The organism is Sphingomonas sp., from assembly GCF_030145815.1.
Classification (GTDB): domain Bacteria; phylum Pseudomonadota; class Alphaproteobacteria; order Sphingomonadales; family Sphingomonadaceae; genus Sphingomonas.
Window position 1 is genome coordinate 1 of sequence record NZ_JAIXHL010000006.1, and the last position, 55383, is coordinate 55383.

General features: G+C 65.3%; 59 protein-coding genes (1 of these 59 only partly in view). 25 read left to right on the forward strand and 34 right to left on the reverse strand.

Going from position 1 to position 55383, the window contains the following annotated elements:
• Window positions 1–121: 121 nt before the first annotated feature.
• The 5 genes from KYX69_RS06570 to KYX69_RS06590 form a co-directional block, all read right to left on the reverse strand.
• Window positions 122–2671 carry a strawberry notch-like NTP hydrolase domain-containing protein gene (locus KYX69_RS06570; RefSeq protein ID WP_300495234.1) on the reverse strand — a complete coding sequence of 850 codons (2550 nt, stop codon included), beginning with the start codon at window positions 2669–2671 and terminating at the stop codon, window positions 122–124.
• A 47-nt stretch (window positions 2672–2718) separates the two neighbouring features.
• A complete protein-coding gene (locus KYX69_RS06575; protein ID WP_300495236.1) occupies window positions 2719–2934 on the reverse strand; it encodes a DUF6117 family protein in 216 nt (71 codons plus the stop codon).
• Window positions 2921–3439, reverse strand: coding sequence for a hypothetical protein (locus KYX69_RS06580; RefSeq protein ID WP_300495238.1), 519 nt, complete (start codon window positions 3437–3439; stop codon window positions 2921–2923). Before KYX69_RS06580 ends, KYX69_RS06575 begins: the two co-directional genes overlap by 14 nt.
• 68 nt (window positions 3440–3507) lie before the next feature.
• Window positions 3508–5604: a ParB N-terminal domain-containing protein gene (locus KYX69_RS06585; RefSeq protein WP_300495240.1), complete on the reverse strand. Its 2097-nt coding sequence runs from the start codon at window positions 5602–5604 to the stop codon at window positions 3508–3510.
• A gap of 127 nt (window positions 5605–5731) precedes the next feature.
• Entirely contained in the window at window positions 5732–6925 is a 1194-nt protein-coding gene (locus KYX69_RS06590) for a DUF932 domain-containing protein (protein WP_300495242.1), read from the reverse strand.
• Window positions 6926–7643: 718 nt separating this feature from the next.
• Between KYX69_RS06590 and KYX69_RS06595 the strand changes: the two genes are divergently transcribed.
• From KYX69_RS06595 to KYX69_RS06605, 3 genes are all read left to right on the forward strand, one after another.
• Entirely contained in the window at window positions 7644–8264 is a 621-nt protein-coding gene (locus tag KYX69_RS06595) for a hypothetical protein (RefSeq protein WP_300495243.1), read from the forward strand.
• A complete protein-coding gene (locus KYX69_RS06600; protein WP_300495656.1) occupies window positions 8261–8605 on the forward strand; it encodes an ArsC family reductase in 345 nt (114 codons plus the stop codon). The genes KYX69_RS06595 and KYX69_RS06600 overlap by 4 nt, the downstream gene beginning before the upstream one ends.
• A 65-nt stretch (window positions 8606–8670) precedes the next feature.
• Complete coding sequence (locus KYX69_RS06605; protein ID WP_300495246.1) at window positions 8671–9105, forward strand: sugar transporter; 435 nt, start codon at window positions 8671–8673, stop codon at window positions 9103–9105.
• 19 nt (window positions 9106–9124) lie between these two features.
• On the opposite strand, the gene KYX69_RS06610 is transcribed toward KYX69_RS06605, so the two are convergent.
• The 3 genes from KYX69_RS06610 to KYX69_RS06620 are packed head-to-tail and all read right to left on the reverse strand — an operon-like array spanning window position 9125 to window position 10183.
• A complete protein-coding gene (locus KYX69_RS06610; protein WP_300495248.1) occupies window positions 9125–9340 on the reverse strand; it encodes a helix-turn-helix transcriptional regulator in 216 nt (71 codons plus the stop codon).
• Window positions 9333–9764 carry a hypothetical protein gene (locus tag KYX69_RS06615; RefSeq protein ID WP_300495250.1) on the reverse strand — a complete coding sequence of 144 codons (432 nt, stop codon included), beginning with the start codon at window positions 9762–9764 and terminating at the stop codon, window positions 9333–9335. The genes KYX69_RS06610 and KYX69_RS06615 overlap by 8 nt, the downstream gene beginning before the upstream one ends.
• A 2-nt stretch (window positions 9765–9766) precedes the next feature.
• Window positions 9767–10183: a hypothetical protein gene (locus KYX69_RS06620; protein WP_300495252.1), complete on the reverse strand. Its 417-nt coding sequence runs from the start codon at window positions 10181–10183 to the stop codon at window positions 9767–9769.
• A 126-nt stretch (window positions 10184–10309) separates the two neighbouring features.
• Between KYX69_RS06620 and panB the strand changes: the two genes are divergently transcribed.
• The 5 genes from panB (at window position 10310) to KYX69_RS06645 (ending at window position 15446) form a co-directional block, all read left to right on the forward strand.
• Window positions 10310–11170 (forward strand): 3-methyl-2-oxobutanoate hydroxymethyltransferase, encoded by an 861-nt coding sequence (panB, locus tag KYX69_RS06625; RefSeq protein ID WP_300495659.1) that lies wholly within the window; start codon window positions 10310–10312, stop codon window positions 11168–11170.
• 74 nt (window positions 11171–11244) lie between these two features.
• The gene (locus KYX69_RS06630) at window positions 11245–11949 is read left to right on the forward strand and encodes a tetratricopeptide repeat protein (RefSeq protein WP_300495254.1); all 705 of its coding nucleotides are present in this window, start codon (window positions 11245–11247) and stop codon (window positions 11947–11949) included.
• Window positions 11946–13268, forward strand: coding sequence for a PQQ-like beta-propeller repeat protein (locus tag KYX69_RS06635; protein WP_300495257.1), 1323 nt, complete (start codon window positions 11946–11948; stop codon window positions 13266–13268). The genes KYX69_RS06630 and KYX69_RS06635 overlap by 4 nt, the downstream gene beginning before the upstream one ends.
• Window positions 13269–13562: 294 nt before the next feature.
• Window positions 13563–14927, forward strand: coding sequence for a ribosome biogenesis GTPase Der (gene der, locus KYX69_RS06640; protein WP_300495260.1), 1365 nt, complete (start codon window positions 13563–13565; stop codon window positions 14925–14927).
• Between the two features lie 84 nt (window positions 14928–15011).
• Window positions 15012–15446 carry an Hpt domain-containing protein gene (locus KYX69_RS06645; protein ID WP_300495263.1) on the forward strand — a complete coding sequence of 145 codons (435 nt, stop codon included), beginning with the start codon at window positions 15012–15014 and terminating at the stop codon, window positions 15444–15446.
• Between the two features lies 1 nt (window position 15447).
• Here the strand turns inward: KYX69_RS06645 and bfr are convergent, their stop codons facing one another.
• The 6 genes from bfr to purL form a co-directional block, all read right to left on the reverse strand.
• Window positions 15448–15927, reverse strand: a complete 480-nt coding sequence (bfr, locus tag KYX69_RS06650; protein ID WP_300495266.1) for a bacterioferritin — start codon at window positions 15925–15927, stop codon at window positions 15448–15450.
• A gap of 105 nt (window positions 15928–16032) precedes the next feature.
• Window positions 16033–16203, reverse strand: coding sequence for a (2Fe-2S)-binding protein (locus KYX69_RS06655; RefSeq protein ID WP_300495269.1), 171 nt, complete (start codon window positions 16201–16203; stop codon window positions 16033–16035).
• Window positions 16204–16279: 76 nt separating this feature from the next.
• The gene (locus KYX69_RS06660; RefSeq protein WP_300495272.1) at window positions 16280–17521 is read right to left on the reverse strand and encodes a DUF418 domain-containing protein; all 1242 of its coding nucleotides are present in this window, start codon (window positions 17519–17521) and stop codon (window positions 16280–16282) included.
• A gap of 61 nt (window positions 17522–17582) precedes the next feature.
• Window positions 17583–18257, reverse strand: a complete 675-nt coding sequence (locus tag KYX69_RS06665) for a nitroreductase family protein (RefSeq protein ID WP_300495274.1) — start codon at window positions 18255–18257, stop codon at window positions 17583–17585.
• Window positions 18250–18666, reverse strand: a complete 417-nt coding sequence (locus KYX69_RS06670; RefSeq protein ID WP_300495277.1) for a hypothetical protein — start codon at window positions 18664–18666, stop codon at window positions 18250–18252. The genes KYX69_RS06665 and KYX69_RS06670 overlap by 8 nt, the downstream gene beginning before the upstream one ends.
• A 136-nt stretch (window positions 18667–18802) precedes the next feature.
• Window positions 18803–21007: a phosphoribosylformylglycinamidine synthase subunit PurL gene (gene purL, locus KYX69_RS06675; protein ID WP_300495280.1), complete on the reverse strand. Its 2205-nt coding sequence runs from the start codon at window positions 21005–21007 to the stop codon at window positions 18803–18805.
• A 131-nt stretch (window positions 21008–21138) separates the two neighbouring features.
• On the opposite strand from purL, the gene KYX69_RS06680 reads away from it, so the two are divergent.
• A complete protein-coding gene (locus tag KYX69_RS06680) occupies window positions 21139–21654 on the forward strand; it encodes a hypothetical protein (RefSeq protein WP_300495283.1) in 516 nt (171 codons plus the stop codon).
• Here KYX69_RS06680 and KYX69_RS06685 read toward each other — a convergent pair.
• Entirely contained in the window at window positions 21640–23097 is a 1458-nt protein-coding gene (locus KYX69_RS06685; protein WP_300495286.1) for a phospholipase D-like domain-containing protein, read from the reverse strand. The genes KYX69_RS06680 and KYX69_RS06685 overlap by 15 nt on opposite strands.
• A 78-nt stretch (window positions 23098–23175) precedes the next feature.
• Between KYX69_RS06685 and KYX69_RS06690 the strand changes: the two genes are divergently transcribed.
• Window positions 23176–23550, forward strand: a complete 375-nt coding sequence (locus KYX69_RS06690; protein WP_300495287.1) for a PAS domain-containing protein — start codon at window positions 23176–23178, stop codon at window positions 23548–23550.
• Here the strand turns inward: KYX69_RS06690 and KYX69_RS06695 are convergent.
• Entirely contained in the window at window positions 23541–23942 is a 402-nt protein-coding gene (locus tag KYX69_RS06695) for a helix-turn-helix domain-containing protein (protein ID WP_300495289.1), read from the reverse strand. The genes KYX69_RS06690 and KYX69_RS06695 overlap by 10 nt on opposite strands.
• Window positions 23943–24030: 88 nt before the next feature.
• On the opposite strand from KYX69_RS06695, the gene KYX69_RS06700 reads away from it, so the two are divergent.
• Entirely contained in the window at window positions 24031–24879 is an 849-nt protein-coding gene (locus KYX69_RS06700) for an SDR family oxidoreductase (protein ID WP_300495291.1), read from the forward strand.
• Between the two features lie 18 nt (window positions 24880–24897).
• Here KYX69_RS06700 and arsC read toward each other — a convergent pair whose 3' ends face one another.
• The 5 genes from arsC to KYX69_RS06725 all read right to left on the reverse strand — a co-directional run bounded on the left by arsC (window position 24898) and on the right by KYX69_RS06725 (window position 29029).
• Window positions 24898–25233 (reverse strand): arsenate reductase (glutaredoxin), encoded by a 336-nt coding sequence (arsC, locus tag KYX69_RS06705; protein WP_300495293.1) that lies wholly within the window; start codon window positions 25231–25233, stop codon window positions 24898–24900.
• Window positions 25230–26591 carry an acetyl-CoA carboxylase biotin carboxylase subunit gene (accC, locus tag KYX69_RS06710; RefSeq protein WP_300495662.1) on the reverse strand — a complete coding sequence of 454 codons (1362 nt, stop codon included), beginning with the start codon at window positions 26589–26591 and terminating at the stop codon, window positions 25230–25232. The genes arsC and accC overlap by 4 nt, the downstream gene beginning before the upstream one ends.
• 4 nt (window positions 26592–26595) lie before the next feature.
• Entirely contained in the window at window positions 26596–27075 is a 480-nt protein-coding gene (gene accB / locus KYX69_RS06715; protein ID WP_300495295.1) for an acetyl-CoA carboxylase biotin carboxyl carrier protein, read from the reverse strand.
• A gap of 101 nt (window positions 27076–27176) precedes the next feature.
• The gene (aroQ, locus tag KYX69_RS06720; protein ID WP_300495296.1) at window positions 27177–27611 is read right to left on the reverse strand and encodes a type II 3-dehydroquinate dehydratase; all 435 of its coding nucleotides are present in this window, start codon (window positions 27609–27611) and stop codon (window positions 27177–27179) included.
• Window positions 27612–27670: 59 nt separating this feature from the next.
• Window positions 27671–29029 (reverse strand): CHAT domain-containing protein, encoded by a 1359-nt coding sequence (locus tag KYX69_RS06725; protein ID WP_300495299.1) that lies wholly within the window; start codon window positions 29027–29029, stop codon window positions 27671–27673.
• An 88-nt stretch (window positions 29030–29117) separates the two neighbouring features.
• Here KYX69_RS06725 and thiS point away from each other — a divergent pair, with 88 nt between their 5' ends.
• Window positions 29118–30107: a sulfur carrier protein ThiS gene (gene thiS / locus KYX69_RS06730; protein WP_300495665.1), complete on the forward strand. Its 990-nt coding sequence runs from the start codon at window positions 29118–29120 to the stop codon at window positions 30105–30107.
• On the opposite strand, the gene KYX69_RS06735 is transcribed toward thiS, so the two are convergent.
• Together KYX69_RS06735 and KYX69_RS06740 are read right to left on the reverse strand one after the other, a co-directional pair.
• Window positions 30104–30724 carry a hypothetical protein gene (locus KYX69_RS06735; protein WP_300495302.1) on the reverse strand — a complete coding sequence of 207 codons (621 nt, stop codon included), beginning with the start codon at window positions 30722–30724 and terminating at the stop codon, window positions 30104–30106. The two genes, thiS and KYX69_RS06735, sit on opposite strands and share 4 nt — an antisense overlap.
• The gene (locus tag KYX69_RS06740) at window positions 30724–31320 is read right to left on the reverse strand and encodes a class I SAM-dependent methyltransferase (RefSeq protein WP_300495304.1); all 597 of its coding nucleotides are present in this window, start codon (window positions 31318–31320) and stop codon (window positions 30724–30726) included. The genes KYX69_RS06735 and KYX69_RS06740 overlap by 1 nt, the downstream gene beginning before the upstream one ends.
• 98 nt (window positions 31321–31418) lie before the next feature.
• Here KYX69_RS06740 and KYX69_RS06745 point away from each other — a divergent pair, with 98 nt between their 5' ends.
• Both KYX69_RS06745 and KYX69_RS06750 read left to right on the forward strand, forming a co-directional pair.
• A complete protein-coding gene (locus KYX69_RS06745; protein WP_300495307.1) occupies window positions 31419–31589 on the forward strand; it encodes a CsbD family protein in 171 nt (56 codons plus the stop codon).
• A gap of 169 nt (window positions 31590–31758) precedes the next feature.
• The gene (locus KYX69_RS06750) at window positions 31759–32067 is read left to right on the forward strand and encodes a helix-turn-helix transcriptional regulator (protein ID WP_300495310.1); all 309 of its coding nucleotides are present in this window, start codon (window positions 31759–31761) and stop codon (window positions 32065–32067) included.
• Window positions 32068–32070: 3 nt separating this feature from the next.
• Here KYX69_RS06750 and KYX69_RS06755 read toward each other — a convergent pair whose 3' ends face one another.
• From KYX69_RS06755 to KYX69_RS06765, 3 genes are read right to left on the reverse strand one after another with little or no spacing between them, the layout of a single operon-like run.
• A complete protein-coding gene (locus KYX69_RS06755; protein WP_300495312.1) occupies window positions 32071–33723 on the reverse strand; it encodes a thiamine pyrophosphate-binding protein in 1653 nt (550 codons plus the stop codon).
• Window positions 33724–33772: 49 nt separating this feature from the next.
• Window positions 33773–35167 carry a M17 family metallopeptidase gene (locus KYX69_RS06760; protein WP_300495315.1) on the reverse strand — a complete coding sequence of 465 codons (1395 nt, stop codon included), beginning with the start codon at window positions 35165–35167 and terminating at the stop codon, window positions 33773–33775.
• Between the two features lie 44 nt (window positions 35168–35211).
• Complete coding sequence (locus tag KYX69_RS06765) at window positions 35212–36135, reverse strand: hypothetical protein (protein ID WP_300495317.1); 924 nt, start codon at window positions 36133–36135, stop codon at window positions 35212–35214.
• Between the two features lie 58 nt (window positions 36136–36193).
• Here KYX69_RS06765 and KYX69_RS06770 point away from each other — a divergent pair, with 58 nt between their 5' ends.
• Window positions 36194–36754 (forward strand): hypothetical protein, encoded by a 561-nt coding sequence (locus KYX69_RS06770; RefSeq protein ID WP_300495320.1) that lies wholly within the window; start codon window positions 36194–36196, stop codon window positions 36752–36754.
• Here the strand turns inward: KYX69_RS06770 and rimO are convergent.
• Window positions 36733–38061, reverse strand: coding sequence for a 30S ribosomal protein S12 methylthiotransferase RimO (gene rimO / locus KYX69_RS06775; RefSeq protein ID WP_300495323.1), 1329 nt, complete (start codon window positions 38059–38061; stop codon window positions 36733–36735). The two genes, KYX69_RS06770 and rimO, sit on opposite strands and share 22 nt — an antisense overlap.
• Window positions 38062–38276: 215 nt before the next feature.
• On the opposite strand from rimO, the gene KYX69_RS06780 reads away from it, so the two are divergent.
• On the forward strand, window positions 38277–39977 hold the full coding sequence (locus tag KYX69_RS06780; protein ID WP_300495325.1) for an ATP-binding protein: 1701 nt from the start codon (window positions 38277–38279) through the stop codon (window positions 39975–39977).
• A gap of 20 nt (window positions 39978–39997) precedes the next feature.
• Here KYX69_RS06780 and KYX69_RS06785 read toward each other — a convergent pair whose 3' ends face one another.
• From KYX69_RS06785 to serS, 4 genes are read right to left on the reverse strand one after another with little or no spacing between them, the layout of a single operon-like run.
• Entirely contained in the window at window positions 39998–41029 is a 1032-nt protein-coding gene (locus tag KYX69_RS06785) for a TrkA family potassium uptake protein (RefSeq protein ID WP_300495327.1), read from the reverse strand.
• A complete protein-coding gene (locus KYX69_RS06790) occupies window positions 41026–42081 on the reverse strand; it encodes a M23 family metallopeptidase (protein WP_300495329.1) in 1056 nt (351 codons plus the stop codon). The genes KYX69_RS06785 and KYX69_RS06790 overlap by 4 nt, the downstream gene beginning before the upstream one ends.
• A gap of 21 nt (window positions 42082–42102) precedes the next feature.
• Complete coding sequence (gene surE, locus KYX69_RS06795) at window positions 42103–42867, reverse strand: 5'/3'-nucleotidase SurE (protein WP_300495331.1); 765 nt, start codon at window positions 42865–42867, stop codon at window positions 42103–42105.
• Window positions 42864–44141 (reverse strand): serine--tRNA ligase, encoded by a 1278-nt coding sequence (gene serS / locus KYX69_RS06800; protein WP_300495333.1) that lies wholly within the window; start codon window positions 44139–44141, stop codon window positions 42864–42866. The genes surE and serS overlap by 4 nt, the downstream gene beginning before the upstream one ends.
• 89 nt (window positions 44142–44230) lie before the next feature.
• On the opposite strand from serS, the gene KYX69_RS06805 reads away from it, so the two are divergent.
• The 4 genes from KYX69_RS06805 to KYX69_RS06820 all read left to right on the forward strand — a co-directional run bounded on the left by KYX69_RS06805 (window position 44231) and on the right by KYX69_RS06820 (window position 47206).
• A complete protein-coding gene (locus KYX69_RS06805) occupies window positions 44231–44674 on the forward strand; it encodes a host attachment family protein (RefSeq protein ID WP_300495336.1) in 444 nt (147 codons plus the stop codon).
• Between the two features lie 64 nt (window positions 44675–44738).
• Entirely contained in the window at window positions 44739–45602 is an 864-nt protein-coding gene (locus tag KYX69_RS06810) for a hypothetical protein (RefSeq protein ID WP_300495337.1), read from the forward strand.
• Between the two features lie 684 nt (window positions 45603–46286).
• Window positions 46287–46748, forward strand: coding sequence for an RNA polymerase-binding protein DksA (gene dksA, locus KYX69_RS06815; protein WP_294016626.1), 462 nt, complete (start codon window positions 46287–46289; stop codon window positions 46746–46748).
• A gap of 86 nt (window positions 46749–46834) precedes the next feature.
• A complete protein-coding gene (locus KYX69_RS06820) occupies window positions 46835–47206 on the forward strand; it encodes a PilZ domain-containing protein (protein ID WP_300495340.1) in 372 nt (123 codons plus the stop codon).
• A gap of 90 nt (window positions 47207–47296) precedes the next feature.
• Here the strand turns inward: KYX69_RS06820 and KYX69_RS06825 are convergent, their stop codons facing one another.
• Window positions 47297–47452: a YdcH family protein gene (locus KYX69_RS06825; RefSeq protein ID WP_082737788.1), complete on the reverse strand. Its 156-nt coding sequence runs from the start codon at window positions 47450–47452 to the stop codon at window positions 47297–47299.
• A 134-nt stretch (window positions 47453–47586) separates the two neighbouring features.
• Between KYX69_RS06825 and KYX69_RS06830 the strand changes: the two genes are divergently transcribed.
• From KYX69_RS06830 to KYX69_RS06840, 3 genes are all read left to right on the forward strand, one after another.
• Window positions 47587–47784: a DUF465 domain-containing protein gene (locus tag KYX69_RS06830; RefSeq protein ID WP_300495668.1), complete on the forward strand. Its 198-nt coding sequence runs from the start codon at window positions 47587–47589 to the stop codon at window positions 47782–47784.
• A 101-nt stretch (window positions 47785–47885) separates the two neighbouring features.
• Window positions 47886–48350 carry a DUF1465 family protein gene (locus tag KYX69_RS06835; protein ID WP_300495670.1) on the forward strand — a complete coding sequence of 155 codons (465 nt, stop codon included), beginning with the start codon at window positions 47886–47888 and terminating at the stop codon, window positions 48348–48350.
• 92 nt (window positions 48351–48442) lie between these two features.
• The gene (locus tag KYX69_RS06840; protein ID WP_300495673.1) at window positions 48443–49795 is read left to right on the forward strand and encodes a DNA recombination protein RmuC; all 1353 of its coding nucleotides are present in this window, start codon (window positions 48443–48445) and stop codon (window positions 49793–49795) included.
• Window positions 49796–50342: 547 nt separating this feature from the next.
• Here KYX69_RS06840 and KYX69_RS06845 read toward each other — a convergent pair.
• Window positions 50343–51923 carry an ATP-binding cassette domain-containing protein gene (locus tag KYX69_RS06845; RefSeq protein ID WP_300495341.1) on the reverse strand — a complete coding sequence of 527 codons (1581 nt, stop codon included), beginning with the start codon at window positions 51921–51923 and terminating at the stop codon, window positions 50343–50345.
• The gene (locus tag KYX69_RS06850) at window positions 51920–53449 is read right to left on the reverse strand and encodes an ABC transporter ATP-binding protein/permease (protein ID WP_300495343.1); all 1530 of its coding nucleotides are present in this window, start codon (window positions 53447–53449) and stop codon (window positions 51920–51922) included. The genes KYX69_RS06845 and KYX69_RS06850 overlap by 4 nt, the downstream gene beginning before the upstream one ends.
• 120 nt (window positions 53450–53569) lie before the next feature.
• Between KYX69_RS06850 and KYX69_RS06855 the strand changes: the two genes are divergently transcribed.
• Together KYX69_RS06855 and cydB are read left to right on the forward strand one after the other, a co-directional pair.
• Window positions 53570–55150, forward strand: a complete 1581-nt coding sequence (locus KYX69_RS06855; RefSeq protein WP_300495676.1) for a cytochrome ubiquinol oxidase subunit I — start codon at window positions 53570–53572, stop codon at window positions 55148–55150.
• Window positions 55151–55175: 25 nt separating this feature from the next.
• Window positions 55176–55383: the start of a cytochrome d ubiquinol oxidase subunit II gene (cydB, locus tag KYX69_RS06860; RefSeq protein ID WP_300495346.1), read on the forward strand. Its footprint extends 941 nt past the window's final position; the window shows 208 of its 1149 coding nt (coding positions 1–208); the start codon lies at window positions 55176–55178; the stop codon falls past the right edge of the window.

Below are 55383 nucleotides of genomic sequence, written 5' to 3' on the forward strand. Positions count from 1 at the left end.
TCTCTAACCCTCATAATATCTGGAGTGAAATCATGGAAAACCGAAGGAAACCTGCGCCTCCCGCCACCACGCTCGACATAAACTGCGACTGCAAAGAATATGTCTAATGTTGAGCTCAACATTACACATATTCCCTGGGGGTCACGTCGCAGCGGACGTCGTTCCATTCGCCCGGATCGATATCGGCGAGCCGGCGCGACAGCAGCGCTTCGCCGGTCGAGACGATTTGGACGACCGAGGCATGACCATCGGCCAAGCCCTGCTCGATCGCCCGGATCAGGGTCGGGGTCTTCATCGCCGTGATCAGGTGATTGAAGAAGCGCTGCTTGCTCGATTCGAAAGCGGAACGGGCCGCAGACTTGGCCTGTGGGTTCAAGGTTCCGTCGCTGCTGCTGGTCACGCCCGAGGCTTCAAGCGCGGCGTCGAGATGGTTGTGGATCACCTGAAACGCCCCGGCGTAGGCATCGTAAATGCGGATCTGATCGGGGGTCAGCTGATGTTCGAGCAGTTCGTACTCAACGCCTTCGTAAGACAGCGACCGGGCTGAATAGAGCCCGAGCGCCTTGAGGTCGCGGGCCAGCACCTCCATCGCCGCGACGCCGCCTGCCTCGATCGCCGCGACGAAATCGGTGCGCTTGTCGAACGGGAAGTCTGCGCCGCCCCACAGGCCAAGCCGCTGCGCATAAGCAAGGTTCTCGACCGTCGTCGCCCCGGTCGCCGAGACGTAGAGCACGCGGGCATCTGGCAGAGCATGTTGCAGCCGCAGCCCTGCGCGGCCCTGCTGCGAGGGTGCCGCATCGCCGCGCTCGCTTTTGCCGCCACCAGCATTCTGCATCGCATGGCTCTCGTCGAAAACAATGACTCCATCGAAGTCGTGTCCCAGCCAATCGACGATCTGCTGGACCCGGGAAACCCGTCCATCGCGCGCATCGCTGCGTAGCGTGGCATAGGTCGTGAAAAGGATGCCCTGCTCAAGCCGGATCGGCGTACCCTGGCGAAAACGGGCGAGCGGAGACACCAGCAAGGGTTCCTGTCCCAATGCGCGCCAGTCGCGCTGGGCATCCTCGAGCAGCTTGTCGGACTTCGAGATCCAGACCGCACGGCGGCGGCCCTTGAGCCAATTGTCGAGAATGATTCCGGCAACCTGGCGACCCTTGCCCGCGCCGGTGCCATCGCCAAGGAACCAGCCCTTGCGAAAGCGGACGGCAGTTTCGCAATCGTCGGGTGCGGCCTCGACCTTGTCGTAGGTTGCATCGACGGTCCAGCGCCCTTCGAGATGCGCGGAATGGGCTTCGCCGGCATAGATCGCCGATTCCAGCTGTGCGTCGGAGAGCAGCCCCTGTTCAACGAGGCCGGAAGGCAAGTGAGGACGGTAGCTCGGCTTGGGCGGCGCGACCGAGGCCATGGCGGCGGATTGTACCAGCATGGTCGGGTGCGGCTGCGCGCCCGGGATGCGCAGCGACTGGAACGCATAGGGCTCGTAGAGCGTGTCGCTCAACCGGGCCGTTGCGTCGTCAGACCAGTTCGCGGTCTCATAGGCGAGTTCCACGCCGCACGGTTCGGGTGAAGGTACGGCCGAAAGATTCGTCCGGGCAGCGGGGGCGGAAGGCTTCACGCGCTGCGCACTGGGCGCTGGAATTGATGCGACAGCCAACGGCGAACGTGGTGGAAGGTCAGCGATGAGCCAGCGCAGCAGCGCCGCCAGGTCGGGAGCCATGCCCGGTGTGGCCGGGAACGAGGTGGGATCGATGGCGGGCATCTTGTCGATCACCGTCAATCGCGTCTCGAAGGTCGTGCCGTGCGCCGCATAGACTGCGCCTGCGATCGGCGCGGTGAAGACGACCCGCGCCTTCTCCTGCAGGCGGACGAATGCACTCCGCCATGCATTATGCTCGGGCGAGCAATTCGCGCCGGTGATGGCGACCAGCCTGCCGCCATCGGCAAGGCGGGACACTGCGGACGACAGATGCCGGAATGCTGTGTCGGCAACGCGGGCCTCGATGCCAAGCGCCGCCGAGAATGGCGGATTCATAACGATGCAGGTTGGGACGATGGCAGGGTCGAGCCGATCATGGATCTGCGCCGCGTCGTGGGCGGTGACAGGGCTGTCGCCGAACAGTTGGCGCAGCAACGCGGCCCGTACATCGGCGACTTCGTTCAAAGCCAACCTGCTCGCGCCCAGTTCGGCCTGAATGGCAAGCATGCCCGTGCCCGCCGAGGGTTCGAGCACCAGTTCGCCGGGGACGAAGCTGGCGGCGAACCCCGCGACCCAGGCCAGTCCGAGCGGCGTCGAGAACTGCTGGTATGCCTGCATCTCCTCGCTGCGCCGGGTCTGGGTGGGCGCGAGGGCCGCAATGCGCTCGACCAGTTTCAGCCGGTCGAACGGGTCGGCGGACTTGGCATGGATCGCCGGTCCATAGCGGCGCATGCACAGCACTTGGGCGACCTCGACTGCTTCGTAGGCGGCCTTCCAGTCCCAGGCGCCGCTGGCGTCACTGGCGCCGAACGCCGATTGCATAGCGGTGCGGACGGCTGAGGCGTCGATACGGCGACCTGCGGCAAGATGCCCGAGCAGGTCATGGGCAGCAGCGACGATGGCTGCGGCGATCTGAACGAGGTTGGAGACGGCAAGCGGGCGCAGGGAAGCGCCCGCCAAAGGCAGGTTGGTCATGGGATTGTCCTTTGAATGAATGGCTTGGAGGCGAAGCGGACCCGCGCTCAGGCAGGCGGGATATAGGCTTCGTAGGGATTGCCGGGAGCGAGATGGCCGAATGGCGTCATCACGTAATCGTCGTCATTGCGACCCACGGCACAGAGGACGAAGCGGGTCTCGCCGGTATCGACCTCGGTGCATTCCATCAGCGCAAGATCACCGGCCTCGGCGGCCTTCAGCAGCGTTTCGAAATTGCGGCGCGCATAGTCAGGAATGGCCATGACCGATCTCCCCATTGGCCTGCGCTTCGGCGTAGAAGCGGTCGAACAGCGTGTGCGTCGATTCCGACCGGACGGTGCCGGCAGTGATCAGCATGGCGAGCCCGCCGAAGCCATCAGGGCGCATCTTCGAGCAACTAAACGCCATGGTGACGGTCAGATGGTCGAGATCGGGTGACCTTCGGATGATGTCCTGCAGCACATCGGCCCAGAGATCGCCGCACATGTCGAGATCGATGTCGTCTTCGCCGAGGATAGCGTCAGGCTGCTCGTCGATCAGCTTCTGCGCGAGCCGACTGGTTTCCGGCATCGCGGCTTCAAGCGCTGCACGAACTTCGTTGGCGGGCAGCGAGATCAGGTCGTTCGCGCCATCCTCGCTGAAATAGTATGCGGTCTCGCCAATCAGCTCTTCATCGAAAACCTGTGCGAGGAAAATGCGTTCGATCGGCACCATCGCGGCAAGCGGGATCACCGGATCGATCACGGTGGGCGTGAAATAGTCAGCCATGACATGGCTCCTTGATGAAATTGGGGATGGAGGTTGGCGGGGCGACCGGAGCCGCCCCGCGCAGCCATTCATTCGGCGGCGATCGCCACAGGATCGAATTCGCTGTCGTATTCGCCGTCCTCGTCGCTGAGGAAGTCGGGCAGTTCGGCGCTTTCGACTTCCGGATCGGCGACAGGCAGCCGCAGCGGTTCGGGCAGCCAGCCCGTGCCATCGAGCAGGCGTTCGGCTTCCCGCGCCATGTCTCCCTTCTTGAGGTGCTCGATCAGCACGGCGGTTGCATCGCCCTTGGCTTCGCGCACGGCCTCGATGATCCGCGGCTTGGTGACGCGGCCGAGATAATTGTCGACCGTTGGCGTCCAGCCCGCCTGCGCCATGTCGAGCCCGACCACCGTCGCCAGCGCATCAGCCGCCGCGATCCGCTGGGCCACGCCGTGCGCCGAGATGCGCCCGTCATATCCCTTGGTCGGCTCGAACAGGGCGTTTACGCCGAGCGACACGCAATGGGCGAGGAGCGCCATCTGCGCGTCGTTCGGCATGGCGGCGAGTGCATCCCAAAGTGCCTGCGGTTCGTCGGGCAGCTTTTCGCCCCATTTTTCGTGCCGTGCCTGGACCTTCTTGCTCCAGCTGCTCTCGCGCAAGTTCGGGGCGACATTGCCGAGCCAGGCCTGGGTGACGCCGATCTGCACGCAGCCATGGGTGCTATGCGAGCGGAACACGGACAGGGTGAGTGCATGCAGCAGAGCGAGGAAGGCCGCTTGCGGGTCGTTGGCCACGGCATCGCGCAGCGCCACCGTGCGTTCGGCGGTCAGCTCGGAAATGAGCCGATCGGGCAACGGACGAATGGCGTCGTCTTCGTCGTCAGTCATGCCGGCATCCTGCATCTGGCCGCCGACCATGACGGTCGCGCTCTCGAACGTGCCTCCATCGCCCCCGGCTTCGTCCGCATTTTGCCCTTCGGCAAGGGGCTCATCGTCGGGCCGGACATAGCCGCGATCGATCCGCAGTCGTCCGTCGTGCGCCAGCGATACGAACACGCCAGCGCGAGCCTGCTCATCCGGCTCATAGCTAACCGGGCGGCAATTGAGCGCGGTCAGTTCGGCGTCGATCTCGGTCAGCCGGGCGTCGACTTCGTCGGGCAGGTCACAGCCATCGCGATATTCCTCGCCGATCGCATCATATTCCTCGACCAGCAAATCGAGCCGCGCCTGCTCTTCGTCAGTCAGTGGAACGGTGGTGCCGTTGATGCGGCGTTTGCCGCGTTCGCAGCCGAACGGCAGATCGATGGCGGCCTCGACCCATTTCCAGCCTTCGGCGCCGATTTCCCGGGCGATCTCGGAGAACTTTTCCGAAACAAGCAGTTCAACCAGCGCCGGATCCTGCAGCCAGCCATCGTCGTCCGACGAGAACAGGTCGCGCATCACATAGCCGCCGGCCTCGGTGTAGGCGTCGAGCCCGATGAAGCGCACGCGGCGGTCGCTCGCGGCAATGGCATCTTCGGTCAGCAGGCGACGAATCTGGTAAGCGGGCGCATGGTGCCCCTGATTGACCTGTTCCCAGATCTGCTCCTGGCGGGCATGGTTGTCGGTGACAGTGAAAGCCATGAGCTGTTCGAGCGTCATGCCGTCGTCGGCGTAGGCGTCGAGCAGGCTGGGCGCGACCGAAGCGAGCCGCAGACGCTGCCGCACGGTCGAGACTGAGACGAAGAACCGCGCTGCGATGTCTTCTTCAGACAGCCCGGCCTCGATCAGCGCGCTGAAGGCGCGGAACTGGTCGAGCGGGTGAAGGCCCTCGCGCATGACGTTTTCAGCGAGCGAGTCTTCCTCGGCGATGCCGGCCTCGCGCAACACGCAGGGCACGGGCTGGTCCTTTGCCATCCGCTTGGTCTTGACCAGCAGTTCGAGCGCGCGGAAGCGGCGGCCACCAGCAGGCACCTCGAACTGGCCGGTTTCCTCACCATCGGCATCGACGATCGCGCGGACATTGAGGCTCTGAAGCAGGGTCCGGCGATAAATATCGTCGGCCAGATCCTCGATCGAGATGCCGACCTTCACGCGCCGGACGTTCTTCTGGCTCAGCACCAGCTGGGAAAAGGGGATGTCTCGCGATGAACTGAGCACGAGCTTGGGCAATGGCTTGGCCGGGGACTTGGTTTGAGACTTGGTCATGGGTGTTCTCCATGACGGGCCGCCGGGAGCCTCTCTCTCGGCCTCGACCCGTCACGAAGCGAAGCGCCGCCCTCTCACTTTCGGAGAAGGCAGCGCCACGCGGGAGAACAGACAGGATGAACCCAGATCAATGGACCCGGTCGAGCAGCTTCTTGGCCTTGCCTTCCATGTCGAGCCGGGCATCCTGATGGGCCTTGCTGCGGGCGAGCGCGGTAATGCCCTGCACGAAATCGAAGATCGATTCGGGCGGGCGACCTTCCTCGGCGAGGACGGTCTCGATGATCTTGCCGGTCTCTGCCTTCGAGAAGCCGCGCGCCCGCAGGAAATCGCTGCGATCCTCGTCGGTGCGGGCGACGATCCGCTCGCGGGCCGCCTTGATCCCGTTGACGAAGGGCAGCGGCGAGGAGTTGGCGAAGCCTTCCAGCGCCGGCGCGGCTTCGTGGGCGAAGCGGTTGGCGGCATACTTGCTGTGCCGGATGCTGATCTCCTCGAAGTCCTCGACGCCCCAGAGGTTCCGGTTCTGGCAGACCGCGCGCAGGTAAAAGCTTGCCATGCCGAGCGTCTTCGCACCGACCTCGGAGTTCCAGCAGTAGAAGCCGCGGAAAAAGAGATCGGGCGATCCGTCGGGCAAACGGCCTGCTTCGATCGGGTTGAGATCATCGACCAGGAACAGGAACACGTCACGGTCGGAGGCGTAGAGCGTAGTCGTGTCCTTCGAAATGTCTACACAAGGATTGTAGATCCCGGTCGACCAGTCGAGCACGCCGGGCACCTTCCAGCGGGTGTCGCCGGCGCCATTGCCCGCGATCCTCTGCACGGCTTCGACGAGTTCGTGGTCGTAGATCCGACCGTAGTCCGGGCCGGTCACGGCGCGCAGTTCCACGTGGCCATTGTCGGTTTCCAGCGTCTTGATCTGCTCGGCCCGGTTCGAGGTCAGGCCGTATTGCAGGTTGATCGCGGCGAGCGGGGCGGGGAGTTGACGCAGATAGGCTGCGGGAGCGCCGACCTGGCTGGCCAGTTGCCCGAAGCTCCAATGGGTCGGTGCCACGGGGGCATCGGCACCGGGCAGTATCAGCGACAGGCGCTCGGGATCGTTTCGGCTCGCTTCGACATGGATCAGCGCGGACTCGACCACGCGGGTCCGGCTGCGCTCTGACCGGCTTCGTACCGAGCGGGCCAGATCGCCGAGTGACAGATACCGCTCATCGTCGGGCCGCGAGAACCATTCGGATGACACCCGCCCAACGCGCTGGCCGCGGAAAACATCGACTTTGTAGCCACCGCCAACGTCGCGAGGCCCATCGAGAACATGCATGTTCATGAGAAAATCTCCATGACGGGCGGCCGGGAGCCTCTCTCTCGACCCTCATCCCGTCACGGCGAAGCCCGCGATCCTCTCACTCCAACCTGCTCATGCTGATGGTCGTACGAGCGGCCAGCGAAGTTGGCGCAGCAAAAAAACCGCACCCTGAAGGGAGGCGAGGATCGCTCGCCCTTGCCCGTGCAGGCGGAAAGGCGGGGCTTGTCGGCTTTCATCGCCTGCACATGAAACCATGGCCGCCGGTTCAGAGTGCGCGCGGGGCCTCCCATCTCAAATGCCGCGCCCTCAGGAGCAGGGCCGACGGGCCTGCGGGACAGAGCGCGTCAACAGCCCCGCTCAGCTTCTCGGGGCGTTGCGGGGTATCCCCGCAGAAGGGGTAGCCGGAGACGCAAGGCGGCTTCGGCACAGGGGAAGACCTTCCCCCGATTTGCAGCTGAATTTTAGGCGGTGCCAACGCCAATACACTTTAAAGATGACGGTAAAATGCTACATGACGATTCGTCATTCGATGCCATCTTACACAAATGAATTTTTTCGGCTCGATTGCCGATTGTCATCGATAGGCATCGAAACCTCCGCTTCGAATTCCCGGGCATATTTCTCAGTAAAAACATAAGGTTAGAAATATGACGGACCAATCTTCGGCAAACTTTCTGCAAAATATTTTTTTCACGCTTTATTTCAATGACTTGAATATGCTCGGAACAATCGAATGGGAATGATCCGTTTCGCAAGCCTGACCGTGCCGATGCTGCTCGCCGCGTGCGGCGGGACATCGCTGCCCAACGCCGCGGCGCCGAATGAAGCGGCAACGGCAGAAGCCGTCGTCAACGAAAGCGAAGCTGCGGACGGCAATATGGCGGCTCCCGCCGATGCAACCACGCCGCTGCTCAATCTCGCACCAGAGGCGCTGAGCCTGGTCGACCCGCAAACCGGGCGTGCCCGTGAGCTGGCGTTCGGGACCGCGCGTGCACTGACAGTGACCGGCGCCACTGCGGCGCTGGGCAAGCCGAGCGACACCGGCCGCAATGAAGAGTGCGGTGAAGGGGCGATGGAGTTCGTCGAATTCGGCGGGCTGACCCTGTGGTTCCAGCAGGACAAGTTTGTCGGCTGGTTCCTTGACGGCGCAAAGCCGAAGCTGACCACGGCGACCGGCGCGGGTATCGGATCGACGCGCAAGCAGGTCGCGGATGCACTGGCGATCAGCGATGTGCCCGACAGCTCGCTGGGTCGCGAATTTGCGACCGATAAGGGCGATTTTTCCGGCCTGCTCGATGGTGCGGGTGATGGGGCCAAGGTGACCGCGCTCTGGTCCGGTCAGACGTGCATCTTCCGATGATCGCGCTTTACGGCATCCCCAACTGCGACACGGTCAAGAAGGCGCGGACCTGGCTCGACGCCAACGGCATCGCCTACGCTTTCCATGACTATAAGAAGGAAGGCGCGGACCCAGCGCGGCTCGCGAAATGGGCCCAGGCGGTGGGGTGGGAGCCGCTGCTCAACCGCGCCGGCACGACCTTTCGCAAGCTCGACGAGGCCGACAAGGCGGATATCGACGCGGCCAAGGCGCTGTCGCTGATGGCGGCGCATCCTTCGCTGATCAAGCGACCGGTGGTCGAATATCGCGGCGGGCTGCTGGTCGGGTTCAAGCCGGACCAATGGGCGGCAGCGTTGCTGTAACGAAATGATTGGCAAGCGCGCGGTTTAGGATAGTCTCTCCCGATTGAAGCAAAGGGGAGGGCAAGATGACCGAAGGGGCGTCGAAGGCACCGGTGTGGTTCACCGTCGGGGCTATAGTGTTGATCCTGTGGGGCCTGATGGGCTGCGCGTCGCTCTACATGCATTTCGTCATGGGCCCGGGTGATGGGGCTGGCACAACCGACTATGACCGGCAGCTCTATGCATCGCTCCCGACATGGTATGGCGTGGTTTACATTGTCGCAGTGCTCAGCGGACTGCTCGGTGCGATCATGTTGCTCATGCGCCGGTCTGCTGCGGTCATGCTGTCCGCACTTTCGGTGGTGGCCGTGATCATCCAGTTTGGCTGGCTGTTCGTCGCGACCGACATTCTCGCCGTGCGGGGGGCCTGGGTTGCCTATTTTCCCATGTTCATCCTGCTGGTGCAGCTGTTCCAGCTCTGGTTCGCGAACAGGGCAAAGGGCAAGGGCCTGCTGCGGTGAAACCCGGAAGGGAGGGGGATTACTCCCCCGCCCACTGGAATACCTCCTCGAGCGGCTTGTCGAAGGCGCGGGCGATGCGGAATGCGGTTTCGAGCGTGGGGGAGTATTTCCCCTGCTCGATCGCCGCGATCGTCTGGCGGGTGACGCCGACCCGGTCGCCCAGCTCGGCTTGCGTCATCTCACCGGCCATGAAGCGCAGCATCCGAATGCGGTTGGCGATCGGGGGGTTAGCCATGCCAGCCCCGCCGATAGCTGGCGACGATGACCGCGTCGCGCACGATTTCGGCGATGATGATTGCGGCCAGCGCCGAGTTGGCGACCGCCCAGCCGGTGTCGGTCAGCGGCAGCATCACGCCGACCCATAGCATCAGGCCGAGCAGGACATAATAGCCGATGGCTGCGCCGCGCCGCGCGATCGATCGGTCGCGCTCGTCGGGCTTGGCACGCGCCTCGACTCCCATCTGTGCCCGGAGTGTCAGCCAGCCCGAGCCGAGGATTAGCAGCCGCACCACGGTGGCTGCACCGAACAGTGCGACATAGGTCAGCGTTTCCAGCCGACCCGGAGCGGGATCGACCATCCCGACTCCGATGAAATATCCGCCATAGGCAATCACCATGCCGATGAGTTCGAGCCAGGCGAGCTTCTCACGATAAGCCATTGTCAAACTCCCTTGCGATAGCCGAGCGCGGTGGCGCCGAACCGGACCGCCTCAGCGAGGATGAAAGCGCCTGCCAGCGCGAAGATCGTGTCCGGCCCATGCAGGCCGAAGTGCAGCCAGACGATCACTGCGGCGACGCCGAGAATCAGGGTGAAATAGGCGATCCCCGTCGCGCGCCGACCGACCGCGCGGTCGCGCTCATCAGCCGGGGCATTGGCCTCTTTCGGCGCGCCGATCGCCCAGACCGTCGCCGCGACGATCATCACCGCCGCCTGCGCGATCGTCGCGGCGATGAACGGGCCGAGCATCGCCAGCCCGCGCGCTTCGTGCGGGATCTGGACGAGGATGACGAAGAACGCGCCCCAGATCAGCACGGTGCTGAGAAACGCCACCCAGGCAATTTTTTCGCGAAACGCCATGCGCTTCCTCCCATGTAAGGTTAATGCGACTCGATGTTATATACAACGAACATTGAGTCAAGATCGCATGACATTGATGCTGTGCCTGCTGGCGCGGTCGCAATGGCCCCGCTAGAGCGCGATCCCATGTCCACGACCTTCACCATCGACACCTCCACCAGCCGCGCGACGCCGACTCCGGCGCCGATGAAGCGGCTGACCGTCCCCGCGATTCAGGCGCGCAAGGGCAAGGAGCCGGTGGTGATGCTCACCGCCTACACCGCGCGCATGGCGCAGCTGCTCGACCCGCATTGCGACGTGCTGCTGGTCGGCGACAGCCTGGGGCAGGTGATCTATGGCCTGCCGTCCACGCTGGCGGTGACGCTCGACATGATGTGCGCGCATGGCGCGGCGGTGGTGCGGGGCAGCTATCATTCGGTTGTCATCATCGACATGCCGTTCGGGAGCTATGAAGCGAGCCCGCAACAGGCGTTCGAATCGGCCGCCCGGATCATGGCGGAGACGGGCGCTGCGGGCGTGAAGCTGGAGGGTGGGGCGGCGATGGCGGAGACGGTCGCATTCCTCACTGCGCGCGGCATTCCCGTAATGGGCCATATCGGCCTGACGCCGCAGGCAGTGAACGCGCTCGGCGGCTATGGCGCGCGCGGGCGCGGCAATGCCGAGTTTGCCAAGATCATCGGTGACGCGCGGGCCGTGGCGGAGGCGGGCGCCTTTGCCATCGTCGCCGAGGGCGTCGTGGAAACGCTGGCGAACGAGATCGTCGCTGCTGTCGGCTGCCCGGTGATCGGTATCGGCGCGTCGGCGCAGTGCGACGGCCAGGTGCTGGTGACCGAGGACATGCTCGGCCTGTTCGAGCGTACCCCGCGGTTCGTGAAGAAGTTCGACGACATGGCTGGCCGCATTTCCGCCGCGGTCGAGGGCTACGCCGCCGCCGTGCGCGATCGGAGTTTTCCGGGCGACGAACAAGTCTATAAGCCGAAGGACTGACGCTTTCGTTTCCCATCCGGCGCGGCTAAGGTCCGCCCCCGCAACCCCCTAATTTCCCCGATGGAGTTTCCCCCTTGGCGCTGAGCCCGCAAAGCAACGATGCCTTTCTGCGTGAGGTCGACGAAGAGCTCCGCAAGGATCAGGCGTTGCACATCTGGCAGAATTACGGACGCTGGATCATCGTCGCGATCGTCGCCGCGCTCGTGGCGTTCGGCGGCTTCCTGTATTGGCAGAGCCATAGCGACGGAAAGCGTGCGGCCGAGGGCGACAAATATGCCGCAGCGTTCAAGGCGCTGGGCGAGAACAAGCCGCAGCTGGCCGAAACGTCGCTGAAGGAATTGGCCGAGTCCAACACCGACGGGTTCAGCGCCAGCGCGCGTTTCACGCAGGCGACCCTGCTGCTGCAGAAGAACGACCTCAAGGGCGCGGCGGCGCTGATGGGCGCGATCGCCGCGGACACCAAAGTGCCGCAGGAGTTTCGCGACCTGGCGCTGATTCGTCAGACCATGATCGAATATGACACGATCAAGCCTGACGTCGTTATTGCCCGACTGGGTGGCCTCGCGGTCAAGGACAGCGCTTGGTACGGCAGCGCGGGCGAGATGCTCGCTGGCGCCTATCTGCGTCAGGGCAAGCGCGCGCAGGCCGGCAAACTATATGGCGAAATCGCCAAGGACGAGGGCGTTCCGCGCTCGATCCGTCAACGCGCGGTTCAGATGGCCGGCGTACTGGGTGTCGACGCGATCGTCGACGAGGGTGAGGACAAGAAAGCACAATGATGAAGTCGGTTCGTATCCCCGTCGCGCTCGCGGCGCTGGTGGCGCTCAGCGCGTGCGGCATCTTCAAGGGCGGCGGCAGCAAGACTCCGGTGCTCGGGCAGCGCGTGCCGATTCTCGCCGGCGAGTCCGGCATCACCGCCGACAAGACGCTCGCCGAGGTTCAGGTCGTGCTGCCGATGGCGACGGTCAACCCGGGTTGGACCCAGCCGGGCGGTAGCGCATCCAAGGTGATGGGCCATCTGGCGCTGGGGCAGACCCCGGTGCGGGCGTGGTCAGCCAAGATCGCGGGGACCACGGGCCGCGTCCGGCTCGCCGCCGCACCGGTCGTGGCTGATGGCAAGCTGTTCGCCGTCGATACCGAAGCGGTCGTTCATGCCTTTGACGCCAATAGCGGCAACAAGCTGTGGTCGCTCGCGACATCGACCGACAAGGAAAATCGCCGGGCGGCATTTGGCGGTGGCGTGAGTGCCGAGGGTGGGCGCGTGTTCGCGACCAACGGGCTGGGCGATGTCGTCGCAATCGATGCGGCTGCCGGGACCGAAGTGTGGCGCAAGAAGCCGGGCGGCCCGCTGCGCGGTGCGCCGACCTTGTTCCTGGGCAACGCCTATGTCGTGTCGCAGGACAATCAGCTGTTCGCGCTGGCACAGGCCGATGGCGCGGTGGTGTGGACCCAGTCGGGCACCCCGGAAACGCAGGGCGTGTTCGGCGTGGCGGCTCCGGCTGCCGCGCAGGGCACGATTGTCGCAGGCTTCTCGTCCGGCGAGCTCAATGCCTATCGCTACGAAAATGGCCGTGCGCTGTGGACTGATACGCTGTCGCGCTCGACCATCTCGACCTCGGTGTCCAGCCTGGTGGATATCGATGCCGAGCCGGTGATCGATCAGGGCCGCGTCTACGCCGTCGGGCAGGGCGAGCGCATGGCGTCGTTCGAACTGGCATCGGGCAACCGCGTCTGGGAACAGAATTTTGCGGGAATTTCGACCCCGTGGATCGCGGGGGAGTGGATTTTCGTGATGACCGACGACGCGCGCCTCGTCTGCATCGCGCGAGGTAGCGGCAAGATCCGCTGGATCAGCCAGATGCGCGCGTGGCGCGATGAAGAGGACAAGAAGGGTCCGATTACCTGGGTCGGCCCGGTGCTGGCGGGTGATCGCCTGTGGCTGGGTAACTCGCGTGGTGAGCTGGTTTCCGTCTCGCCGTCCGATGGCAGCGTGGGATCGACGATCGAAGTCGGCGAAAGGATCAGCCTGTCGCCGATCGTTGCCAACAACACGCTCTACATCCTCAGCGACAAGGGTGAGATCACCGCCTATCGCTGAGGCGCGAGGGTCTGCACTCAGTCAGAACGGGGATCGAGATTGCCCAGGCAAGGCCGCCGGCAAGGAGTGCAGCGCCGCCGCGTAGCTGAACTACGCGCAAGCAAGCGACGCCGTCCGGCGGCCTTGCCTGGGCAACCGCGTAGCGGCGGGCGCCTTTTGGCTCATGGCGTCGTCGCTTGTCGGTCACGATGCTTCGGCATCGCTCCCTCCGCACTCCTCGCCCTGCGCCAAAATCCGCTCCGTCTCGACCCCGCTCTGATTGAGTGCAGACCCTAGTTGCGGTAGGGGGCGCGGATGCGTCTTCCTACCGTAGCGATCATCGGCCGACCCAATGTCGGCAAATCAACCCTGTTCAACCGGCTTGTCGGCAAGCGCCTTGCGCTGGTCGACGATCAGCCCGGCGTTACCCGCGACCGGCGGGAGGGCGACGGCGACCTGCTGGGGTGTCCGTTCCGCATCATCGACACCGCCGGGTTCGAGGATGAAGACCCCGCGAGCCTGCCCGGCCGGATGCGCGCGCAGACCGAGGCAGCGGTGCGCAAGGCTGATGTCGCATTGTTCATGATCGACGCACGCGCGGGCATCACGCCGCTCGACGAGGAGGTCGCACGCTGGCTGCGCAGCTCCGGCACGCCGATCGTGCTGCTGGCGAACAAGGCCGAGGGTCGCGCGGCCGAACCCGGCATTCACGAAGCGATGGCGCTTGGCTTGGGCGATCCGGTGCCCTTCTCGGCCGAGCATGGCGAGGGCATTGCCGACCTGTTCGAAGCGCTACGCCCCTTTATCGACCGTGAGGACGAGGAATTCGAGGAAGACGAGGACGAATCGCCCAACGCGCCGCTGAAGCTGGCGGTCGTCGGTCGCCCCAATGCGGGTAAGTCGACGCTGATCAACAAGCTTTTGGGACAGGATCGCCTGATCACCGGGCCGGAGGCGGGGATCACGCGCGATTCGATCGCGATCGAATGGCTGTGGACCGACGAAGACGGCAATGAGCGTCCGGTGCGCCTGATCGATACCGCCGGCATGCGCAAACGCGCCAAGGTTCAGGAGAAGCTGGAGAAGCTGTCGGTCGCCGACGCGCTGCGGGCGGTGGACTTCGCTGAGGTCGTGGTGCTGCTGCTCGATGCGACCAAGGGGCTGGAGGTGCAGGATCTCAAGATCGCCGACAAGGTGCTGCAGGAAGGCCGCGCGCTCGTCATCGCGCTCAACAAATGGGACGTGGCCGAGAACCAGTCGAGCCTGTTCAACGGCGTCAAGGGCGCGCTGGACGAAGGACTCGCGCAGGTGAAGGGCGTGCCGCTGCTCACTGTGTCCGGCGCAACCGGCAAAGGGCTCGACACGCTGATCAAGGTCGCGTTTGAAACGCGCGAGGCGTGGTCGCGGCGCATCACGACCGGCCAGCTCAACCGCTGGTTCGAACGCGCGATCGAAGCCAATCCGCCGCCTGCGCCCGGTGGCAAGCGGATCAAGCCGCGCTACGTCACCCAGGCCAAGACCCGCCCGCCCAGCTTCATCCTGTTCGGCACGCGGGTCGATCTGCTCCCGCAAAGCTATGAGCGCTATCTGGTCAACAGCATGCGCAAGGAGTTCGGCTTTGGCGCGGTGCCGGTGCGCCTCACCATGCGCCCGTCGAAAAACCCGTTCGACAAGGATTGATTGGGCGCGAGCCCGCTCCACAGGAAAACGGTTTCCTGTCAACCGGACGTTTACCCACTTACCCATATCTGTGATTGCAACGGGTTGCGTAAGCTGGAGGTTGATGTGGCGACGCTCGATGGGGACCGGCTGGTGGACTGGACGGCGTTCGCGCGTGCCCGGACGCAGCTTGGCGCCAATTTCGTGCGGATCTTGGGCTATTTCCAGGAGGACGGCGTCAAGTCGGTCGCGCAGATCGAGGAGGCGATGCGCGCTCACAATGCTGCGGCCATGGTGCTGCCCGCGCACACGCTGAAGGGCGAATCGCGCCAGTTCGGTGCCGAGCCGCTGTCGGAATGTGCCGCCGCGATCGAGGAAATCGCGCGCCAATGCGTCGAAAGCCGCGACGATCCGAGCGAGGCGCTCAAGCTGGTGGTCGAGCTACGCCCGCTGTTTCAGGCGACGCTGGCGTTGCTGGAGCGTGAAGCCAACCCGCTGGTCGAACGGCGCCCGATGTTCGGACGCCGCCCCGCGGCCTGACTCAGCCTTCCTCAGCCTTCGCGTTGAGCTGGATGTAGTTCTGGATGCCCATCCGTTCGATCATCTCGAACTGGGTTTCGAGCGTGTCGACATGTTCTTCCTCGCTGTCGAGGATGCGCTGGAACAGGTCGCGGCTGCCATAGTCGCGGACCTTCTCGCAATGCTCGATCGCGTCGCGGAGCAGCGCGACGGCTTCATATTCCAGCTCCAGATCGGCCTTGAGCGCCTCTTCGACCGTCTCACCGATGCGCAGGCGGCCAAGCAGCTGGAAATTGGGGAGGCCGTCGAGAAACAGGATGCGCTCGGCGAGCATATCGGCATGCTTCATCTCGTCGATCGACTCGTGCCGCTCAAACTCGGCGAGCTTCTTCACACCCCAATGATCGAACAGGCGATAGTGCAGCCAGTACTGGTTGATCGCGGTCAGCTCACCCTTGAGCACCTCGTTCAGATAATCGATGACCTTGGGATCGCCCTTCATGTCGCACCTTTCGCGTTCGGATTTCGAGCGCGAGTATAGCGCGGGCAGGGCGCTTCAGACAGTCAGAAAATGGCGGATTTCTGCGGGTTGGCGAAGATGCGAACGCTACGCAGCAGCGCGCTCGGCATCGATAATGGCTCGCGCAAACGGGACGCACTGGCCGCACTTGGCCTGACGCCCGAGCGCGCGATAGGCCTGGCACGCGCTGATCGCACCGTCGCGCGCCGCAGCGCGGACATCCTTCTCACGAATGGCGTTACAGACGCAGACGACCATGTGACCCTCTCACTCGACATAGCCAAGCTAAGGCGAGTGAGAGTGATTCGCAACAGTTATTGCGTGGCGTTCGCAATCAGCGGGCGAGCGCCCCGCCGGCCATCTCCTGGAGCCGTCCGCGCGCCAGGCTGCGCCACAGCCATTCCAGCGGGCCGTAAGCGAATCGCTCAAGCCACGGCTTCGACCACAGCAAGATCAGCGCCCACACCGCGAACACCACCAGATAGACCTCGGCCCGCGACAAGGCGCCGTAGAAGCCAAGGCCATAGCCGTAAAAGACGGTGGTGCAGATGACGCTGGTCATCAGATAGTTGGTGAACGCCATCCGCCCCGCTGCAGCAAGCCGGTCGGTCAACAACCCGCCCGGGCGCATCAGCAGCACGATCAGGCTGGCCCAGCCCATGATCATCAGCGGGCGGATCGGCGTGGTCAGTACCATCGCCGCCGAGGTCACCTCGAACAGCCCGAAGTCAGACCGGATCATCCATAGCGCGAGCGCCGCATAGGCCGGGATGCCGATCCCGAACCCGATGACAACCCAGCGCCAATAGCGCGACCGCTCCCACTGTCCGGTCAGCATGCCGCTGCGATACGCGGCCATGCCGAACAGCATATAGGCGAGAGTTTCCCAGCCATATTGGATGAGCCCGCCGAGCGGCAGCCATTTCGTTTCCTTGAACCGGTCAACGGCGATGCTCCACCAGTCGCCGCGGTACAGCGCTACCTCCTTGGTAAGCCACGCGCTGGAGGGCTTGCCGAACGCCTCGTTCAGCCCTTCGGCGGCTTTTGCCATTTCCGGCTGGCCAGGGGTCAGCTCCGCCATGGCGACGAGCAGCGGGATGATGGCAGTGACGATGAACTGGGGCACCAGCAGGATGCACCCGACGATCAGCAACGTCTTTACCCGCGCATTACGGAAGAAGAAGGCGATCATGCCGATCAGCGCATAGTGGCTGAGGATATCGCCGAACCAGATCGCCCAGAGATGGACGAGGCCGAAGACGAGCAGCCAGATCATCCGCGCATAATGGACCATGGCCGCGCTTTCGCCCTTTGCGGTTGCGCGCTCGATCACGAGCAGGGTCGATGCGCCGAACAGGAAGGAGAACAGGCCGCGCATCTTGCCGTCGAACAGCACGAAGTTGCCCAACCATGCGGCAAGGTCGATCCCCTGCGATCCGCCATACGCTGCCGGGTTGAAATAGGCGGGCATCGGCATCGCGAAGCCAATGATGTTGAGCAACAAGATACCCAGCACCGCGACGCCGCGAACAGTGTCGAGCGTCAGATGGCGGTCGCCCGCCATGGTTGTGGTCATGAAATGTCTCCCCCCGTGTTAGCGAAGGAATACACCTGTCTGCGCGCCAGCGCCAGCCTCGTCAGAGCCAGCTGGCGATCTGCTCCAGCGGCTTTTTGTGCAAGGCGTGAACCGGGATCGTTGCGTCGGGTGCAGGATGGCCGACGGCTACGATCATCGTCGGCTTTTCGGTGTCGGGGCGTGCGCAGACGCTGTTGAGGAACTTCATCGGATTTGGGGTATGCGTCAGCGTCGCCAGCCCGGCCGCGTGAAGCCCGGTCAGCAGCAGTCCGGTGGCGATCCCGACGCTTTCGGTGACATAGTAATTCTGAAAATCGTCGCCGGGATTGAGACCCCCACGGCGCTGACCGAAGATGACGATGAGGTAGGGTGCGATCTCGAGATACGCCTTGTCGGCATCGGTGCCGAGCGGGGCGAGCGCGCGGAGCCACTCCTCGCCCGCCTTGCCGGCGTAGAATTCGCGCTCCTCCGCCTCAGCGCCTGCGCGAATCGCGGCCTTGCCTGCTGCGCTCTCGACCACGGCGAAATGCCAGGGCTGGTGGTTGGCGCCGCTGGGCGCGCTGCCGGCGGCGCGGATTGCCCATTCGATTGCTTCGCGCGGAATCGGGGTCGAGGCAAAGGCGCGGCAGGAGCGGCGGGTGGCGATGGCGTCGTGGAAGGCGCGGGCAGCGGCGATCCTCTGCGCATCGTCCATCTCGGGATAGCGGCGCCACGCGACCGAGGGTACGTCATCCATTTGTGCGCAATTCCTTGCGGATCATCAGCTTGAGCCCCGACCAGGTTGCGTCCACCGCACAAACCTTCACGTCGACCAAGCCGAGGGGCAGGGCGACCTCACGGATCGTATCCTCGCTGATGTCGGTATCGACCTTCGCGGCTTTCTTGGGCCAGGATACCCAGATGAAGCCGCTGGGCGCGATCAGTTGGCGCAGCGCGTTGAGCTCGCGGTCCAGTATCGCACGCTCGGTCACGAAGACATGCGCCGCGTCGATCCCGGTGCAGGGCGCGGCGAGCACCTCAAGGCCAAGGTCATCGACCTGCGCCTCTTCCCGCACGCTGGCGGGCATATCGGCGATGAACAGCCGCATGCCGGGTTTGAAGCCGAGCTTGTCGGCGAGCGCTGTGGTCGAATAGCCGGCGGTCATTGGTCCCTCCCTCCTGCAGGTCGAAGCGTCGCCCAGTCAGGCGAGGCGGGCAGGAGGGTGACAGATTTAGGCCGTCGGAAAAAGCCCGGCCCCGGGCCGAGCCCGGGGCGATGGTTCAGTCGAGTGTTTGATGGGGTCAGTTGCCCATCAGCGCCGGGAAGAAGCCCTCATGCGCGCTGCGCAGATCGTCGATCGTGACGCACCAATCGCCTTCGTCGAGTTCGAAGATCAGCCGGTCCTTGATCGTGCGGCCCATCGGATCGGCGGGGACATCGGCGGCTGCAGCGGCGGTGAGGAATTCGGTCAATGCTTCATCGGGGACTGTGACGATGTAGAGACCCTGATCCTCGCCGAAGAAACTGCCCGCGATGCCGAAGGGCTGGGCCTGATCGATCGTCGCGCCGATGCCGCTGGCAAGTGCCATTTCGGCAAGCGTGACCGCCACACCGCCGTCGGACACGTCATGAACCGCGTTGACGAGGCCGCGGGTGATCATGTCGCGCACGAAATCGCCCGTGCGCTTTTCGGCCTTCAGGTCGACCGGCGGGGGCGGGCCTTCTTCGCGGCCATGGATTTCGCGCAGCCAGATCGACTGGCCGAGATGGCCCATGCGCTCGCCGACCGCGATGATCGCGTCGCCGGTCGCCTTGAACCCGATCGTCATCGACTTGGACCAGTCGGCGAGGATGCCGACGCCGCCGATCGCGGGGGTGGGGAGGATCGCCGATCCGCCGCCAGTCGCCTTGCTCTCGTTATAGAGCGAGACGTTGCCCGAGACGATCGGGAAGTCGAGCGCGCGGCACGCATCGCCCATCCCCTCGAGACAGCCGACGATCTGGCCCATGATCTCGGGCCGCTGGGGGTTGGCGAAGTTGAGGCAGTTGGTCACCGCGAGCGGGGTCGCGCCGACGCTGGTCAGGTTGCGCCACGCCTCGGCAATCGCCTGCTTTCCGCCCTCCACCGGGTCGGCGAAGCAATAGCGCGGGGTGCAATCGGTGGTCATCGCCAGCGCCTTGTCGGTGCCGTGGACGCGGACCACCGCAGAATCGCCGCCGGGGCGCTGGACGGTGTCGGCGCCGACCATGTGGTCATACTGCTCCCAGATCCAGCGGCGCGAGGCGATGTCGGGCGATCCCATCAATTTGATCAGGTCGGCGGCGATATCGGTCGATTCCGGCTCGTCCGCGAGGTCAGCGGGTTTGGGCGTCGCGACATGCGGGCGGTCGTAGAGCGGCGCTTCGTCGGCGAGCGGGGCGAGGGGGATGTCGGCGACGACATCGCCCTGCCACTTGAGCACCATGCGGCCGGTGTCGGTCACGGTACCGATCACCGCGAAGTCCAATTCCCATTTGCGGAAGATCGCTTCGGCAAAGGCTTCGCGGCCGGGCTTGAGCACCATGAGCATCCGCTCCTGGCTCTCCGACAGCATCATCTCATACGGCGTCATGCCGGTTTCGCGCTGGGGAACATTGTCCATCACCAGCTCGATCCCGACGCCGCCCTTCGACGCCATCTCGACGCTGGACGAGGTGAGGCCCGCCGCGCCCATATCCTGGATCGCGACGATCGCGTCCGACGCCATTAGCTCCAGGCACGCCTCGATCAGCAGCTTTTCGGTGAAGGGGTCGCCGACCTGCACGGTCGGGCGCTTCTCGTCGCTATGCTCGTCGAAATCGGCGCTGGCCATGGTCGCGCCATGGATGCCGTCGCGGCCGGTCTTGGACCCGACATAAACCACGGGATTGCCGATGCCTGCGGCGGCACTGTAGAAAATCTTGTCGGTCTGGGCGACGCCGACGGTCATCGCGTTGACGAGGATGTTGCCGTCATACGCCTTGTGGAAATTGACCTCGCCGCCGACGGTCGGAACGCCGACGCAATTGCCATAGCCGCCGATGCCATGCACCACACCGGAGATGAGGTGCTTCATCTTCGGGTGATCGGGGCGACCGAAGCGCAGCGCGTTCATGTTGGCGATCGGACGCGCGCCCATGGTGAACACGTCGCGCAGAATGCCGCCCACGCCGGTCGCCGCCCCCTGATAGGGCTCGATATAGCTCGGGTGGTTGTGGCTCTCCATCTTGAAGATCGCCGCTTGTCCATCGCCGATGTCGATCACGCCGGCATTCTCACCGGGGCCGCAGATCACCCACGGGGCGGTCGTCGGCAGCTTCTTCAGATGGATGCGGCTCGACTTGTAGCTGCAATGCTCAGACCACATCACCGAAAAGATGCCGAGTTCGGTCAGGTTCGGCTCGCGCCCCATTGCGTGCAGGACACGCTCATATTCCTCGGGCGACAGGCCGTGCTCGGCGACGATTTCGGGCGTGATCTGAGTCATGGCGCGCGCATAGCGGGGACGCGGCGCTACGTCATCCCCCAAGCCACGTGATCGCGGATATCGCTGTGTTGATCGGCTGTTCGACCGCGGGCAGCTCTGATAGCGATGCGGGCGGATCGATGGGGACACCGATGAACCGGATAGAGGCTTGGTATTTGAAGCGGTTTAGGCCGGCCGACGACGGGTATCTGTTCACGCAATGGGGGCATGATGTGCATCTGTCCGCCGAAGAGGTCGCCGCCCTGATGGCCGAGTGGCGCGGGATTTGGCTCAATCCGTTTCTCTGGGGCGGCTGGCTGGCATTGGGAGTGGCGCTTCCCGGCTGGCTGTATCTGCGGGGGTCCGGCATTCCCGCATTCATGCTCGCGCTTCTGTTTGGCGTGATGATGCTGGTCACGCTGGCATATGCCTATGGCCGCGCGAACGAACTCGCCAAGGAGCGTGTGCCGATAAAGGCCGTTCAGTCGTTTCGGACCGGTCAGCCGACCTGGCCGGCGGCGCTTGTTATGGCCGTGTTGACCGGGCAGTGGTTGCTCAAAGCACAAGGCATCTGGTTCTCGGCGTTCGCTGCGGCGTTCGTCCTCAGCACCGCCATCCTGTTGCGCACCTTGTGGCGCTGGTGGCGCGCGCGGTCAGTAGCCGCCTAGCCGCCGCAGCAGTCCGCCCTTGGTCATTGCCTCGAACGGCGATTCGTCGCCCGCATCGAGGATCTGGTTCTCTGCCAGCCATTCTTCGACGCTGTTCAGGTCGGGCACCTCATAGGGGCGCAGTGTTCGCCCGGTGACGCGCAGCGCGTCGACCGCAGCGATCAGCGAACCTTCTTGCTCGATCCGCGCCGCCACCGTCAGCGAATCGGTACCGAGATGTTCGGCGATCAGGCCGTTGCGGATCGCGGCGATGCGGGCCGCCTCGTCCGCGGTGCCCGCAGCGAGTGCCACGTCGCACTCAGTGTCCAGGCCCAGCGAGCGGTTGTTGAAGTTGGAGGATCCGACGCGCAGGAAGCGGTCGTCGATCACCAGCACTTTGGCATGGACATAGATCGCCTCACCCGCTGCGGTGTAGGGGTGGTAGAGGCGCAGTCGGTCGTGCGGATTGCGCTGCTTGAGCGCCTGAAACAGCCGCGCGCGCGCCGTGTCCATCGCGGTCTGCTCCAGCCAGCCATCGGCGCTGCGCGGGTTGACGATCACGAACTCCGGCCCGTCCGGCTCCGCGAGGCGCTTAGCAATCGCCTCGGCTATCGCGCGGGACGCGAAATACTGGCTCTCGGCATAGACAAAGCGGCGGGCGGTCGCGATCAGGTCGAGGTAGAGGCGCTCGATCTCCTGCACCGGGGCCTCGTCGTTGAGCTCGGGCTGGGTCCGTGCAACCGCGACGCGGATGTCGGTGAAGTCCGGCGCCAGTCCGTCAGGCCAACATTCCTGGTCCACTTCGGGGCGCTCGATCCTGTGCCCGCCGGCGCGGTGCCAACGCTCGCGGCACAGATCGCCCAGCATCGCGGCCGCCGGGCCCTGGATCGCCGTGGTGGCATCGTGCCATGGCATATAGGCGTCGCCGCCGGGATTGGTCCGCCCCGGATCGCCATCGGCGTGACCGCGCGTGTCCCAGCGGCCAAGCGTCATGTCGATCCCGCCGCAAAAGGCGATGCAGTCGTCGATCACCACGATCTTCTGATGATGCGACGCCCCGGGTGGGTGGGTCGAGTCGAGCTTGAGATGGATGCGCTTGGCCAGCTTCCACTCGACGAGCGTCTGTAGCGTGCGTCCCCGCAACAAAGATGCGAGCGCCCCGATGTCCCAGCGCAGGATGTGGACCTCCAGCTCCGGAGTCTGCTCCGTGATCCAGCTGATGAACGCGCCCACTTCGCGCGGGGCCTCAGGATGGTCGGGCGGGTCCTCATGGGTCAGCAGGATGCGGGCGTCGAAATCCCACCCGATCAGCAGGATCTGCTTCTTGGCCTTCAGCATCGCCGTGCGGGCGATGCGGAAATAATCTTCGGCATCGACGATGACCGACAGCCGCGTGGCCTCAGCCGTGCGCCAGCAGTTGCGGCCGGGCTCCAGAAGCAGCGAGTCGTCAGAACCGGCGGACATGGCGTTGGCGATACAGTTGGCGGGACAAAAGGTCACGCGTTCACTAGACTTTAGCGAAAGGCTTGGTAACCAGACGCCATGGATGCGACGCCGCAACGCCTGCTCCCGATCCACGCGCGCTGGGAATGCGATCTCAGCGACGATTCGCTCACATGGAGCGATGGTGTGTACGATCTGTTCGGGATCGAACGCGGCAGGCCGGTCACACGCGAAGCCATCGTCGCGATGTATTCGGCCGAATCGCGTGAGGAACTGCGCCGCCTGCGCGCCGCCGCGATTGCCGAGTGCGGCAGCTTCACCTTTGAGGCCAAGATTCGCCGTCCGGACGGTCAGTTGCGCTGGATCCGCGTGACCGCCGACGTCGAAGCGGAAAACGGCGTCGCACGCTATCTGTACGGGACCAAGATCGACGTCACCGACGAGATTATCGCGATGTCGCGTGCTTACGCCTGAGGCGTTCCAGCGTCCGCATCGTGCCCGGCATCGGGCCGCATCTCGACCAGATTGACCTGAATCCACTCGACCAGATCTTCTGCGCGGCGCGCGGCTTCGATGCCCAGCGGGGTCAGGCTGTATTCGACGTGCGGCGGCACCACCGGCAGGCTGTGCCGCGTCAGGAGGCGATTGGCTTCGAGTTGTGTCAGCGTCTGTGCCAGCATGCGCTCGCTGATCCCCCTGATCCGGCGACGCAAGGCGCTGAACCGCAAGGTGCCGGGCTGCAGCGCGACGAGCACCAACAGCCCCCAGCTGCTGGTCAGCTGCCGCAGGATCGTGCGGGTCGGACAATCCGGCGCAAACACGTCGCCCCGGGCGAGCATATCGGCCATGCGCAGACGATCCGACATTTTTACACTTACCTTTTTGTGCGTACTTATGTTTGGTAAGTGTCGGCCTAGATGGATGCGGTCAATACCTGATGAAAAGGAACGACCGATGTTCGCTGTTACCGGAGCTTCGGGCCAATTGGGCCGGCTCGTCGTCGATGCACTGCTGTCCAAAGTGCCGCCGGATCAAATCGTCGCGCTGGTGCGCGCTCCCGACAGCATGAGCGACCTTGCCGCCAAAGGTGTTCACGTCCGATCATTCGATTATGACGCGCCGGAGACGTTGGTCCCGGCGCTGGCGGGGGTGAGCCGATTGCTGCTGATTTCCGGCAACGCGATCGGTAGCCGCGTGCCCCAGCATCGTGCCGTGATCGACGCGGCGAAGGCGGCGGGCGTCGCGTTGGTCGCCTATACCAGCATCCTGAACGCCGATCGCTCCCCGATGCTGCTCGCGGCAGAGCACAAAGCGACCGAGGAAATGCTGGCGGCGAGTGGCATCGACCACGCGCTGCTGCGCAACGGTTGGTACACCGAAAACTATCTGATGGGCGCGGGTGCCGCGATCGCGCATGGCGTATTGCTGGGCAGTTCGGGTGACGGAGCCATTTCGGCGGCGGCGCGGGGCGATTATGCGGAGGCAGCGGCGACGGTGCTGGTACGCGGGCTGACCGGCACGTTCGAACTGGCAGGTGATGACAGCTTCACTCAGTCGGAGCTGGCTGACGCCCTAGCCGCAATTTCGGGCAAGTCGGTCGTGTATCAGAATCTGCCGCAGGCGGAGTATGCCGCTGCGCTGGAACAGGTGGGTCTCCCCGGTCCTTATGCCGCAATCCTGGCAGACAGCGACGCGCGGGCGGCGGAGGGCGCGCTGTTCGACGCCTCGCGCACGCTCAGCCAATTGATCGGTCGCCCAACGACGCCGTGGCGCGAAACGATTGCAACGGCGCTTGCGGGCTGAAGCTAACGGTGCGGGACGTCAGAGGATTTCCCGCACCCGCTCAGGCGGACGGCCCAGCCGCACCCCTTTGTCGGTTTCGACCAGCGGGCGTTCGACCAGGATCGGGTCGGCCACCATCGCGTCGAGGATCGCGTCGTCCGACGCATCCTTGAGCGCCTTTGCCCCGGCCTCCGCGGCGCGCAACCCGTCGCGCGGGGACATGCCGCCCTTGGCATAGAGCCGGGCGAGTTCCTCGCGCGATGGTGGCGTCTTGAGATATTCGATCACCGTCACGGTCGCGCCAGCGTCCTGCAGGATCGCCAGCGCCTCACGCGATTTGGAACAGCGCGGGTTGTGCAGGATCGTGGCGTTCACGCCGCATCCTGCCTGGCCAGCCACTCCTCCAGCCACTTGATCGTGTAATCGCCCTGCTGGAACTCCGGCACGTCGAGCAGCGCCTGATGCAGGGGGATCGTGGTCTTCATCCCGTCGCCCGCGATCACGAACTCTTCGAGCGCGCGGCGCAGGCGGCGCAGCGCACCTTGGCGGGTCGTGCCGTACACGATCAGCTTGGCGATCATGCTGTCGTAATAAGGCGGGATCTTGTAGCCCGAATAGAGGCCGCTATCCACGCGCACGTTCATGCCGCCCGGCGCATGATATTGCGTGACCTTGCCCGGCGAGGGGGCGAAGGTGCGCGGATCCTCGGCGTTGATGCGGCATTCGATCGCGTGACCGCGGAACTGCACATCCTCCTGCCGCAGCGTCAGCGGATGGCCCTCGGCGACGCGGATCTGTTCGCGGACGAGGTCGAGGCCGGTGATCGCCTCGGTTACCGGGTGCTCGACCTGCAGGCGAGTGTTCATCTCGATGAAATAGAACTCGCCATTTTCCCACAGGAACTCGATCGTTCCCGCGCCGCGATAACCCATGTCCGCCATCGCCTTGGCGCAGATCGCGCCGATGCGGTTGCGTTCTTCGGTCGACAGGACCGGGGAGGGGGCTTCCTCGAGCACCTTCTGGTGGCGCCGCTGGAGCGAACAGTCGCGCTCGCCCAGATGGATGGCGTTGCCATTGCCGTCGCCGAACACCTGAATTTCGATGTGGCGCGGGTTGCCGAGATATTTTTCGAGATAGACGGTGGCGTCGCCGAACGCGGCCTTGGCCTCGCGACCCGCCTGCTGCATCAGCGTCTCAAGCTCGTCCTCAGACGTGCAGACCTTCATGCCGCGCCCGCCGCCGCCCGATGCGGCCTTGATGATCACGGGATAGCCCGCCTTGGCAGCAATCGCCTTGGCTTCGTCAAGGTCGCTGATCGCGCCGTCCGAGCCGGGGACGAGCGGCAGGCCGAGCGCACCAGCGGTGCGCTTCGCCTCGATCTTGTCGCCCATGGTGCGGATATGCTCGGGCTTTGGCCCCACGAAGATCAGGTTATGCAGCTCCACGATCTCGGCGAATTTGGCGTTTTCGCTGAGGAAGCCATAGCCTGGGTGAATCGCGTCCGCGCCGCTGATCTCGGCAGCCGAGATGATGTTCGGGATGTTGAGATAGCTGTCTGCAGCGGCCGGCGGGCCGATGCAGATCGCCTCATCCGCCAGGCGGACATGCATCGCGTCGGCATCGGCGGTGGAGTGCACCGCGACCGTCTTGATCCCCATCTCATGGCACGCGCGATGGATGCGCAACGCGATCTCGCCGCGATTGGCGATCAGGAGCTTCTTGATCTCCGGCACGGGCTTACTCGACGACGACGAGGGGCTGGTCGAACTCGACCGGCTGGCCATTGTCGACCAGCACCGCTTTGACGGTCCCGCCATGCGCCGCGGCGATCGGGTTCATGACCTTCATGGCCTCGACAATCAGCAGGGTGTCACCCGCCTTAACTTGCTGGCCGACTGCGACGAACGGCTTGGCGCCGGGCTCAGCGGAGAGATAGGCGGTGCCCACCATCGGCGACTTGACCGCATTCTCATGCGCCGGCGTGATCGACGCGGGGTCGGACGGCATCGCTGCGGGGGCCGCAGCGGGGGCGGGGGCGGCCATCGGCGCGGGCGCGGCATAGGCGACCGGCGCAGCGCTGATCTTGCGCGCGACGCGGACCTTGCGGTCGGCGTCCTCAACCTCGATCTCGGTCAGGTTGGTCTCGTCGAGCACTGCTGCAAGCTGGCGCACCAGCTCGATATCCACGTGCATGCTCTTTTTATGATCTTCGCTCATGCGACCTCAAATGATGTACGGTTCGCGCCGGATCCTGGACCGGCGCGCAGGAAAAGGCGGCTATTAGTCAAGATGACGCGGCTTGCAAACCGCTCGCCGCATCAAAGTCGCGCCGCCGCTTCGAGCGCGAGCAGATAGGACTGCGCGCCAAAGCCCGCGATCGTGCCCTTGGCGGCGCGGCCGACATAGCTCAGATGCCGGAATTCCTCGCGCGCGTGCGGGTTCGACAGGTGCACTTCGATCACCGGGGTGCGGATCGATTTGATGCAATCGTGCAGCGCGATGCTGGTGTGGGTAAATGCGCCGGCGTTGAGCAGCACCGCCTTGGCCCCGCGTGCCTGTGCCTCGTGCATCCAGTCGATCAGATGCCCCTCATGATTCGACTGGCGCACATCGACGGTCAGGTCGAGGTCGCGGGCGCGGTCCTCCAGCATCCCGGCAATGTCGTCGAGCGTGTCGGAGCCGTAAATTTCCGGCTCACGCGTCCCGAGCAGGTTGAGGTTGGGGCCGTTCAGAACAAAGATCGTGTCGGGCATCGGGGCACTCGCGAAATGATGGCCGTGCTGTAGCGGCGCCAGGGCCGAAGGTCGAGGCTTCAGCCCGCAGCGGAGGGTGCGCCGAACAGCGTAAAGCTTGCCCAGGCCGCCGGATCGTTCGCAAAGGTGTTGCGTGCGTCGAGCTGGGCCAGGCGCAGCGCCTCTTCCGGGGGCTGGCGCTTGAGAAAGGCGTGTTCGGCAAAATGCAACATCAACAGCTGGGTCGCGGTGTCGCTGACGTTCCACAGGCTCGCCACCACCTGGCCCGCGCCCGCCGAGATCCAGCCGCGCGCGACGCCATAAGTGCCGCCGTCGAAGGTTTTCCCCAACGCAGTCTGGCACGCGCTGAGAATGACCAGCGGATGCCATGCCGCCCATGCCTGAAACCGCGGCGTGCGCAGGTCGCGGCCATAAAGATGTCCGTTCGCCAGTGCGACGAAACTGCCGTCCATCGGATTGACCGAATTGGCGAGGCCATGGGTGGCGAGGTAGACGATGCTCGCCTCGCCATAATTGTCGATTCCCGCCAGCACCCGCTCCCGCGTCGCGGCTTTGCCGGTCAACAGCCGCGTCGGCGGCAGGCCGAAGACCTTCGCAAAGGCCTGCGCTTCCTCCGCCGCGCCGGGCAGATCGCTCCATTCATAGGCCGGATCGGTCGACAGATCGGGGTTTCCGACGACGAGCGCATTGCGCGGATCAAGCCGTGTGTCGAACGTCCGCTGCGGATCAGCCAGCGTTTCGATGTCGGGCAGGATCACGGTCGACCAGCGATCAGCGAGCATCGCATCGCCCAGCGGCAAGGCGGCATAGGGCGCGGAACCGGTGTCGCGGGCCGGGAGGATCAGCAGCCGCCCGCTTCGCTCGGCCAGCGCAGCGGCGATCGCGCCGGGCAGCAGTGTGTCGCGGGCGCGGGCGAAGTGCGCGCGCGGGTCGGTGGGCGCAGCGAATACCGGCGGCGGCGGGCGCGGCGACCCGCGCTTGATCGGAGCCCGCGTTGCTGTCCGCGCATCGACTCGCAGTGCGTTGAGCAGAAAGGCGAGGCTTTCATACGGTCCGGCGCTGGCACCGCTGGCGATAACGCCCGTCCCGTCGAGCAGCCAGCCATGCAGCCGTCCATCGGAGCCGCGCCAGTGGAGCAGCGCGCATGTCCGTCGCATGTCCGAACTCTGTGCAAGGCGGTGGGTGATCGATCGCACCGTCATTGCCGCCAGGCTCGGCGGAATGGCGCGTCCCGGCGCGGAATAGATGCCGGTGCCGAACTTCCGACGAAACCCGACTGAATAACCCAGATGGTCGCGGACCGCGGCGAGCAAGGTGGGGTCGGGTGCCGCGCCAGTCTGGGCAATGACTCGAAATGGCGCGGCGGCGGCGAGCGTCGCAGCATATTTCATGAGGCGGCGACGGGAGAGGGGCGGCATGCCGGTCCTTCCATATCTGCGCGACGGTGTTGGCCGCCCGCAAAGCTTCCTATATGCGCGCCACGAGTTCAACCGGTCAGGAGCAACCATGCACGCCGACGGCACCATCACGATCACGGTCAATGGCGAACATCGCCGCGTTGCGGGCGGGATCAGTCTGGCCGATCTGGCCAATGAACTCGGGCTGGTGCCGGAAAAGGTGGCGGTGGAACGCAATTTGGAGGTCGTGCCGCGATCGACGCTGGCACAGGTGGCCGTGGAGGATGGCGACGAGATCGAGATCGTCCACTTTGTCGGCGGCGGGGATCATGACGACAGCTGGACGGTCGCGGGCCGGACGTTCAACTCGCGGCTGATCGTCGGGACCGGCAAGTATAAGGATTTCGCGCAGAATGCCGCCGCGGTCGAAGCCAGCGGTGCGGAGATCGTCACCGTCGCGGTGCGGCGCGTGAATGTCAGCGATCCCAATGCGCCGATGCTGACCGACTTTATCGATCCCAAAAAGATCACCTACCTCCCTAACACTGCCGGCTGTTTCGATGCCGAAAGCGCGATCCGCACGCTGCGGCTGGCGCGCGAGGCCGGGGGGTGGGATCTGGTCAAGCTGGAGGTGCTGGGGGAGGCGAAGACGCTGTATCCTGACATGCACGAAACGCTGCGTGCGACCGAGGTGCTGGCCAAGGAAGGTTTCCTGCCGATGGTCTATTGCGTCGACGACCCGATCGCAGCGAAGCGGCTGGAGGATGCGGGGGCCGTCGCAATCATGCCGCTGGGCGCGCCGATCGGCTCCGGTCTCGGCATCCAGAACCGGGTGACGATCCGCCTCATCGTCGAGGGTGCGAAGGTGCCGGTGCTGGTCGATGCCGGGGTCGGCACGGCGAGCGATGCGGCGGTGGCGATGGAGCTGGGCTGCGACGGCGTGCTGATGAACACCGCGATCGCCGAGGCCAAGGACCCGATCCTGATGGCGCGGGCGATGAAGCTGGCGGTCGAGAGCGGGCGGCTTGCCTATCGCAGCGGTCGCATGGGGCAACGCCGCTACGCCGATCCCTCGAGCCCGCTCGCAGGGTTGATTTAAGGCGCAGGCTTCGTCGCGGCTGCGGTTTTCGCAATGCCGCGACGGGCCGCTGCGCCATCGAGGAAGGTGCAGAGGATCGCCTGATTCTGCTTGCGTGTGACGTCTTGCAACTCGGCGAGCTCCTTAGCTCCAGCAGCGTCTGCAGCCGCGGTCATGCGATCCACCCGACCCCGGCATAAAGCGGCCAATGGACTATTGAGGCACTGGCTCAATGCAGCCATCGTGCCGACCGCATGATGCTTCGCGAAATGCTCGGCGCGGTAATCATCGATAATGCGCACCTGGTCGGCGGACGCGCGCCGCTGCAAAACCTCGAACCCCCAATCCGCAGATTGTAGAAACGCGACATTCTCATCCTTGAATAGGATGTCGGGGTCATAGCCGCACGCACGCGCCGACCGATAGTCTGGTGGAGTGTAAACGATCGACAGGTTTAAGCGAAAGGCTTCTGCGGGCGGCCGTCGATAGGCGTCGAGCAGATCATCGGCAGTTTGACTCCTTGCCACGGCTGGATCGGTCGCCATCGCCACGCGATAGGTTGCCATCGCGACCGGCCCTCCAATCCAGCCGAGCAGGATCAACAGGACAGCCGCGAACAACCAACCGATGAAGCGCATCACATTTTCCCCACCAGCCATACGGTGAACCCACCGCAGCTTGCATCCTCGCTGACGTGATTGACCACGGTCAGGCCACTCTCTGCAAGCACCGTGCGATACTCGATCTGGGACAGGCTGGCGTGGTACAGTTCTTCGCCCTCAAACTCTCCCATCGCGACGCCATTTGCGGGGCCGGTGTTGAACAGCGCGACTCCGCCCTTGCGCAGCCAAACCGCGATCCGCCGGATCAGTTTTTCCTGCTTTTCGACCTCAAGATGGAACAGGCTGCTCCAGGCGAGGATGCCGTCATAGGCACCGCTATCGCCGCCAAAGCGCATCATGTCGGCTTCGATCCAGTTGTGGCGCGCAAAGCGGGTGCGGGCGAGGTTGATCAACGTCGGCGAGCTATCGACTCCGGTCACATGGTGCCCATGATCGATCAGGAACCGCGCGATCGGCTCACCCCCGCCACAGCCCAGGTCGAGCAGTTCGGCCTTGGCGGGCAGCATCCGTTCGAACCGTTCAAACCAGGTGCGCTCCGGAAAGCTGTTGCGCCGCGCCGCGTCAAAGGCTGCGGCATGGCGCTGATACAGGTCGATAATCCGGTGCGGCATCGTCCAAAGCTCCGGGGCATCGGCGCAAAGATCGGAACGGATACGCAAGCCGGTGGTTGATCCGGGGAACCCCCACCCCGAACCGCAAGGAGCCAATCATGGGCGAACTTATCGACAAGATCAAAGGCAACGTGAACGAGGCGATCGGCAAGGCGAAGCAGCAGAGCAACGATCCCGAAACGCGGTCCGAAGGTGCCGCGCAGGAAGGCAAGGGCAAGGCGCAGCAGCTCGGCGGCAAGATCAAGGGCGCACTGGGCGACGACATCTGACGCCGATCCTTCACTGAAACCGGAAAGGGTCGTTTTCTGCGGGAAACGGCCCTTTTTCATGGGCGAATCGAATCGACTCGGCGCCCGATTCGAGTCATTAAACCGTTCCGCGCCGGGACAGTCCGGTATTGTCAGCCAGCCGGGGGGCTTGACGACGATGAACGCCGCTATGGAACAGCCGATCTTGCCCTTTGCCAGAGGCGACTGGCGTTTTGAGCCGCGCGGAAGCGTGGGAAGCGCGCTGGCCGATGCGCGCCGCCGTCGGGCATTGTCGATCGAGGATATTGCGGCGCAGACCCGCGTGCCGATCCGCTACCTCGCGGCGATTGAGGCGGAGCGGTTCGATGTATTTCCGGGCCTGATCTACCTCAAGGGTTTCGTCAAAGCTTTTGCCCGCGCCGTCGGGCTGTGCGAGCGCTGGGCGGTCGAGGCGGTCGAAGCCGCGCTGATGGACACGCGCCGCCGCGCCAGCGCCTGACCCTTATCCCCGGATCGCCGCGATCGTGGTCGCGGGCGTGATGAATTCAACATCGGTTTTCAAATGCAGCAGGCGAACGCCCCGCTCCGCCAGTGCGCGGTCGAGGGCGGGGACGAAGTCTGCGGTCTGCTCGACCGTCTCGGCCCAGCAGCCATAGGCACGGGCAAGCGCCGCGAAATCGGGGTTGTGCAGCGTCGTCCCCGACAGGCGCGCGGGAAACTCACGCTCCTGATGCATCCGGATCGTTCCGTACGCGCCATTGTCGATCACCAGCACCAGCATGTCGGCACCATGCTGGACTGCCGTCGCCAGTTCCTGCCCGTTCATCAGGAAATCGCCGTCGCCCGCGAGCGCGACCGCCAGCTTGTCCTTGCGGCGCAGCGCGGCGGCGACGGCGGCGGGGGTGCCATAGCCCATCGCGCCTGCCGTAGGCGCAAGCTGCGACGGCTGCGCGCCATAGCGCCAGTAGCGGTGCCACCAGCCCGAAAAATTCCCCGCGCCGTTGCAGACGATCGCATGGTCCGCGTCGATCCGTTCCCGCATCGCCGCGACGCACTGGCCGAGGTCGAGCGTCACGCCGTCGCGGGGCTTTGGCGTGGACCAGTCCTGCCACTCGCCATGGGCTTCGGTACCGGCAGGGCGGGGGATAGCGGGTGCATCGGCGGCCGCCAGCATTGCTGCAAATTCGAATACCGGGGCGGCGATGCCAAGATCGGCGCGATAGACGCGGTTGAGCTCGCCCGCGTCCGGGTGGACGTGGATCAGCGTCTGGCCGGGGTGGTCCGGGGTGACGAGCGTATAGCCATCGGTCGTCGCCTCACCCAGCCGCGCGCCGACCACCAGCAGCAGGTCGGCGGCCTTGATCCGCGCGACGAGCTTGGGATTGGGGCCATAGCCGAGATTGCCAGCCCAGGCCGGGGAGCTGTTCGGGATTGCATCCTGCCGCCGGAACGCGCCCGCCACCGGAATGCCCCAGCTGCGCGCGAACGCGTCGAACGCTGCACCGGTCGCAATGTCCCATCCCGCGCCGCCGACAATCGCCACCGGGCGTTCGGCGGTGCGGAGCAGGTCGAGCACGTCGGTGAAATCCTCAGCGTCGAGGCCCGCGCTGTGCCGGGTCAGGCGCGGGCGGTCGAGCGTCTCGACCACGTCCAGCAGCATGTCCTCGGGCAATGCGACCACGACGGGGCCGGGGCGGCCACTAATCGCCACGTTCCAGGCGCGCGCGACATATTCGGGGATGCGCGCGGCGTCCTCGATCCGCGTCGCCCATTTGGCAAGCGGACCGAAAAAGGCAGGGAAATCGACTTCCTGAAAGCCCTCACGGTCGCGCATGCTGCGATCCACATCGCCAATGAACAGGATCATCGGGATCGAATCCTGCATCGCGACATGTACGCCGATGCTGGCATTGGTCGCGCCGGGCCCGCGCGTCACGAAGCAGATGCCGGGCTTGCCGGTCATCGCACCATCGGCGCACGCCATGAACGCCGCGCCGCCCTCTTGCCGACACGTCACCAGATCGACCTGCGGCACATCGTGCAGCGCATCGAGCACTGCGAGAAAGCTCTCCCCCGGCACGTGGAAGATGCGGTCGCAGCCCTGGGCCACGAGATTGTCGACCAGGATGCGGCCGCCGTTGCGCGTATTCGTCATCGCGACACCTTGCCGCCGCTAGCCCACGAAGTCGAGCCGGTTGCGGCGGTTACGACTTGTCGGCGTAGCGCGCCTTCAGCATTGCCCAGCTTGCGCGCAGGCCCATCGCGTCGCCGCCCTTGGGGCGACCGGGCTTGGGAGCGGGACGCCATGCGAACAGATCGAGATGCGCCCAGGCAATGTGCTTCGGCACGAAACGGCGGAGGAACAGCGCGGCGGTGATCGGCCCGGCGAACGGGCCGTCGGGCGCGTTGACCATGTCGGCGATGTCCGACTTCAGCATCTCGTCATAGCCGTCCCACAGGGGTAATCGCCACAGCGGATCTTTCACACCGTCCCCGGCATCGAGCATCGCGCCGGCCAGCGTGTCGTCATTGGCGAACAGGGCAGGGAGATCGGGGCCAAGCGCAACGCGCGCTGCGCCGGTCAGCGTGGCGAAATCGAGGATCAGCCCGGGCTTGCCTTCGACCGCCTTGGTCAGTGCGTCCCCCAGGATCAGGCGCCCCTCGGCATCGGTGTTGGTATTCTCGACCGTCAGTCCCTTGCGGGTGTTCAGGACATCACCGGGCCGGAAGGCATTGCCGGCGACCGAATTCTCGACCGCCGCGACCAGCAGGTGGAGGCGGACCGGCAGGCGTTGCGCCATCACCAGCCCGGCCAGCGCGATCGCGTGCGCCGCGCCGCCCATATCCTTCTTCATCAGCCGCATGCCCGCGCTCGGCTTGATGTCGAGCCCGCCGGTGTCGAAGCATACGCCCTTGCCGACCAGCGCCAGCCGGGGATGGTCGGGATTGCCCCATTCCAGCTCGATCAGCCGCGGCTCCCGCCCGCGCGCTGCCGCCATGCCGACGGCGTGGATCATCGGATAGCCCTGCTCCAGCGCATCGCCGCGCGTGACGGCCAGGGTCGCGCCATGCGCCTTGGCCAGCGCATCGACCTCGGCCTCCAGATCGGCTGGCCCCATGTCGGAGGCGGGGGTGTTGACCAGATCGCGAACCTTGAACGTCGCGCTGGCGAGGCGCAGCGTCTCCTCGATCCGCCCCGGCTCGCCGGTCAGCAGGACGCGTGGTCCCTGTGCCGCTTCATCCTTGCGGTAGCGGTCGAAGCGATATTGGGCGAGCAGCCAGCCGAGCATTGCCGCGCCGGGCTCGCCGCTGGCGAGGCGATAGCTGCCTTCGGGCAATTGTTCGCCGAGCGAGGCGATGCGGAAGGGGGAGCTTTCGGGCTCGTCGCAGACCAGCAGCATCGACCAGTCCTCAACGCCCTCACCGGGCAGGACGGCGCGGTTGCCCGCCTTTCCGGTCAGCTTGTGCGCGGCGATGGCGGTGCGGACGCGCGGCGGCTGTGCCTTCAGCCAGTCCTGCCACTGATCGGGGTGGACGACATGAATGGTGCGCGCGGGCTGGCCGCGATCGGGCTGAAGCAACTGCGAAAGATCGGTCATGGCGTTGATCTAAGCGGGTGCGCGACGTTGCGCCAGCCCGGCGTTCAGCGCAATTTGCGCGTTTTCGGGGCGGTGCACACCGCCATCGCCCGGTCGATCATCGCGGTCAGCCGCTTGCGGCTTTCGGTAAGGGCGGCGGGGTCGAGGCCGCGTTCCTGCGTCTCGAAATTGACGTAGGGGATGCCGCGCAGCAGCGCATAGTTGGACAGCGACCCGTCGCTCACCGCCACGCGTTCGAACACGACATTGAAATCGGCGAGTGCCAGCGCCTTGCCGCACCATGCGGAATAGGGCGCGCGGCCCGCGCGATAGGCGACATAGGCGAGGCTGTCGTCATCGTCGAACGGCCAGTCGCGCGCCTCTGACGGGTGGCGCTGCATGACGTCATCGCAAAAGCGGATCGATACCTCGCCCCGGCCCGGCGGATCGGCGCGGTTGCATTGCGAGGTGCGCGTGTCAAAGCCGGGGGAGTTGGTGTGGAGGGCGATGATCGGGCGGGCTCCGCGCGCGAGATCGGCGAGCACGGTGCGGGCATAGAGCGGCAGGCCGTCGTGGAAATTGCGGTTGGGGTCGATCGGGCGACCGCGATCCACGGCGGCGTTGCGGCGCACCCCGTCCTGAGCAAGTCCCGAATCCACCGCGATCACCACCCCGCCACAGCTGCGGACCCCGGCCAGGGCCGCTTCGAACCCGGCATTTTCATTGTCATGGGGAACGAACCACAGGGGTCCGCGCGGATTCTTTACATTGGCAATGCGAAATAGCCGCCAAGCCCCTCTTTCTTCGTGAAATTCGATTCTGTGGACCGACAGGCCGCGCCAGGTTGCGGGATCGCGGTGGCGGGCGAAATCATCGTCCTGGACGGTCAGCGGATCGACGCGGGTGGTGCGGACTCCCGGATCGCCCTGAACCCCGGTCAGCGCGAGCCAGAGCAGCAAGGCGATCAGCATGGGGACGCGAACCAGCATGGCATAGACCCTAAACCGACAAGATGGCAGTTCAAGGGAAAGCGTGAAGGGAGCGGATATGGGCGAGATCGATCAGGGCGCAGGGGGGCAGGGCGGTGCCGCCGCCATCCAGGACTGGGAATCGGGTATCGTGCCCGGCGATGTCGCGATCGATTATCGCGCCGAGGGCATTGGCTGGCGCGTGGTGACGTTGCGGATCGGCGACCAGATTTGTGAGATCGAAGCGAGCAGCCTCAGCGATGTGCTGGGTGAGTTGCTGCGCGCGGGGCTGGCGATGCTGGCCGGGGCGCGGCGGACCGCGATCTTTGCCAGTGCCGAGCCGGGAGGATCGTGGATCCGCCTTGAGCGTGAGACGCTGCGGGTGCGTGGCGGCACCGCGATCCACGGCGTGCGGGTGACGGTGCAGCCGCGCGATCCGCTGACCGGCGTGGACGGCGACATTGAATTTGACGCGGTGTGCCATTCCCCGCGCGCGCTGGCGGAGGCGATCCATGCGATGGCGGCGCCGCACTTCGTCGATGGCGCCCGTCCGACCGACCCCGCCGCGCTCGCCGCGCTGGCGGGGGCGCTGGTCGCGGTGCGGGCGATGGCGGGCGATCAGGCCAGCGGAACGCCGTAAAGGTCGTGCTCGTCCGCGTCCTCGATTTGCACGGGGACGATATCGCCTTGCTTGAGATGCCCGGCGTCGCGCAGGAAGACATTGCCGTCGATTTCCGGCGCGTCCGCCTCGCTGCGCGCATTGGCGCCGTCGCCGTCCACCTCGTCGATGATGACGCGCAGCGTGCGGCCGATCTTGGCCTCAAGCTTGGCGGCGCTGATCGCGGCGGTCTTGGCCATGATCCGGGCGTAGCGTTCTGCCTTGACCGCTTCGGGCACCGCGCCGGGCAGGTCGTTGGCGGCGGCACCCTCGACCGGCTCGAAGCGGAATGCGCCGACACGGTCCAACTGCGCCTCGTCCAGCCAGTCGAGCAGATACTGGAAATCCTCTTCGGTCTCGCCGGGGAAGCCGACGACGAAAGTCGAGCGGATCGTGATGTCCGGGGTGATCTCACGCCATTTGTGGATGCGCTCCAGCACCTTGGCCTCGTTCGCCGGACGGCGCATCGTGCGCAACACGCTGGGCGCTGCGTGCTGGAAGGGGATGTCGAGATAGGGGAGGATCAGCCCCTCGGCCATCAGCGGGATGACCTGATCGACATGGGGGTAGGGGTAGACGTAATGCAGCCGCACCCAGGGTGCGATCTTGCCGAGTTCGCGGGCAAGGTCGGTCATGTGGGGAACGACCTCAGCACCCTTCCACATCCGCGGCTCCTTGCGGATGTCGACGCCATAGGCCGAGGTGTCCTGGCTGATGACCAGCAGTTCCTTAGTCCCCGCCTCGACCAGCTTCTCCGCCTCACGCAGAATCGCGTCGGGGCGGCGGCTGACCAGATCGCCGCGCAGCGCCGGGATGATGCAGAAGGAGCAACGGTGGTTGCACCCCTCGCTGATCTTCAGATAGCTGTAGTGGCGCGGGGTGAGCTTCAGCCCGCTTTCGGGGACGAGGTTGAGGAACGCGTTGGGCGGCACCGGCGCGGCGTCGTGGACTGCGCCGACCACTTCCTCATATTGATGCGCACCTGTCACCGCCAACACATTGGGAAAGCGGGCGCGGATGACCTCGGCCTCCTTGCCCATACAGCCAGTCACGATGACGCGGCCATTCTCCGCAATCGCTTCGCCGATCGCTTCCAGCGACTCTTCTTTGGCGCTGTCGAGAAAGCCGCAAGTGTTGACCAGCACCACATCCGCACCGGCATAGTCGGCCGACATGGCATAGCCGTCGGAACGGAGCTTGGTCAGGATACGCTCGCTGTCGACCAGATTCTTGGGACAGCCGAGCGACACCATGCCCACCTTGGGGGCTTCGGGGAGTCGCGTTGCCATGATCGTCGCGCGACATAGGCGATTTGGCGAAAAAAGATAGGGGCGGGGGATTGGACGACTAGGCGACAGGCAGGGTCCCGGTACGCATCGACATTCTGGTGAAATATGTGCCGACCGCATGGGCGCTTGATCAGCGCTGACAAGAGGTATGGTTTTCACTCCGCCCGCACAGTAACGTTGCCCATCAGGAGCGGCTCGAACGGGCTGGTGGCGGGGTGCAGGCACCGAATATCTTTCTGACGATCCTTCGTCAGCCAGCGGCCCGGCTCGTAGTCATTTCGGGCGTGCTGTTCGTCGCCATCGCCTGGGTGACCGTGATCTGGCAGATCGTTGAGGACCGCGCAGCGGCGGCTGAAGCGGCAGTGCGCGAAAACCGGGGGCGGGTCGTCGCGTTTGGCCAATATGTCAGCAGGACGCTGGAAGCGGCCGAGCTCGCGACCGTTTATCTCGAGCAACGCTACGGTGCATCGGTGCGATCAGCAGAAGCGTCACCCGCGACGCAGATCGTCCTGCCGCGTTACTTTGATCCGGCGATCGTCGGCGCGCAAATTGCCGACGCCGATGGGAATGTTCGCTTTAGCGCCGGCACTGCCGAGCGCCATAACGTCAGCGGTCTTCGCGTTTTCCGGGACCTGCGCGACACAGCGGGGCTCGCACGCGCCATTTCCGACCCCATTCTCCGGCGTGAGACGGGCGAAACGGTGCTGCTGGTGGCCCGCGCGCTTCGCGATGGGGGCGGTCAGTTCCGTGGCATGGTGGCGGTAGAAATTCCGGCACGCCGGTTCGTCGAGTTCAATGTCGGGGTGAATTATCGGGCGGCAGACCTCATTTCGATCATTTCCCTGCGTGGGATGACCCTGGCCCGGCGTGAGGGCGATAAGCTCAGCTGGGGCCAGAATGTTCAGTTTACCCTGGTCATGCAGCGCCAGCTGGCCGATCCGATGGGCGACTATTGGGGGCCAAGCGTGCTCGATGGTCAGCGGCGGCTGTTCAGTCACCAGCGGCTCACCACCTACCCTATTTTCGTCACGTCTGGCGTGGGGGAGGCCGACGTGCTGGCGCCGGCTGCCCGCCGGGCGGGGTGGTTCCTGAGCTTCGCGGCCGCGTTGACCTTGGTGGTCGGTGCATTGCTCGTCCTTTATTTCCGGCACATCAGCAATCAGGAACAGGCGCAGCGCAGAATCGACATGATGCGCAACGAATTCGCACATTCAGCGCGGGTCTCGTCGCTGAGCGAGATGGCGGCGGGGCTGGCGCATGAGCTCAACCAGCCGCTGACCGCGGCGTCGAACTACCTTGCGGTCGGCGAACTGATGATTCGCGGCGACGGGCCGCGTGAGGCTGTGGCGTCGCAACTCCACCAGGTACGGGGCCAGATCGCCCGCGCGGGCGATATCATCCGCCGCATCCGCGACTATCTGTCCAAGGGTAACGCGGAACTGCGCGCCGAGGCGCTTGACCCGGTCATCTACGACGCGATCGAACTCGCCCGTGGCGCCAACGCGGCACCCCAGGCGCGCATCCTCTACCCCGGAGGACATGCGCAGACGCGCGTGCTGATCGACCGAATTCAGATCCAGCAGGTTCTGGTCAACCTGATCCGAAATGCCGAAGAGGCGCTGGCGCAGCTCCCGGTCGAGCGGCGGGAAATCCGCATATCGTGCGAGATTCTTCCCAATGACATGCTCGAAATCCGCGTGGAGGATGACGGCCCAGGCTTTCCCGATACCGTGCTCGAACAGTTCAATCTGCCCTTCATCTCGACCAAGGCCGAGCACGGCCTGGGCATCGGCCTGTCGATCTGCCGCCGGATCATCGAGGTGCATGGTGGCACGCTGAAGGCGTGGAATCGCAAACAGGGCGCAGCGATCCGGTTTACGGTGAAACGCGAAAGCGCGCTGCCAACCTTCAGTTGAAGGCCCGCGCACTGCGTCGGCTATCTGGGAGCGGATTGCGCCGGGATAATCTCGACGATGACATCGTCGTTGCACAGCGCCTGCGCTTCCGGCTCGAAGAACCCGTGGGGCACACCGTCGCGATAAATGCGCACGCCCAGGCCGGTGGCAATCGCCGATAGAGGCTTGCCGATTTCATCCGGCGTCACGCGGCGCTCCGACAAATGTACCCGCCCGTCGACTGAGGCGAGGTCGAGCATATAGTCGGCGACATGCGTCCCTTCGACCGATCCGGCGAGCAGCAGGCCGGCGAAGCTGACCGGGTTAATGACGGTGTTCGCCCCGGCGGCGCGTGCCGGAAGCTCATTATCGTCAGCCTTGATGATGATCGAGATCGGCACGTTGGGCGCGAGGTGGCGTGCGGTCAGGGTGACGAGGATCGACGTATCGTCGCGTCCCGTCGCGACGATCAGCGTCCTCGCCTGATCGATGCGCACGTCCTGCAGTGTCTGGTCGCGGGTCGCATCGCCGACCAGCACGTTGCACCCGGCATCTTCGGCGCGGGTCAGGGCATGCTCGTCGCCGTCGACGACCACGATACAGGCGGGATCGGTGCCGCGCGCAATCAGTTCGTTGACCGCATCCGACCCGGTTTTGCCGAATCCCGCGACCACGATGTGGTTGGTCAGCATCTTCTGGATCTGCGCCATGCGCCATTTGTCCCATGTGCGTTTGAGGATGAATTGATAGGTCGTGCCGATGAAGATCAGGATCACGAAGATCCGGATCGGCGTGACCACCAGCGCGTCGAACATCCGCGCTCCGGTCGAAATCGGGACGATATCGCCATAGCCGGTCGTGGTGATCGAGATCATCGTGAAATAGATGATGTCGAGAAAGCTGATATGCTGGTCGAAATTGTCGCGCAGCCCGGCCCGGTCGAACCAGTGAAAGGCAACCGCGAAGGCATAAAGCGCGAAGACAGCCCCGACTCGCCAAGCGATCGAGACCCAGGGCGATATGCTGGACTTGCGGCGCAGTGCGGCGTGGGTCGGGATACGATGGCGGCTCAACGGCTCGGCAATCTCGGCAAGGGATCGACGGGGGTGCGACCCTGACGCAGCTCGAAATGCAGCTGCGCGCGGTTCGTTCCGCTGTCCCCGGACAGCGCGATCATCTGCCCGCGCTTCACGCTCTGCCCCCGCTGCACGAGCAGCTGGCCGGCATGGCCATAGACGCTGGTCCAGCCGCTGCCATGCTGCAGGATCACCAGGCCGCCGAGCGACGGAATCTCGCTGCCGACATAGGCGACGGTGCCATCAGCCGCGGCAAGGATCGGCGTGTCGAGCGGCACCGCGATCTTGATCCCGTCGCTGCGCTCGCCGCTCGCGATCGGGCCGAAGCGGCGGATGACCGTGCCTTTGGCGGGCCAGGCGAAGCCCCCGCGCAGCGTGGTCGGGGCAGCCACTGCCGCGTCGGGGGGCAGGATGCGCGCCGACGAGGCGGTCGGGCGGGTCGGGCGCGCAGTCTCCGCAATCGCGGGCTGGCCGCCAGTCACGATATCGTCGATGTTGAGGCGAAAGGCGGCGGCGCGCTCCTCCAGCGTCATCGTCCGCGGATCGCCGGGGATCAGCAGCCGCATGCCGGTGCGCAGAATATAGGGCTCGGCCAGGTCGTTCTCGGTGACGATCCGGCTCCAGTTCACGCCATAGGCGCGGGCGATCGCGATGCCGGTCTCACCTGCACGGACGAGGTGATAGCGCCCTCCGGGAATCGACAGCCGCTGTCCGACGCGGATCGTGTAGGGCGGGGGGATATTGTTGGCGCGCGCAATCGCTTCCGACCCAGCGCCGGTCTTGTCGGCAATGCGGCGCAGCGTGTCGCCCGGGGCGACGACATATTCGGACGCGGGTATCGTGCGCGCGTCAGCGGTCACCCGACGCGCTTCCCATGCCGATACCGGGGCGGGAAGGGCGGGAACATCGTCGCGGCGCGGCGCGGCGGTGGGGTCGGTTTGGTCCACAGCAGGCGCCGCGCGCACCGATGGACCGGCTCCTGGGGGGATACAGCCGCCAACCAGCGGCCCGAGCAGCAGCGCCGCGATCAACCCCGTTTTGGTCCTCATCCGCCCCATATCCCGCCCGGCTCAGCCAAATGTCTGGTTGAGCATAACAAGCGATTCACGATGCGTCAGGTCCAGATGCAGGGGCGTAACGGTAATCCATCCCTGCTCGATCGCCTCAAGGTCGGTATCGGCGACCGGTGAGTGCGGCACGCGGCCAAGGCCGAACCAGTAATAGTCGAACCCGCGCGGGTCGGTGCGTTTGTCGAGTTTGAGCCGACCATAGTCGCGCAGGCCCTGTCCGACTGGCTTGATTCCAGCGACTTTGCTGGCGGGGAGCGGCGGAAAATTGACGTTCATCAGCGTGCGGGGCGCCCACTCCGCCGCGATCAACGGGCGCAGCACGCGCTCGCCCCATTGCTCTGCCGCCTCAAAACTGACCCGCTCGCCCGGCGCAAGCGCGGCGTAGCGCTGGCTCAGCGCGATCGAGCGGATACCCGCCAGCGCACCTTCCATCGCCGCCGACACGGTCCCGGAATAGCTGACATCCTCGCCCAGATTCGCGCCGCGATTGACACCCGACAGGATCAGGTCCGGCGGGCCGTCCTTCATAATCTCCGCCAGCGCCATCATCACCGCATCGGTCGGCGTGCCGGTGACCGCAAAGCGCCGCTCGCCGAACCGGCGCAGACGCACCGGTTCGGTCAGGCTGAGCGAGCGGCCCTTGCCCGATTGTTCCTCCAGCGGCGCGACGATGGTGATGTCGTCGGACAGGGTGCGGGCGAGGCGTTCGAGGACCTCCAGCCCGCGCGCATGAACGCCGTCGTCATTGGTGAGGAGGATCCTCACCCGCGCGGCTCCAGCCGATTCACGCCGCGCAGATAGGGCTGAAGCACCTCCGGCACCGCCACCGCGCCGTCCTCCTGCTGGTAATTTTCCAGCACCGCGACGAGCGTGCGGCCGACCGCGAGGCCCGATCCATTGAGCGTGTGCACGAATGCGGGCTTACCGTCTGCGCCACGATAGCGCGCGTTCATCCGGCGGGCCTGGAAGTCGCCACAGGTCGAGCAGGACGAAATCTCGCGATAGCGCGCCTGTCCGGGCAGCCACACCTCAAGATCAAAGGTCCGCGTCGCGCTGAACCCCATGTCGCCCGCGCACAGCAGCATGCGGCGGAAGGACAGGCCGAGCCGGGTCAGGATATCCTCGGCGCATGCGGTCATGCGCTCATGCTCCGCCTCCGATTGGTCGGGGGTGGTGATCGACACCATCTCGACCTTCTCAAACTGGTGCTGGCGGATGAAGCCGCGCGTGTCGCGGCCCGCTGCACCGGCTTCGGAACGGAAGCAGGGGGTCAGTGCGGTGAGCCGCAACGGCAGCTCCTCGCCGCTCAAAATCTGCTCGCGCACGCTGTTGGTCAGGCTGACTTCCGATGTCGGGATGAGCCAGCGGCCATCGGTGGTGCGGAACGAATCCTCGGCGAACTTCGGCAGCTGGCCCGTCCCGAACATGATCTCGTCGCGTACCAGCACCGGCGGCACGCACTCGTCATAGCCATGTTCGCCGGTCAGCGTGTCGAGCATGAACTGACCCAGCGCGCGGTGCAGCTTTGCCGCCGCACCGCGCAGCAGCGTGAAGCGCGACCCGCCGAGCACTGCTCCGGTATCGAAATCGAGGCCGAGTGCAGGGCCGAACTCATGGTGCTCGCCGGGCTTGAAGTTGAAGGTCGGTTGCGTACCGACCGTGTGGACGAGCTGGTTGTCGTCCTCGTTCGCGCCTTCCGGCACATCGGCTGCGGGCAGGTTGGGGATCGCGGCGAGCGCCGTCCGCAGCGCTTCATCGGCTGCACCCTGAGCGAGGTTCAGGTCCTCCAGCGTCTGCTTGAGGCCGGCGACCTCCGCCATCAACGCCTGCGCGCGGTCCTCGTCCTTCGCTGCCTTGGCCTGACCGACCTGCTTCGACAGGTCATTACGCCGCGTCTGCGCCTCCTGCTGCTGCGTCGTCAGCGCGCGGCGGGCCTCGTCGAGTGCAACCAGCATATCGGCCTGCGGCTCGGCGCCACGGCGGGCAAGGGCGGCGTCGAACGCCTCGGGGTTCTCACGGATCGCGCGGATGTCATGCATGGGCGCAGGCTATGGCGAGCCACGCAGAACTAGGCAACCCGGCGCGCGCGGCATGCGTTTACCTCATGCAACCCAATGAGGAGAGAATGATGCAGGTTCCGCACAACGCGATGGTCGTGGTCGCCGATGGCCGCAAGATGCTGTTCCTGAGGAACGAGGGCGACGACGTCCATCTCAACCTTCAGGTCGAGCGCAAGCGTGAGCAGGACAACCCGCCCGACCGCGAGCAGGGGACCGACACGCCAGGCCGGAGCTTCTCAAGCGTGGGTCCGGGGCGCAGCGCCTATGAGGAGACCGATTTCCACCAGTTGGAGGAAGACCGTTTTGCTGCGGAAACGGCCGAGCTGCTGAAGAAGCGCGCGCTCAACAATGATTTCGAATCGCTGATCATCGTTGCACCGCCGCGCACGCTGGGCGAGCTGCGCAAACATTATCACAAGGAGGTGAGCTTGCGCCTGACTGCTGAGATCGACAAGACGCTGACCGGGCATCCGATCCCGGACATCGAACAGGCGCTGGTCGACGCCGACTGAGCCGGGTCGCCGCGGCGCTTATTCAGCCGCCGCGGCGTCCTTTGCCTTGCGGTTCTGGAACCGCTTGCGCACCACCAACGCGGCTGCGGCGGCGCCGAACAGCAGCACCATCGGCGGCGCGGGAACCGGGTCGGGACCACCCGACGAACTGCTGGTGCCGCTCGACGTTCCCGACGAGGTCGAGCTGCTGGTCGAGGTGCTCCACCCGCTCGACGTGCTCCACCCGCTCGAGGTCGAGGACGACACATCGCCCGACGACGAAGCCGAGGTCGACGAGGCCGAGGAGTTGGACGACGAGGTCGAGACGTCGCCCGACGAGCTGGCCGAGGTCGAGGTCGACGACGACACATCGCCCGATGACGATGCCGAGGTCGAGGACGACACGTCACCCGATGACGAGGCCGATGACGACACGTTACCGCTCGACGAGGACGACACGTCGCCCGAAGAACCGCCCGAGGCCGAACTGGTCGACGAGGACGAGCCACCCGACGAGGTCGAGCTGGACGATGCGCCCGACGAGGTCGAGGAAGACGAGCCGCCGGTTGACGAAGACACGTCACCCGACGAACCGCCGGACGAGGTCGAAGAGGACGAACCACCCGTCGAGGACGAAACGTCACCCGAAGAGGTCGAGCTGACCGCGCCGCTGGAGGTGGACGAGCCGCCGGTCGAGGTTGACGAGCCGCCCGTCGAAGTGGAGCCCCCCGAGGTCGAGGTCGAACCGCCGCTGGTGCTGCTGGTCGAGGAAATCACGATGCCGCCGCTGCCCGAAGCGCCGCTGCCGCCGCTCGATCCGCCGAAGAAGCCGCCCGCGAAGAAGCCGCCGACGAAACCGCCGCTGCTGCCGCCGGTCACTGCCGCGGCTGCGCCACCACCGCCGCCGCCGCCGCCACCGACGACCGGCATTTCACCGCTCGATCCGTAAGTGGGCGGGGGCAGGGGAATGGCAGTACCCTGCGTCGTGACGGTCAGAACCTGGGGCTGGCATTGCGCGGTCGTGGTGACCGTGCGGCGCACGACACGTTTGCGCAGCGGGCGCTTGACCACGCGGCGCTGCACGACGCCCTGCTTTACCGACTGACGCTGCTGCTGATAGCCGCGCTCGGCACGGGTTTCGGCGACATGCACCGCGCCGCCGCCAACGACGGCACCGCCGCATGCGCAAGCGCACAGTTTTGCCAAGGCCATCCGAACCGACATTCTGCTTCTCTCTTGTCCCCGGCCGCCGAGGAGTGCGCTACGCACCCGTTTGGCGGGTCATTGCCCTAGAAGTGCAGAACAAAGTATTAAGTGCAATGTCATTAACCATGGTTTCGCGTTGATCGGTGCCATTATTTGCAGGGGCATCGGATCATCTATGGTTAATGTGCCTTAAGGGGACGGAATGGGCGCGATCGGTTAATCTATGCTTAACCGGCGTGGCGAGTTTAGCGTGATAAAACTGCGACTTGGTTCAGCCGCATGTAATTTCCCGCATGCCAAGAACGGCTTGGCGCACGAATCTGTGGATTCGGTAGCTTGTGATACCCAATCTGCCCCGATATAGGGCGCGCCGGGGATAAGGGGATTGAGAGTGGCGCAGCCATCCGATCCCGTTGTGGAGTGTGGGATGGCGACCGTTTTCGATCACCGCGACGATCCTGAAAAACCCGTCGCCGCGAACGATTTGCCTGACGGCTATCGTCCGACCGCCGACGAGCCGTTCATGAACGCGCGCCAGCAGCAATATTTTCGCGAGAAGCTCCTGGCATGGAAGGATGCGATCCACCGCGAGGCGGCGGGGACGCTCAACCAGCTTCAGATCGATTCGCTGCGCGAAGCCGACCTGACCGATCGCGCGTCGAGCGAGACCGACTGGTCGATCGAGCTGCGCACCCGCGATCGCCAGCGTAAGCTAATCTCCAAGATCGACGCCGCGCTGCGCCGGATCGAAGAAGGCGAATATGGCTATTGCGAGGTGACCGGTGAGCCGATCAGCCTCGCCCGGCTGGAAGCCCGTCCGATCGCGACCATGACCGTCGAGGCGCAGGAGCGCCACGAGCGGAACGAAAAGGTCTCCCGCGAAGAGTGAAACTGGCTTTGTCGGCGCCGAATTAACGGTTTCGATAACCATTGCTGCTCTAAACTGCGCGCGTAACACGTGAGCACGAGCGGCAGATGGACCAGTTCTCTTCCGATCCCTTCAGCGGACGCTTCAGCGACGATCCGGCGAGTCAGCGCAATGCCGCGCGCGACAGCCTGTTTCTCGCGGCGACGTTGCGCATCGATGGGGTCGAAGTGTCGGTCCGCGTCCGCAACATCTCGGCCGGCGGTTTGATGGCGGAATATGCCGACCGGGTCGATTCGGGCATGCCGGTTGAGATCAATGTGCGTGGGGTCGGCTGGATCCGCGGTCATGTCGCCTGGAGCGCGGAAGGCCGGATCGGCATCGCGTTCGACCGCCCGATCGATCCGCTGCTGGCGCGCAAGCCGGTCGGCCATGGCAGCAGCACGCCGCACTTCGCGAAGCCGCATATTTTTCGGGGTTGAGCCGCAGACCAGTGCGGCGTTGCGCTTGACCTCGATCGCTCCGGCGCCGAGGGGCCGCCCCGCATCAGCGGGGCAACCCGGGGTAGCGCGTCAGCTCAGCGCGATTTCTTCCTTGAGCTTCAGCTTGCGACGCTTCAGGTCGGCGAGGATCATCTGATCGGGTGCTGGCCGCTGCGACTCGGCGATGATCCGCCGGTCGAGTGATGCATGCTTGGCCGCAAGTGCCGAGAGATGCGCGTTTTGCATGGAAGCAATCCTCCTGCTCTGGTTGGGGGAAACGAAGTAAATCACGATTCGCGGCCCATGTCGCCCCTTGCATAACTACCGTTCGACAGGGCAACGGCGACGTGCGACGGGTTGAGTCCGGGGGTGGATTGGTGATGGACGAAAGCGAGATTCTGCGGCGGTTGGAGCTGCTTCGCGTCGATCATCGCGATCTTGACGCTGCCATCGAAGCGCTCGGTGCCACGACCATGCCCGATCAGCTCCAGATCGCCCGGCTGAAGAAGCGCAAATTGTTGCTGCGCGACGAAATCGCGATGCTGGAGGATCAGCTGATCCCGGACATCATCGCCTGATCCGGCCCCGGTGCCCGCGCGATATCCGCGCCGCTTTGGGACAGCCGGGCCCCGTAAAATTCTGTTTCGTTAACGAACTCTTTCTGTCAGCGTTCATGGCCATGACCGGGGAAGTGGAAACCATGCGCGTTCAGCGCGCGCTGATCGACTCGCTCTACACCGAGTCGATGCTGCTCGCCGACGAGGCGCGCGCCTATTTCGACGTGGTGGGGCGCGAACAGCGCGACATGCTCGGCGCGATGGACCGGGTGATCTTCTCGTGCGAATCGCTCAAGGTCACGACGCGGCTCATGCACAGCATCGCCTGGCTACTGACCCAGCGTGCGGTCGCGGCGGGGGAGATCGGTCTGGGCGAGGCCCGTCACCCCTCGCGGCGGCTGGGCGAGGCTCCCGTGACCGATGCCGCCGCGCTCGATGCGATGCCGGTGGGCGCGCAGCACCTGATCGCCGCCAGCATCGACCTGCACCGCCGCATTGCCCGGCTGGACGCCATGCAGGACGACGACGTCGCGGTGCCGGTCAGCCCGGCGCGCACGATGCTCGACCGTCTCTCCCACGCCTTCTGATCTTCGCCCTGCGATTAACCCTGTAACGCGGCACGCGTTCGGTCTATGTTCCGTCTCCGACGGAGCAGAAGGGAAGTGGCGTGTCGATCGAAATGCTGGTGGCTGTGGTGGTGACGCTGGTGGTCGGGGCCTTGCTCGGCTGGTTTGCGGGAAGCCGTGCGAATGCCGCCCTGCGTGCCGATCGCGATCGGCGGGAAGCGGACTTCAAGGCCGCAATCACCGACCTTGCCGCCGCTGAAGAGCGCGCGCGCGAACTCCCCGAACTGCGCGAACAACTGTCCGCGATCCGCGACCAGCGCGATGCCGCGCGGATCGAGCTGGCGGAGCTTCGCGTCAAGGCCGAGGGACTTGAGGAGCGCCTGACCGGCCAGTTCCGCGAGGTCGCGGGCACGATGCTCGCCGAAACCCAGGCCGCGTTCCTCAAGCGTGCCGAAGACCGCTTCAAGGAGTCCGAAAGCGTCGCGGGCCAGAATTTGAAGGCGCTCCTCCAGCCGGTGACCGAGCGGCTGCAGCGCTATGAGGAAGGCGTCGCCAAGGTCGAGGCCGAGCGGCGCGATGCGTTCGGCGAGCTCAAGGGCCAGATCGAACAGATGCGGATCGGGCAGGAGCGGGTGAGCCAGGAGGCCGCCAAGCTGGTCAATTCGCTGCGCAACGCCCCCAAGTCGCGCGGCCGCTGGGGCGAGCAGCAGCTGCGCAACGTGCTCGAAACCTGCGGCCTGTCCGAACACACCGACTTCATGACCGAAGTCAGTGTCGCGCACGAGGAAGGCGGGCGGCTGCGCCCCGATGCGATCGTGCGCGTTCCCGGCGGCAAGGCGCTGGTGATCGACGCCAAGGTGTCGCTCAACGCCTATCAGGACGCATTCGGCGCGGTGGACGAGCAGGAGCGCCAGACCGGCCTCGGCCAGCACGCCGCTGCAATGAAGGCGCATGTCAACGCGCTCGGCAACAAGGCCTATTGGACGCAGTTCGACGACGCGCCCGATTATGTGATCATGTTCGTGCCGGGCGAGCACTTCCTGTCGGCGGCGCTGGAGCATGATCCGACCTTGTGGGACTTCGCGTTCGAAAAGCGCGTGTTGCTGGCGACACCGACTAATCTGATCGCGATCGCGCGCACGGTTGCGGCGGTGTGGCGGCAGGAGATGTTGGCCAAAGAAGCGCGGCAGATCGGCGCGCTGGGCAAGGAGCTGTATGACCGGCTGGCCAAGGCTCTGGGCGACCTGCGCACGGTTGGCAGCGGGCTCAACACGGCGGTCAAGAATTTCAACGCCTTCGCCAGCTCGCTCGAAAGCCGCGCCCTAGTGTCGGCGCGCAAGCTCAAGGAGCTCAATATCGAAACCGGCGCGCGCGAAATCGAGAGCGTGCCCCCGGTCGAACTGCTCGCCAGCCATGCGGCGAGCGTGGAACCGGAGGGCGCAGGCGAGGTGAAGGCGGCGGAGTGAAGGGGCGGTAAGGGCGTGGGCGACCGCTTGCGGCGTGGTGACAGGTCAGCTTGAATTGGGTGGGAAACTGTCATTGACCGTCTCATCCGGTAAGCTACACACAGACCGTGTGCGAAGGCTGATCGTCCCCATAGTCGGATTGTGCGCTCTGGGCGCTTGCTCGGACAACTGCACAAACAGCGTGATTACCCGTGCCGACGACCCAACGGGGACGCGTAGTGCGGTAATCTTCAACCGCGATTGCGGTGCTACTACGGGCTTCTCCACGCAAATCTCTATTATTGAGAAGGGGGAGCAGCTCTCCGGCGGTGGTAACACGTTTCGGGCCGATGACGATCATGGGGCCGCAACCGTCGGGGCTTGGGGTGGCCCGTGGGCAGAAATGAAATGGCTAGCGCCTGACCACCTATTAATTCGCTACGCGTCCAACTCGCGCATCTTCGAACAAGATCATGCGGTGGCGGGCGTTAAAATAAGCTATCAGCAAGTCCGTCGCTGATCGGCAGCAATGGATTGGAAAGCCGACGGGCGGCTCTATCAATCCGCTCTAGCTTAACGGCAACGCCAGTGTCTGCGGGCACAACGCGCGCGGGGCGGGGCGGTGCGACACCAGGATCAAGCCTGTCCCGGTCGTATCCAACCACGCATCGAGCCGTGTGACCAAATCCGCCTCGGTCGCCGGGTCGAGACCCTCGCTAGGCTCGTCCGCGACCAGCCACGGCCGCTGCGCCAGCAGCGCGCGGGCGAGCGACAGGCGCTTCTGCTCGCCGCCGGACAGGGTTCCGCCCGCTTCGCCGATCGGAGTGTTTAGCCCGTCCGGCATGGCGCGTACGCGGTCGGCCAGGCACACCGTTTCGAGCGCTCCCCACATCGCGGCATCGTCGATACCCGGGCGGGCAAGGCGGAGATTGTCGCCGATGGTTCCGGCGACCAGCTGCGGGGATTGCGGGGCGAGCGCGAATTGGGACGCGAGGTCCGCAGCCGCTATCTCCGCTACCGAAGCGCCACCGACTGCGAGCGGGAGGGACGCGGAACGCAGCCCGGCTAGCGTCTCGATCAGCGTCGTCTTGCCGCTTCCCGAGGGACCCGTGATCGCAATCCGTTCGCCGGGTGCGACCTCGACCGATCCGATACGCAGCGGGAGGGCGGCAGCGCCGGGTTGCGGCGGCGGCTCCGACGCAATGTCTGCGAGGGCGGCGACACGCTCCAGCCCCTCGGCCACCACTGCCTCACGCAGGGCGCTGCGCACCCGCACCGCCAGCGCCTCGCTCCCCGAAAATGCCGCCAGCGTGGCCAGGGCGGCGAGCGCCGGTCCGTGCTCCGCGAGCAACAGCACGACCACCGACAGCACCGTGCTCCACAGCGCGACGCCGCCGTTCAGCGCCGCCTCGCCCCGCGCCAGCCCGCGCCGGGCCCGGTCGAGCGCCGCCAGATCATCCGCCAGCGCCGCCTCGACCCGGTGGGCCAGGCCATAAGCGATGATCTCGGGTCGCGCGGCGGCCAGTTCGACATAGCGGTCGCGCACGCGGCCCCGTGCCTGTGCGGCCGCGCTGGCCGGCCCCACGCTCAACCGCCGCGCCAGCGCCGCCCCGACGATCATACCAACAGTTGCGAGCAGCACGAACGCCGCCGCCGCGCGCCATCCCGACAGCGCGATACAGCCGGTCGCGATCACCCCGCCGACCAGTGCGCCGGGTAGGGCAGAGCGGCGCACCACCAGATCCTCGATCGCTTCGATATCGTCGATCAGCCGCGCGCTGGCTTCACCACTGGCAAGATCGGGCACCTTACGTGGATCGGCGGCGGCGAGCGTGCCGAACAACCGCGCGCGTAGTCCTGCCATCGCGGTCAGCGCCGCGCCATGGCTGGTCAGCCGCTCGCCATAGCGGGCGGCGGTGCGCGCAATCGCCAGCGCGCGGATCGCCGCGCTGGGCAACAGATAGTTGAACGCGGTGACCGCCGCCGCGCCGCCGGCCCCAGCAATCGCCGCGCCGGTCAAGAACCAGCCCGATATGCCGAGCAGAGCAACCGACGCTGCCGCAGCGATGCCCGCCAGGAGGAGCGCCCAGCCAAGCCCAACACGGCGGCCAACCCCCAGTTGCGCTGCGACCCGATCCAGCTTGCTCACAGCCGCACCTCCGCCTGCGCACGGACGGCAAGCGCCATGTCGTGCGTGGCTACAATGATCGCGTGCGTGGTCGCCAGCTCGGCCAGCAGCGCTCCGATCTGTTCGGCGCTCGCCGCGTCCAAATCAGCGGTCGGCTCATCGCACAGCAGGAGCGGACGCCCCGACAGCAGCGCCCGCGCCAGGCCAAGTCGTCGCAACTCACCTCCGGACATACCCGCCGCGCGGTGATCGAGCGGAAGATCGAGGCCCCCGCGCGCGGCAAGCAAGGGATCGAGGCCGACGCGGCTGCACACCGCGCAAATCTCGTCATCCCCAGCATCGGGTCGAGCGAGCGCGAGATTGTCGCGCAACGTCCCCGGCACCACCAATGGTCGCTGCGCTGCCCAAGCGATGTCCTCGGACCTGAGCGGGGTGACAGCGCCGTCGGACGGGGCAACCTGCCCGGCGCAAACGGCGAGCAGGCTGGTCTTGCCGCTGCCGGTCGGCCCTGTCAGCGCGACCATCCCGGTTCGCCCGAGGCTGAAGGACACCGGACCGATCCGTGCGCCCGGCCATGCAATCGTCACGTCCTGTGCCTCCAGGCCACCGAACGGCGCTGCAGCCGGAGAAGCGGGCAAGGGGCGGTCCAGGGGCTCGACCACCGCCCGCGCAGCCTCGCCCAACTGCTTTTCGTGGTAGGCGGCAGCGAGACGACGCATCGGAAGATAGAATTCGGGCGCCAGCGCCAACGCGAACAGCGCCTCGCGGAAGGTCAGTGTCTCCGGAACGGGGAAGGGGAGGATGCCGAGCAGGCTGAACCCACAATAGACCGCCACCAACGCGACCGACAGCGCCGCGAAGAATTCCAGCACTCCGCTGGAGAGAAAGGCGATCCGCAGCACCGCCAGCGTGCGGGTCGCTACGCCTTGGGTCGCGGCGCCGATCTGGCGCGTGATCCGCTCACCGGCACCGAAATGACGGATCATCGCCAGGCTGCGCAGCCGCTCGACGAAAAGGTCGGACAGCTGCTCCAGTGCGCGCAGTTGCGCGTCGGCGGCACGGCGCGCCATGGTGCCGGCCAGGATCATGCCGAGGACGAACGGGATCAGCGTGCCGATCAAAATGGCGGCAGCGATCGGGCTGGCCACCGCAACACAGCCCGCGACGAGCAACGGGCCGATGGCTGCCGCGTGACGGACCGGCAGGAAACGCGCGGCATGGGCCTCGATCCGATCGACATGGTCGATCGCGATCGCCGCGCTTTCTCCGATTGGGATCGCACGAGGAAGCGCCTCGCCGAGCAGCCGCCGCTGCAATCGCACGCGTAATGGCGCGACACTGTTCTGCGCCTCACGGATCGCGAGCGCCTGTGCGGCAAAGCCGGACAGCGCACGGATCACGCCGCCGACCAGCATCGCAAGAACGCCAGTGAGCGGCGTCGATCCCTCGATCAACGCCGCAACCGCCGTCGCCAATCCCCAGGCGAAGATCGCCGCGCCGCCGATGTCGAGGAGCCAGAACGCTCCGGCGCGACTGTTCTTCCGCATGGGTGGACCTTCTGTCCAATTGTGGGCCGGGTCGAGTCCGTACTATTCCCGATGTCGGCACGCCAGCGCACTTCTTACTGCGGCGCGGCACAAGTCCCGGAAATGGGGGAAACAATGACGATAGACATGGCAGTTGTCGAATTGTCGCGGCTCCAGTTCGCGCTCACGGCAATGTATCACTTCCTGTTCGTGCCGCTGACGCTCGGCCTCGCCTTCATGCTCGTGATCATGGAGACGGTGTATGTGATCACCGACCGGCCGATCTGGCGCGACATCACGCGGTTCTGGGGCAAGGTGTTCGGAATCAACTTCGTGCTCGGTGTCGCCACCGGCATCACGATGGAGTTCGAATTCGGCACCAACTGGGCCTATTATTCGCACTATGTCGGCGACATATTTGGCGCGCCGCTCGCGATCGAAGGGCTGATGGCCTTCTTCCTGGAGGCGACGTTCGTCGGCCTGATGGTGTTCGGCTGGGACAAATTGACCAAGCGGCAGCATCTGCTGACGACCTTCATGGTCGCGCTCGGCACCAATTTGTCGGCGGTGTGGATCCTGGTCGCCAATGGCTGGATGCAGAACCCGGTTGGATCGCGCTTCAACCCCGAAACGATGCGGATGGAGGTGGTTGACTTCATGGCGGTGGTGTTCAACCCCGTCGCGCAGGCGAAGTTCGTCCATACTGTCAGCGCTGGCTATGTCCTTGCCTCGGTCTTCGTGCTCGGCATTTCCTGCTGGTATCTGCTCAAGGGTCGCCACTTGGAGTTCGCCAAGCGCAGCTTCGCGGTCGCCGCAGCGTTCGGCCTTGCCTCCTCGCTGTCGGTCGTCGTGCTGGGTGACGAGAGCGGCTATGCCCTCACCGACAACCAGAAGATGAAGCTCGCCGCGATCGAAGGCGCCTGGCACACCGAACCTGCGCCGGCCGGCCTGTCGATCTTCGGCATTCCGTCGAACGAAGGGCGTGAGACCAGGTTTGAGGTCAAGATCCCTTATGTTCTCGGCCTTATCTCCACCCGCAGCCTGACCGGCGAGGTCGCCGGTATCACGCGGCTGGTCGAACAGGCCCGTATCCGCATCATCCGCGGCATCGACGCCTATGATGCGGTGGAGAAACTCAAGATCGACCGCACCAACCTCGCCGCGCGCGAGCAGTTCGAGCGGAACAAGGCCGATCTGGGCTATGCGATGCTGCTCAAGCGCTATGTCGCCGATCCGCGTCAGGCCGATGCAGCGGCGATCGACAAGGCGGCGTGGTCGACCGTGCCCAACGTGCCGGTGCTGTTCTGGCTGTTCCGCGGGATGGCGGGGCTCGGCTTCTTCTTCATCGCCTTTTTCGGGGTTGCGCTTTACTATGCCAACACCCGCAAGTTCGACCGCAAATGGTTCCTGCGCACGGCTTTGTGGGTCATCCCGCTGCCATGGGTTGCGATCCAGGCCGGCTGGCTGATCGCGGAGATCGGACGCCAGCCCTGGGCGGTCGAAGGCGTGCTGCCGACCTTCCTCGGCGCCTCCAGCCTTACCGTTGGACAGGTGTGGGCGACGATCATCGGCTTCACCCTCATCTACGGCGTGCTCGCGGTGATCGAGGTGCGGCTGATGCTCGCGGCGATCAAGCATGGGCCGGAGACCGGCACCCCCGTCACCGACGACGTCGCCCCCGCTGGCGCGCCCAATCCCTTCCAGACCGTCGCGGCCGAATGAGCCGCGCGGGACAAGGAGACCAATCATGACCCTACCGCTCGATTACGAGACGCTCCGCGTCATCTGGTGGCTGCTGATGGGCGTGCTGCTGATCGGATTTGCCCTGACCGACGGGTTCGATCTCGGTGTCGCCTCGCTGCTGCCCTGGGTTGCAAAGACCGATGAAGAGCGCCGCATGGTGATCAACACCGTGGGTGCGACCTGGGAGGGGAACCAGGTGTGGTTCATCCTCG

Coding starts and splice junctions, on each gene's coding strand:
- KYX69_RS06570 (WP_300495234.1), bottom strand. CDS start 2,671: ATGACCAACCTGCCTTTGGCGGGCGCTTCCCTGCGCCCGCTTGCCGTC.
- KYX69_RS06575 (WP_300495236.1), bottom strand. CDS start 2,934: ATGGCCATTCCTGACTATGCGCGCCGCAATTTCGAAACGCTGCTGAAG.
- KYX69_RS06580 (WP_300495238.1), bottom strand. CDS start 3,439: ATGGCTGACTATTTCACGCCCACCGTGATCGATCCGGTGATCCCGCTT.
- KYX69_RS06585 (WP_300495240.1), bottom strand. CDS start 5,604: ATGACCAAGTCTCAAACCAAGTCCCCGGCCAAGCCATTGCCCAAGCTC.
- KYX69_RS06590 (WP_300495242.1), bottom strand. CDS start 6,925: ATGAACATGCATGTTCTCGATGGGCCTCGCGACGTTGGCGGTGGCTAC.
- KYX69_RS06595 (WP_300495243.1), top strand. CDS start 7,644: ATGATCCGTTTCGCAAGCCTGACCGTGCCGATGCTGCTCGCCGCGTGC.
- KYX69_RS06600 (WP_300495656.1), top strand. CDS start 8,261: ATGATCGCGCTTTACGGCATCCCCAACTGCGACACGGTCAAGAAGGCG.
- KYX69_RS06605 (WP_300495246.1), top strand. CDS start 8,671: ATGACCGAAGGGGCGTCGAAGGCACCGGTGTGGTTCACCGTCGGGGCT.
- KYX69_RS06610 (WP_300495248.1), bottom strand. CDS start 9,340: ATGGCTAACCCCCCGATCGCCAACCGCATTCGGATGCTGCGCTTCATG.
- KYX69_RS06615 (WP_300495250.1), bottom strand. CDS start 9,764: ATGGCTTATCGTGAGAAGCTCGCCTGGCTCGAACTCATCGGCATGGTG.
- KYX69_RS06620 (WP_300495252.1), bottom strand. CDS start 10,183: ATGGCGTTTCGCGAAAAAATTGCCTGGGTGGCGTTTCTCAGCACCGTG.
- panB (WP_300495659.1), top strand. CDS start 10,310: ATGTCCACGACCTTCACCATCGACACCTCCACCAGCCGCGCGACGCCG.
- KYX69_RS06635 (WP_300495257.1), top strand. CDS start 11,946: ATGATGAAGTCGGTTCGTATCCCCGTCGCGCTCGCGGCGCTGGTGGCG.
- der (WP_300495260.1), top strand. CDS start 13,563: ATGCGTCTTCCTACCGTAGCGATCATCGGCCGACCCAATGTCGGCAAA.
- bfr (WP_300495266.1), bottom strand. CDS start 15,927: ATGAAGGGCGATCCCAAGGTCATCGATTATCTGAACGAGGTGCTCAAG.
- KYX69_RS06655 (WP_300495269.1), bottom strand. CDS start 16,203: ATGGTCGTCTGCGTCTGTAACGCCATTCGTGAGAAGGATGTCCGCGCT.
- KYX69_RS06660 (WP_300495272.1), bottom strand. CDS start 17,521: ATGACCACAACCATGGCGGGCGACCGCCATCTGACGCTCGACACTGTT.
- KYX69_RS06665 (WP_300495274.1), bottom strand. CDS start 18,257: ATGGATGACGTACCCTCGGTCGCGTGGCGCCGCTATCCCGAGATGGAC.
- KYX69_RS06670 (WP_300495277.1), bottom strand. CDS start 18,666: ATGACCGCCGGCTATTCGACCACAGCGCTCGCCGACAAGCTCGGCTTC.
- purL (WP_300495280.1), bottom strand. CDS start 21,007: ATGACTCAGATCACGCCCGAAATCGTCGCCGAGCACGGCCTGTCGCCC.
- KYX69_RS06680 (WP_300495283.1), top strand. CDS start 21,139: ATGAACCGGATAGAGGCTTGGTATTTGAAGCGGTTTAGGCCGGCCGAC.
- KYX69_RS06685 (WP_300495286.1), bottom strand. CDS start 23,097: ATGTCCGCCGGTTCTGACGACTCGCTGCTTCTGGAGCCCGGCCGCAAC.
- KYX69_RS06690 (WP_300495287.1), top strand. CDS start 23,176: ATGGATGCGACGCCGCAACGCCTGCTCCCGATCCACGCGCGCTGGGAA.
- KYX69_RS06695 (WP_300495289.1), bottom strand. CDS start 23,942: ATGTCGGATCGTCTGCGCATGGCCGATATGCTCGCCCGGGGCGACGTG.
- KYX69_RS06700 (WP_300495291.1), top strand. CDS start 24,031: ATGTTCGCTGTTACCGGAGCTTCGGGCCAATTGGGCCGGCTCGTCGTC.
- accB (WP_300495295.1), bottom strand. CDS start 27,075: ATGAGCGAAGATCATAAAAAGAGCATGCACGTGGATATCGAGCTGGTG.
- aroQ (WP_300495296.1), bottom strand. CDS start 27,611: ATGCCCGACACGATCTTTGTTCTGAACGGCCCCAACCTCAACCTGCTC.
- KYX69_RS06725 (WP_300495299.1), bottom strand. CDS start 29,029: ATGCCGCCCCTCTCCCGTCGCCGCCTCATGAAATATGCTGCGACGCTC.
- thiS (WP_300495665.1), top strand. CDS start 29,118: ATGCACGCCGACGGCACCATCACGATCACGGTCAATGGCGAACATCGC.
- KYX69_RS06735 (WP_300495302.1), bottom strand. CDS start 30,724: ATGCGCTTCATCGGTTGGTTGTTCGCGGCTGTCCTGTTGATCCTGCTC.
- KYX69_RS06740 (WP_300495304.1), bottom strand. CDS start 31,320: ATGCCGCACCGGATTATCGACCTGTATCAGCGCCATGCCGCAGCCTTT.
- KYX69_RS06745 (WP_300495307.1), top strand. CDS start 31,419: ATGGGCGAACTTATCGACAAGATCAAAGGCAACGTGAACGAGGCGATC.
- KYX69_RS06750 (WP_300495310.1), top strand. CDS start 31,759: ATGGAACAGCCGATCTTGCCCTTTGCCAGAGGCGACTGGCGTTTTGAG.
- KYX69_RS06755 (WP_300495312.1), bottom strand. CDS start 33,723: ATGACGAATACGCGCAACGGCGGCCGCATCCTGGTCGACAATCTCGTG.
- KYX69_RS06760 (WP_300495315.1), bottom strand. CDS start 35,167: ATGACCGATCTTTCGCAGTTGCTTCAGCCCGATCGCGGCCAGCCCGCG.
- KYX69_RS06765 (WP_300495317.1), bottom strand. CDS start 36,135: ATGCTGGTTCGCGTCCCCATGCTGATCGCCTTGCTGCTCTGGCTCGCG.
- KYX69_RS06770 (WP_300495320.1), top strand. CDS start 36,194: ATGGGCGAGATCGATCAGGGCGCAGGGGGGCAGGGCGGTGCCGCCGCC.
- rimO (WP_300495323.1), bottom strand. CDS start 38,061: ATGGCAACGCGACTCCCCGAAGCCCCCAAGGTGGGCATGGTGTCGCTC.
- KYX69_RS06790 (WP_300495329.1), bottom strand. CDS start 42,081: ATGAGGACCAAAACGGGGTTGATCGCGGCGCTGCTGCTCGGGCCGCTG.
- serS (WP_300495333.1), bottom strand. CDS start 44,141: ATGCATGACATCCGCGCGATCCGTGAGAACCCCGAGGCGTTCGACGCC.
- KYX69_RS06805 (WP_300495336.1), top strand. CDS start 44,231: ATGCAGGTTCCGCACAACGCGATGGTCGTGGTCGCCGATGGCCGCAAG.
- dksA (WP_294016626.1), top strand. CDS start 46,287: ATGGCGACCGTTTTCGATCACCGCGACGATCCTGAAAAACCCGTCGCC.
- KYX69_RS06820 (WP_300495340.1), top strand. CDS start 46,835: ATGGACCAGTTCTCTTCCGATCCCTTCAGCGGACGCTTCAGCGACGAT.
- KYX69_RS06825 (WP_082737788.1), bottom strand. CDS start 47,452: ATGCAAAACGCGCATCTCTCGGCACTTGCGGCCAAGCATGCATCACTC.
- KYX69_RS06830 (WP_300495668.1), top strand. CDS start 47,587: ATGGACGAAAGCGAGATTCTGCGGCGGTTGGAGCTGCTTCGCGTCGAT.
- KYX69_RS06835 (WP_300495670.1), top strand. CDS start 47,886: ATGACCGGGGAAGTGGAAACCATGCGCGTTCAGCGCGCGCTGATCGAC.
- KYX69_RS06840 (WP_300495673.1), top strand. CDS start 48,443: ATGCTGGTGGCTGTGGTGGTGACGCTGGTGGTCGGGGCCTTGCTCGGC.
- KYX69_RS06850 (WP_300495343.1), bottom strand. CDS start 53,449: ATGCGGAAGAACAGTCGCGCCGGAGCGTTCTGGCTCCTCGACATCGGC.